The organism is Paenibacillus sp. VT-400 (assembly GCF_001029205.1).
GTDB classification, from domain to species: domain Bacteria; phylum Bacillota; class Bacilli; order Paenibacillales; family Paenibacillaceae; genus Paenibacillus; species Paenibacillus amylolyticus.
On record NZ_LELF01000067.1, the window covers coordinates 2,479,868 to 2,537,538 of the forward strand.

Here is a 57,671-nt window from a genome sequence, read left to right on the forward strand (position 1 = left end):
GCAGGATACAGGACTCGTTTATAACAATGAAATGCAATATTACAGCCCCGATAACACTCGCATTACAAAAGATCAGAATCGAAGCGTGTTGCAGATTGAAGCAAAAAAGGGTCCGAAAAACGGAAAGGATTACAGCTCTGGCAAACTGATCTCCATGGGAAAAGGAGACTGGACCTACGGTAAAGTAGTTGTACGTGCAAAGCTTCCGATTGAAAAAGGCATGTGGCCTGCCATATGGATGATGCCAACAGATGAAGCACATTATGGTGGATGGCCTGCCTCTGGTGAGATCGATATTATGGAGTTAATTGGTGGCAAAGAGAGTAATAACAAGGTATATAGCACATTGCATTATGACAGTGTGAAGCCTGACGGCTCCCATGGACATGATCAGGGAAGTCTTACTCTTCCGAAGGGAGAAACTTTCGCTGACGATTATCATGATTTCCAGGTGGAATGGTTGCCGGGTATGATTCGTTTCTATGTGGATGGAAAGTTGCATCATGAAGTGACCAACTGGCAAACGAAGGCCGCCGGCCAACCCGAGTATTATACGTTCCCTGCACCATTTGATCGTCCATTCTATCTGATTCTGAATCTGGCAGTTGGAGGAGACTGGCCGGGGGCACCTGAAAGCAACTTCACTTCTGAAAAGATGAATGTTGACTTTGTGCGAGTATATTCTTACAAAAATCTAGACACATGGCCTGATGTAACAACAAATCCCATCGAGCCTGCGCAACAGCGTGACCCACAAACCGATGGCAATCAAATCTACAATGATCATTTTGCGGAAGGGTCTGAAGACAATGGAGTGCCTCTTCAGTGGAAATTCATCACAAATGCTGATGGAGCTGGCAGTGTCAAAGTTGTAACGGATGAGCAGAAAGGGAAAGCAGCAGAAGTTACCATTGATGCATCGGGTACTGAAAACTACTCGGTTCAACTCACTCAGATGCCGATGTACATCAAGAAAAACAAAAAGTACAAGATACAATTTGATGCGAAAGCATCTGCTAACCGTACGATCATGTCCAAACTGAACCAATTCGAAAAAAGTTGGACCAATTATTCGGGTGATAACACCTTTGCACTCACGACAGATTGGCAATCCTATGACTATACCTTCAATATGCGGGATGGCACGGATAACAATGCCAGATTCGAATTTAATCTGGGGTTGGATGATACAACCGTTTGGTTTGCCAATGTCAGGCTGATCGAGGTGGGTGAAGCTGATCCGTTAACTGTCGAACGAAACGCGCTACCTGATGGCAACTTTATTTACAATGGCACATTCGATCAAGGCAAGGAGCGTCTGGGATTCTGGTCAAGTAGCATTCAGGACAGTGCGGCAGCCAATATAAGTGTAAATAACTTTTCGAAATTCCCAATTATGGAGCGTCAGCTGGTTGTTGATGTTACTCAAACGAATAATGACCCACAACAAGTTTCGGTGAACCAACCGGATTTGAAACTGGAAGCTAATACAACGTATGGTTTCTCCTTAGATGCCAAGGCAGACACACCGCGAAGTATCGACATTGATGTTGTCAGCAGTAATGGGCATACGGTACAGGTTCATCAAGGACAAAACCTCTCCTTGAACCAAGAAATGAAAACATTCACCGGAGAAATCATCATTGGAGATGGAGCATCAATCGCACAATCCGAGCTAAGACTGTTATTCGGCAGTTCTAAAGGTAAGGTATATGTGGACAATGTTCGTCTGACGAAACGCGGCAAACCTCTGTCAGTGAATGGCTACGCACATGTTCCTGCAACCGAAGCCTGGATGATGCAGGGCTTACAACTGGAGGACTCCGTAGAAGGAGGAAAACATGTCAGTTACATGGATCAGGGAGATCTGCTGCAATATAAAATCGATGTAGCTCACGACGGAGTATATGTTCTGTCTGCCCGAATGGCCAGTGGAAAAAGTGATTCCAAGGTTCAGTTCAGCATTCAGGATGAACAAGGTACAACCGTTGCACAATCAGACCTGAGTCTCGGAGACACGGGTGGATGGCAAGCATATCAAACGGTGTATTTTCCAGGGGTCAACTTGACAGCAGGCAAACCCTATTATGTGAATTTTGAAGGAGCAGATTATAATACACGTTGGGTGGATATTTCACAAAACAAAATTCAGAACAGTGAGCTAACAGCTGATCTGAATAATTGGGAGCTAACTCCTAATGATCTGACAGCCTCACATGACGAGGGCGCAGGATTAACGATTAAATTGCCTGGTACAAGTGAACATTGGTGGGATGCTTTGTTGCAACAAGGTCAGATCAAACTTGATGCAAACAAAACGTACCGACTTACCTTCGAGGGATCTGCTTCCAGTCCTAAATCCATGCAAGCGGTTCTTTCTCAGAATGCAGGGGATTTTGTGAAGTATTTTGAAGAAGAAGTGGAATTAACCGCAGATCAAAAGTCGTATAGTTATACCTTCACTATGGGGGATAGCTCCGATTCGGCAGCTATGCTTGCATTTGGATTAGGATATCCGCTATCTACAGGTGAACACTTGATTCACATCAATAACGTCCAGTTATATGAAGTTAATCCGAATGCAGATCAAGGTGGGCAGCCTGCTCATGTTAATCTTATTCCTAATGGAGACTTCACCAAAGGTAAGGAAGGTTGGTTTACCCATGCGGACGGTAATGCAGCGGACCTTGAGATGCAAGTTAGCAATCAACAGCTTCAAGCCAAAATTGGTCATGCAGGCCAGCATCCATGGGATCGTCAAGTTATGAATGAAGGATTTGGCATACAGCAAGGTTTTAAATATAAATTAACGTTTAAAGCCAAAGCGGAGAAGTCCAGGAAATTGGGTTTGGGGATTGGATGGGTCGATGCAGCTGCCAACTATGAATGGCATGGGTTCTTTGGGGCACGAGTTGATTTGACCCCAGAAGAACAGGAGTTCACGTTTACATTTGATGCAACAGAAGACAGCTATGCGAATACTCGAATTTCATTTGATCTGGGTAACATTGATGGTGAGCAAGATGGCAACACAACCGTCTCATTATCCGAGGTCAGCTTGATTAATCTGGGTCCTGCCAATTAGCTTCTGAATTCTCTATAATTTGTCTTATATGCTTGCCAAGAGACTGTCAGTGAACATTGCTGGCAGTCTTTTCTTCATATATCGCAGACATTGAGCGATACGTACTTACTCTATCCTAAAAACGAATGAACAAAAGAGATAATGTCTGTATAGTTCGTAAATAACTGTGAACAAATCGTTAATTCATTGACATTGCATGTAATTTTAATTAGAATACGAAATGGACTTCAGGTTGAAAACAGATATGAGTATCTTTATGTTTAGTTTAGAGCTTAGCTGTTGAATCTTTTAATCCTAACAACGAATATAGGAGCGACAATATTACAATCCTATATGAAGATTAGGATTTTTTGTTTTTAGCTTTGGAGTATAATTTGAAAGTTGGAGGCTGGCTTTACCATGGACAAATGGTTCAAACTTAAAGAACGAGGCACGACCATCCCCACAGAAATTATCGCAGGGGTTACAACATTTTTCACAATGGTATACATAGTTATCGTAAACCCAGGAATACTCAGCAGCACAGGCATGGACTTTAACGGAGTATTCATAGCAACGGTACTGGCAAGTATTGTGGGAACTCTGATTATGGGAATATGGTCCAATTATCCAATCGTCATTGCGCCGGGTATGGGCCTGAATGCATTCTTTGCCTATAGCGTAGTTGCCGGGTATGGCGTATCTTGGCAGGTTGCACTGGGAGCCGTATTTATAGCAGGGATTTTGTTTATTATTTTATCACTGACTTCATTCCGTTACATGTTGCTAGATGCAATTCCTGCTAGCTTAAAACATGCCATAACCGCAGGGATCGGATTGTTTATTACAACGGTAGGTTTGCAAAATGCCGGGATTATTGCCGATTCAGAATCGAATTTGATTACGATCGGAAACTTGGCTGAGCCGATGGCTTATCTGACCATTATCGGATTGATTATTACCGTTGTGCTGATGGCTTATAATGTGAAAGGTTACCTGTTCATCGGAATGGTGGTAACAGCGATACTTGCCTGGATCATGGGACTATTCCAAATGCCGGAATCGATTGTATCCATGCCGCAAGGCCTCGCGTCAACGGCTTTGCAACTGGATCTGGCAGGGGTATTCTCGAATGGTTTATATACAATCATATTTACCTTCTTGTTGATCACGCTGTTTGATACGACAGGCACGATGCTCGGCGTTGCTGAACAAGCAGGATTGCTTAAGGATGGTAAATTCCCACGCTCGCGTGGCGCATTATTGGCAGATGCCGTAGGAACAACCTCAGGTGCTTTGCTCGGAACAAGTCCAACATCGGCTTACATCGAATCCAGCACAGGGGTAGCTGCAGGAGGAAGAACGGGACTGACAGCGGTAACGGTAAGTGTGCTGCTTGCGCTGACCTTGTTCTTCACACCGATCGTAAGTGTAATATCAAGCATCCCGGCGATCACTTCTCCGGCACTGATCATTGTTGGATACTTTATGATTAACGTTATCAGCAAAATCAAATGGGATGATCTCGAAGAAGCATTTCCTGCCTTCCTGATTATCATTCTTACTCCATTGACGCATAGTATTGCAACAGGCATCGGCGTAGGTTTCATCTTTTATCCGGTACTCAAGCTGCTTCGTGGAAAAGGTAAAGATGTTCATCCAATCTTCTACATTTTTGCGGTATTGTTCTTCATTCAGCTTGTGTTCCTGGACCACTAAAACTGTCTTATCCTATGGAGAACTGCTCTCAACAAGCAGCTCTCTTTTTTTTGTAGTTCATACTCCGTTCATATTCCCGTCACGAAGGGGACATCTTTCATGGTTACACTATACCTATGTCGCAAGAGCGGCTCTACAGATATAAACGACAGGAGAAGATGGAAATGGCAGAAGCAGTGGATGTAACAACAACGGGGACTAAGGGCCGTAAAAAACGGTACTTATGGTTGAAAATAATAGGTGGTATTGTCGGCGCGCTGGTGCTGTTCATGGGCATCACGTTTGTCGTTCATACGATAAGTAATGGGGCAGAGAAAAAGAAAATCGAATCGTACGGCCAATATGTCAATGTTGATGGGAAAAATATGAATGTATCCATTCAAGGTAGCGGCGAACAAACCATCGTGTTACTTCCCGGACAAGGAACACCGTCACCAGTACTTGATTTCAAATTGTTAATCGATGAATTAACTTCCGATTACAAAGTTGTGGCGATTGAGCCTTTCGGTTATGGGTTAAGTGACCAAACCGAAACGGAGAGAACCACCGAGAATATTGTTAGTGAAATTCATGAAGCTGTACAGCAACTCGGTATAGATCGTTATATTCTGATGGGGCATTCCATCACGGGACTGTACGCGGCGACTTATGTGAACACGTATCCGGATGAAGTCTCTGCTTTTGTCGGGATCGATAGCAGTGTTCCGAATCAACCTGGCATGGATGTTAAATTACCTTTGAACTTAATGAAATTCTTTCAAAAATCAGGCTTAATGAGAGTACTCAATAAAGTGAGTGGTGATTCATATGCATCACTTGACTATGATGAACATACCAAAGAACAGATGAAGTTGATTTCGAATCAAGTCTCGACAAATCCGACATTAGTAAATGAGCTTAAACATCTGGGTTCCAATTTCAAAAATGGAGAAAAACTCACGTATCCTAGTGATCTGCCAGTGCTTCTCTTTGTTCAATCCAATAACGAGAAAAACCCGCAGTGGATTCCGCTACATGAAGCACAAGCCAAACAATCCGCGCAGGGCAAAATGATCCCAATGGAAGGTTCACATTACCTGCATCATACCAAATACAAAGAAATTGCCGAGGAATTCAAATCTTACATGAAACAAATCCAATAGGATGATTGATTAATAAACTGCGGTACCGAATCTGGTGCCGTGGTTTTTTGTTATCAGGAGAGGCTAAAATAAAGACTTGACCTTAGGTCAGACCTAAGGTTTATGCTTGTAATATGAAAAACAGCAAAGGTGGTGAATTGGTTGAGTGATGAAATTACGATTAGTGAGCTGGCAAAGCTGATGAAAGTCTCTGTACATCAAATTCGATACTTCGAAGAAAAAGGGGTGTTACACCCTGCTTATATAGCAGAAAACCAATACAGGATGTATGGGGTAGATGAAATTTACCGTCTATCTCATATTTTATTGCTTCGCAAAATGGGACTGTCTGTTCAAATGATCAAGGAATGTTTGAGTAACCTGACAACCGTTCAAATCACATCATTATTTCGCCAAGCGTTAGCAGACACGGAAGCAGCCATCACTCAGCTTCAGCAAACAAAGCACCTTATCAGCAAGTTGCTGCAGGAGAAAGATCATATTCCACGTGATGAGGATCAAGTGACTTATTATATTGATACTCGTGAGGAGATTCACTTATCCCTGTGGTTCCATATGGAAGCGCAAGAGTACTTGCAAGCAAGGCAACTGATCCAACTTAAAGAAAACATTCCCAATTTATTTGAAGCCGACATCCATTATGCGTACGATGAGACGGACACCGTAGGAATTTATACACAAAAGGAGGGAGCGAACGATTTAGTTTTGCCTAGAGGAAAATACCTTTCTCGTCATGTATATGTACAAATTGAAACTGAACTCAAAGAACATATCAACGAATTTTATGCTTACGCAGAAGATCAGGGCTATCCCTATCACGGTCCACTTATTATGGTAGAAAAATCTTATTTATCTTTATTCACACCAGAAAAGCTTCATTATGAGCTGTTGTTACAAATGATCGATTAGGGGAGGCACACAGTGACAACTTCCATTCAGATAGAACCCGTTTGTCCCCAGTTTCATCAAGCTGTTGCTGAACTCATGGCTTATGGTTTTGGACACAAATTTCAAAAGATCACTTCATTGTCCATAACTGATCTGGCTTACGTATTTGAACAGTTGCTCAATCATCCGCCCATAGAACAAAGTACTCTTCGAGTCATTGCACGTGAAAATGAGGAGATTGTTGGCACCATGTGCTTGAAATGGAAGGAAGCAGATAACAGAGCAGCAATAACAAGCGTTCGTGCCAATCCTCATTGGTGGAGCCACTGCAATAGAGTTGGCATGTGGAAACTGCTTCAGTTAATAACTGGTTTACATCTGCTGAAGCATACTCCTAAATTAGGCGAATGTTATGTGGAAGATCTGGTTGTACATCCACAGCACCAAGGCAAGGGAATTGGTACGCAGTTGCTTCAATGGGCACAGAAATATATGTTGCAATCCAAATCAATGTCATCTCTTAGCTTGCATGTGGCAAGTCAGAATCATCAAGCGATACAGTTATATGAACGCTATCAATTTCGCAAGCAGTATAGCACAAACAGCTTTCTGACCGGCCTGCTCTTAGGCGAAAACCAATGGCATTACATGATTTACAAAGGAGATAGTTATGTTTAATTGGAAAAAACGATACATCTCAGTTATTGTGGCAATCTTACTGATGGTTGGTGCAGGACTGTACATAGTCGATCAAAGTGATTTTGACATGGAGGAACAAACCATTGAAATTCAATCTCCACAGGGCAAGTTAACAGGTACGCTCACGTTACCCAGAAACCATTCAGGCAAGCTAGGTCTAGTACTGTTTATTCACGGTGACGGTCCGATAGACTCTACTCATGGTGAGGGATACAAACCGTTGTGGGAGCGACTGGCATCGATCGGGTATGCATCCTTGTCGCTAGATAAACGGGGAATCGGGGGTTCAGAGGGAAACTGGCTAGATCAAAGCATGGATGATCGTGTTGTGGAGGCACAGCAAGCTATTGCATGGGCGAAAGAACAATCCATCATTGATGATTCCAGAATAGGCGTATGGGGTGCCAGCCAAGCAGGCTGGGTGATTCCTAAGCTTGCTGGGAAAGAACATCTCGCCTTCAGTATCTTGGTATCACCAGCGATAAACTGGTTGGAACAGGGAGAATACAACACACGCAGCCAAATGGCGAAAGATGGTTATTCCACGGAGGAGATTCAAAATCAGGTCGATTATGAAAACCAGATTAAAGAGATTTTAAAGAAACATGGCACATATGAAGAGTACACCAAGATTGCTCGAGAGCATGATCTGATTTCCAAAGAACGCTGGAACTTCATAAAGAAAAATTTTGCTTCAGATGCCACGGCGGATTTGCATCATTTCAAAACCCCGGTACTCCTTCTGCTTGGAGAAGATGATGTGAATGTGGACATTGTTGATACAGAGCAAGCATACCGTAAAGGAATTCAGCCATCTTCCTTGCTCCATGTGAAAATCTTCTCTAATACAGAACATTCGATGTTACCAACCTCTATTGCAGGCTCGGAATGGAAACAATCACTACGATTTCTGTTTGCTCCGAGAAGCATTACAGTGGATGGGTATATGGATGAAATAGAACATATGTTGACCGCTTTTTCCTTATAACAGAGGGTTTACGATCTCTTCGTATCACCAGATAATTGTCATTTCGAAATGAAAGAGCAGGGTCAGGGAGCGCCCTTATCCTGCCTTTTTGCGTGTTATACGTTAACTACTGTGCCAAATGTTCCAGATCCGGCTGCAATTTGGTCCGCAAAACATATAACATGATGGCCCCAACTAGGAACGCCACGGCATCCGCAATAACGAGCGACCAGATCACTCCATGAAAGCCATTCATTTGATTAGCGATATACAATATAGGAATTAGTGTAATCCCTTGAATGATGGACATAACAAACGCGGCGGTTCCTTGGGCTGTTGCTTGGAAGATCCCCATAAACAAAGAAGTCATTCCTGTAATAAACAAGGATAAGAAGGTTACATGCAGAATGTAGCTACCCATTTCAATTAATTGCGGGTCAGTCGTAAATAAACCAATCAAGTGGTCAGAGATTAGATAAACGATAACACCAAACAGGACGGCTAAGCCCAAAATAGCTTTGATCGTGAATCCAATCGTTTGTTTCATGCGTAATTTGTTCGCTGTGAATGAGAAGGCAATCAACGGCACAACTCCCTCGCACAAGCCCATCAGAATAAACTCAGGAAATTGCAATAAACGTGATGAGATTCCATACCCCGCAACGGCCTGATCCCCATATTCGACAAGAAAAAGGTTAAGAATAAGCGACATTGCACCCAAGAAGACACTCATAACAAAGACGGGAACACCGATTTTGAACACATTGCTCAGGATGTCCTTCGTAACCTTGAACCATTTTAGGGAGACGGTCAAGAATTGACTCTTATAACTCATATGGTAAGCGTAAAATGCACTCGCAACCAAGTTGGAGATGACGGTAGCAGATGCAACGCCAATCACGCCCCAATGGAAGACAAAAATGAATAGTGCATCGAGGATAATATTTATAACAACACTGAGAATCATACCGGTCATAGAAGTCATTGCTGAACCTTCTGAGCGCACGATATTCTCCAGGGTGAAGAATAAGATGACAAAGGGTGAACCCATAAGCATAATCGTGACATACTCTTTCGTAAATCCGAAGGACTCTGGCGTTGCCCCCAGCCCATGAACGATTGGTTCAATCAGCGGGAGCCCAACAGCCATCACAATAATTCCGAGAACTAAACTGCTGTAAAAGGCAAATGAAGATACATGCTTCAGATCATCTACTTTTTTCTCTCCCAGCAAACGGGAGATGAATGTGCCGCTGCCTATACCAATTAAATTACCAAGGGCCATGATAACCGCGAATAAAGGTAAAGTTAATGCGAGTGCGGTTAACATTGCCGTATTACCCAGTGTGCCAAGGAAATAGGCATTCAAGATGGAGTAAATAACACTCATTGACGTGCCTAGCATCATTGGGACAGCAAAGTGAGCTACGGCTTTGGCGATTGGTGCTTTTTCGAAGTAATGGAGGTTTTCTGCATCCATGTGGGTCACTACTTTCTTCGTTAATATTGATCTAATCTAACACCGTTAGATTGAACCTTACAGTGTTAGATGGTATCATGAACTTATGAACCTGTAAAGCATAAACTTACACTGTTAGATAAAAGGGCGGATACTGATGAAAAAACAACAGCCTCAGATTTCGGAAGATAAGATTTTGGAAATTTCGTGGGAGCTTCTCGGGGAAGAGGGCATCGAGAAATTCAGCATGAGACGCTTGGCAGACAAGTTGGGGATTCAGGCTCCATCTCTATACTGGTACTTCAAGAGCAAGCAGACGCTCTACCAGCGTCTGGCCAACCAGATATCGAAAATTATTCTTGACGAGTTTCATACTGAAGGGGACTGGAAGGAGCAGATGGAGGGGCTTGCGGTGACGGTACGGAGTGTGCTCAGCAGATACCCGTGCTCCACACAGCTCATGATGATGACGTTGCCCCATGAACCGGACATGATCCGCTTCACCAACCGCATGTTGCTCTGCATGGAATCAACACCATTAGAGCAAGAGCAGAAATTACAAGCCGTTCTTACACTGGTCAACTATGTATTCTATTTCGTACTGGACGATTATCAGCATCAGCGCAATATATCAGCCGTTATTAAGGACCAGGAAGCACTTCAGGGTGAAGAGATGATACATCTTCTGGATTCTATGAGTGAGAAGGAAGCTGGACTTTTCAGCAGGATGTACAAGAATGGTCTGTTTGAGGTGATGGGAACCGACGGAGCTTTCGAGTTCGGATTGAAGCTTATTTTGCTCGGGATTGAACAAGTCATAAAGAAACCCACCGAGAATTAAACTCCGGTGGGTTTCTTCTTGTACTCACGTTAATCCCTTTATCAGTCTAAAATTTAGCCTGAATTTCTTTTAAAAACAAATCCGCAGCAGTCGAAAAGACCTGATGTTTTTTCCAAACGATATTTAAGCCAGATTCAAGTCTTGGCTCTAGAGGTCTGAAACAAAGATCGCTTTCACTGGACGTATTCACTATTTTATCTAGTGTTAATGCATAACCAATGCCTTCTTCAACCATAATGGCAGCATTATATGCAAGATTGTATGTAGTAACGACGTTTAATTTGTCAAAATCTTCGCCAAACCAATCCGCAAACTCATTTTTTGAAAATGTCTGCTTCATTGACTGTCGTGAACAGATCAGTGGAACATTTAATAAGTCTGTAGATCGAATCGTATCTTTGGAGGCGAGTGGACTTTCTTTTCTCATGACCACTCCCCAAACATCCTTGTCGGAGAAATTGATATAGTTATATTTGGAAACATCCGCTGGCTGGATTAGAATACCGAAATCAAGGAGTCCCTTGTCAAGCCGCTCAGTTACATCATCTTCGTTGCCGCTGTATAGGTGATAGCGTATATTGGAATATTTATTCTGAACTTCTTTTGCCACTCTTGCAATCTGTTTCATGGCTTCCGTTTCTCCACCGCCTATATAAATATCTCCACTTATGGTTTCTTCCATTGATTCAAATTCTGCCTCTAATTTATCGACCATACCCACAATTTCTTCAGCCCTATTTCTTAAAAGCATACCTTCATCTGTGAGAACAATACTGTAACTACTGCGAATAAATAATTTCTTTCCCAACTCTTGCTCGAGGTCTTTCAATTGTCTGGACAAGGTGGGCTGCGTAACATGCAAGAAATCAGCAGCGCGTGTAATACTTCCTTCTCTGGCGACTGTAAGAAAATAACGCAATACTCTAATCTCCATCGTAACTCCTCCTTTATCCCTGATATTCTACAATAAGCCTTACAGAAATGCCTTTCAAGCATAACTTGTTATAAGATATGAGTATTTGCTATGTGGTGTATAAACGCTAAACTAAAAAGCAAGGCAACTGGAGAAGAAATTGAAAGGAATGAATGATATGGATAAGACAAAAGTATGGTTTATCAATGGCGCTGGTCGAGTTATGGGCACAACTATTGCTAAGGCTGCTTTAACTGCTGATGCAGAGCAGAAAATGGCCAACCTTCAGACAGAGATCAATGCTTACCGGGATCTCTCTAAATCCATGGCATATGACAACTAAACGAAATCACCTGCTTGTATTCATTCTGACCTTTGGTGTATTCAGTATTTTAAATACGGAGATGGGCGTCATCGGAATCTTGCCTTTGATTGCAGACCATTATGAGGTCAGTATCTCAACCGCTGGTTTGATCGTGAGTCTTTTTGCGCTTGCGGTTGCTATATCTGGCCCCATTTTGCCCTTATTATTTTCGGGCATGAACCGCAAGCATGTCATGTTGTTTGTACTTGGCATTTTTATTGTAGGCAGCCTGGTCTCCGCCATCACATCAAACTTTACGGTATTGGTCATTGCACGTGTCGTTCCGGCTTTTTTCCATCCGGTCTATTGCTCATTGGCATTTACGGTCGCAGCGGCGTCAGTCCCCAAGGAAGAAGCGCCTAAGGCAGTCGCTAAAGTATTTGTAGGCGTGTCGGCAGGCATGGTACTTGGAGTACCCCTTTCGAGCTTGATTGCCACCAGCACATCGTTGTTCTATGCGATGTTGTTCTTTGCCGCCGTAACGATCGTTGCATTTGTAGCAACACTTCTTTTTGTGCCCTCAATGCCAGTTACGAAAAGAATCTCTATGGGTACTCATCTGTATGTATTGAGAAGATCCGTGATGTGGCTATCCATTGCTGGCGTGATTTTCATGAACGGAGCTGTATTTGGGGTCTATAGTTACCTTGCCGAGTTTCTGAAAACCGTGACAAGATATGACTGGAACACCGTCAGTGTGTTGTTATTTCTATATGGCTTGGCCAATATGGTTGGGAACATGATAGCAGGGAAACTGCTCGCTAATTTCCCTTTAAGAACGATCAAGATGTATCCCATTGCATTAATAACGGTATACATCTTGTTGTTCACCTTCGGACAATTCAGTGTGCCAACAGCCTTCCTTATTTTCATTTGGGGGATCATAGGAGGCATAGGGGGCAATATCACTCAATATTGGGTGGTATCGGCAGCACCAGAGGCACCCGAACTGTCGAATGGGATCTTTCTAACCTCTTCCAACCTGGGAACAACACTTGGTGCTAGTGTATGTGGACTAATCGTAACTGGAATAAGTACACAATATATTGTAGTTGGAGGAATCGTGTTCCTTATCTTTAGTATCGTAACGAATTACTTCAGAATCTCCATGACTAGCCGATTCGAGGGTTCCAAAATTGGAGGATAAGAGGCGGACGTAGTGATAGGCGTTATACATTACCGTTTCGGCATTTTGCTCTCATCCATATACAACAGGTTCCAGCGGTGACCGTCCAGGTCGGCAAATCCTGCGCCGTACATCCAGCCGTCTGTTTCACCCGGCTTGCCAAAGATGGTTCCTCCAGCTAACTCGACTTTTTTAATAAAAGCATCAACTTCTTCTCTGCTGTCAGCACCAATGGAAAATATCACTTCTGCGCTATGGGAAGTATCTGCGGTTTTGGCACCTGTAAATTTCTCGAACGTTGCATACGGAAACAGGAGAATCGTTGTTGAGCCTATGACAAGCTGAGCTCTCTCATTGCCAACATTCTCCCCATGGAATCCAATCTCATTGAAAAAGGTAGTGGATTGCACAACATCTTTCACCGGCAGGTTCATCCAGATTTTTTGTGACATGGCAGTAGCCTCCTAGAGTATATTTTCGACACTCTTACTATACTCTACCTCAATTCAAAATTACATAATCGGGTACATACGATTATGAAAGCGTTAGAAATAACCGGTATAATGAAGGATGATTTAGAGAAATCCGAATCGTTCTAATCAGTTCAAAATCCAAACCAAAAGAGCAATCTCCAATGAGGTTGCTCTTTTGGTCATGGCTTATTATGCCTAACGGTGTATACGCAGTTTCTTCCTCCGGCTAGAATGTATTCTCCCCGTTCAATATGAACATTATCGCCTAGAACTGTTTTGAATAAATGTAACTCATTCTTGCATAACCCGGTACATACCGCGGCCGCTTCACAGATCGGACAATGCTTCTCAATGAATAGGAGACTGCCATCATCCTGCTCCTTAACCTCGGCCATATAACCTTCATTCGTACGAATTTCGGCCAATTTCTCCAATCTCTCTCTAACTCCTGATGAATCGCCAAGATGCTGAAGATATTGTTCTTGCATATTTTTATTTCGAACATCCAGCAGCTTGTCCAGCCCTTCAGTACCAAAAGCCTCTTTCATCGAATTGATGAGGCTGACGGATAGATCCGAATATCCACTTGGAAAAAAACGATTAGCCGCGGGAGTTAATATCCATAACTTGGTGGGACGACCCATGGGACGGGCCTCTTCCACAGTGGTGACCAATCCTTCTCCTTTTAGCGCATTCAGATGTTGACGAATAGCCATTCCGGATAACGAAAACTGAGAGGAGAGAGTGACAACATCCATTCCCCCGCGCTCTTTTAACAGATTAATAATTGCTCTCCGGGTACTGGTCGAGACATCCTTTTTAGTTTGATTTCCGCTCATGGTGCACCTCCTTGTGACGCAACTGAGTCTACATGACTAATTACATTTTAAACAAAAATGTTGACAAAGTCAAAGCCGGACTGTAGCTTAGACATTATAAACAAAAATGTTTACTAAGTATCCGGATACGATGTATACATACCAATTTTCTTGGAGGTCACATTTCATGTCGTCTAATCATCAAAGTATTTTCAGTCCGCGTTATTTTGCACTAACCATAGGGATTATTTTATCAGTGATGGCCGTTGGATTCGAAGGTCTATCCGTCACCACCATTGCTCCTTCGATTGCTGGAGACTTGAACGGCCTTAGCCTGTTCGGATGGATATTCAGTACCTATCTGCTTGCGCAGATTATCGGAACGCTGGTCGTCGGTCGGATCATTGATAAAAGAGGACCTGCAACACCGTTCACTTTTGCACTTCTGTTATTTATCGTAGGGCTGATCGCTGCCGCAACCGCAGGCGACATGTATACCATGATAGGATCACGGGCTCTACAGGGTTTGGGTGCCGGAGCTATGATGACTTGTGTGTATACAGCTATATCGTTAAGTTACCCGGATGAGTTGCGTGCCAAAATTCTTGGAGCATTTGGTACTGCCTATGTTCTTCCGTCCATGCTCGGTCCATATGTAGCAGGAGTTATCGCAGATCAGTGGTCCTGGCGCTTTGTTTTCTGGGGGATCTTACCTGTGCTGGTGGTTTCAGCATTGCTTAGTTTACCTGCCTTTAGGAAATTGAAAGTGCAGAAGACGGGAGGGGATAGCGGATCTTCATCCACTTGGATGGCGTTACTCTTAACGTTGGGTACAGGGATTTTCCTGGTTGGTCTAAGTAAGCTTCCGAGCATTATGGGATTTGTTTTAGTCATAATTGGCTTCGTATTGATGATATTTCCTCTCCGTAAATTGCTACCGAAGGGAACACTTACGTTGCGCAGAGGAATGCCAGCTATTTTGGCAACACGTGGATTGTTCTTCGCTGCCTATACTAGTACACAGAATTTCCTGGTATTGGCTCTAATCGATGTGAAAGGAATTACACCTTCTCAGGCCGGATTAATTGTGGCGAGTGCTGCATTAAGTTGGTGTATCATTGCGTATCTGCAAGGACGGTGGGATGCGGCAGATCAGGGCAGTGGACGTCATATGAGAATTATTCTTGGCGTATTGTTACTTGCCATAGGGATTGCCATCGTATTTTGGGTACCTGTTGTGACCGTTACCATTGCAGTTATTGGTCAGATCATTGCAGGAGTTGGTATTGGATTGGCGCATCCAATTAGTGGTGTTGTCGCATTTTCCCAAACGGGGGAAGAAGGCGTGGGCCAAACCTCGGCAAATCTGCAATTTGCAGATTCTTTTACACCTGGTGTAGTGATCGGCATTGGTGGTTCCATTCTTGTCGTGTGTCAGGCTGGCGGTATGTCACTTCAATCCGGCTTAATTGTAGCCATGGGTTTCCATCTCTTGTTGATCGTCACGAGTATCATTGCCAGCACTCGGATCTCACCACGAAGATGAATAAGGAAGTGGGTGTACAGACCATTGCTCACTGAGGATCCGAATAAACTATTTACAGCTTATCGCATCATCGGAACGAAATGGACGATCCATATTTTATGTGCTCTGTCTCAAGGCCCGAAGAGATTCGGTGAAATATTTGATAACATTCCTTCCATTTCCGAAATGATCCTCTCCAGACGTTTAAAGGGTCTTCAACATGATCATTTGGTCAAAAGAACAATACGGACACGCCCTACACAAATTATTTATGAACTTACGCCAAAAGGAGCTGCTCTTGCAGCATTCATACCCTGTCTAATGGACTGGGATACCAAATTTCAAAATGATACCACCGGGAGGAATAAAGATGATCATTGAGGTCAGTGATACAGCATCGGACAAAATCGTTGAGATCTTATCAAGTGCGGATATCCAAAATGCCTTTCTTAGAGTAGGCGTTGATGAAGGGGGATGCAGTGGTTTATCTTATACCCTTATCGTGGATGAACAGCAGGCAGAAGAAGACATTGTGTTAAATAAAAAGCAATTTAAGATATTGGTTCACGCAAATAGTATTCCATATATTGATGGTCTTGAGATTGACTATGAAGAGAGCGGAATGTTAGGCGGATTCACCATGAATAATCCAAATGCCAAAGTTTCGTGTGGATGCGGGGCCAGTTTCAGAATGGCCAATTATCGTGGCGAAGTGAAAAAATGTGACTGAACTGAAGGAAGGAGTGCAGAGCAATGATCTCATTTGTAATATCTGACCAAGCAATCGATTCATTTAAGAATGAATGGGAATTGGAAGAGGACCAATATGTAAGGATTTACGCAAAATATGTCGGAGGAGGCTCCGATGCTTTTACAATTGGAATCAATGCGAGTGCTACACCGGTCGATCCCGCATTGATTCAATCCATTGGAGGATTTCATTTCTTTGTTGAAAAAACAGATGCCTGGATCCTGCAGGATGAACTTCTCCAAATTGACTGTAATGAACATGGCATATTTTCAAGCAAAATCTCCTATTGAACATGGGAACCCTATTCTAAATCATGATCTTACTTTCTAAACATTTAACTTTACAAAGTATAACACTTCATGTATATTCAGGGAGTAAAAAGGTTTATTTTACCATAATATCCATCAAATTATGGAGGTGTGGAAGACAAACAACAATCAGATTGGGATTTTTGATGCTCAGTACAGGGCCCCTACAATTGGGATTATGCTGGTTTTGGCAACCGTAGCTTTTGAAGGACTGGCTATCACAACGATTGCCGCGAAAATGGCACAAAGTTTAGAGGGTATTCATTTATACGGTTGGATTTTTAGCGCATTTTTGTTATCTCAGCTTATTGGAACTTTGGTTATGGGTCAGCAGATTGACAAGCGCGGCGTTTTTACATCCATGCTGATATCTTTTAGTGTTTTTGTGTTAGGAACTGTGGTCTCGGCTATTTCTTTCGATATGCACATGCTTATTGCCGGAAGAGGCCTTCAAGGTTTTGGAGCGGGGGCCCTGATCACATGTGTTTATACCTGTGTGACGTTACATTATCCAGATACACTTCGTACTCAAATCCTGGCCGCATTCTCTATGGCATTTGTCCTACCAACCTTAATCGGACCTTATGCAGCAGGCCTTATTGCTTCCTACATCTCGTGGCGATATGTTTTCTGGATCGTTTTACCCTTGATTGGAATAGCGCTCAGTCTCACATTCCGTTCTTTCCGTAATTTGCAGCTTCAGCAAGATCTGTCAGGTCCAGCGCGAGCAACTGACTCAAAGATTATGTATGCAATTCTGCTTGCGGTTGGAACGGGGCTGTTACTCACCGGACTTGGTATGATAACCGATTGGAAAGGCATAGTACTCACTTTGGCTGGATTAGTCGTCATGATCACACCAATGCGTAAATTGCTGCCAGTAGGGACTTTTTCGGTAAAAAAAGGATTGCCTGCTACTTTGGTATCGAGAGGGCTATATGTTGCTTGTTATTTTACAACGGAAAGTTTTGTGATCTTGGCACTAACCGAAGTGAAGGGGTTATCAGCTGACCTTGCTGGTCTCATCGTAGCAGCAGGTTCTCTGAGCTGGTCCGCCGCAGCGTGGTTACAAGCCAAGCTTGATGCACGAGATCAAGGTCGTGCCCGAAAGGGTAGGGTTATGACGGGCATTGGGATTATGATCGTCGGAACTGTACTTGTGATCATGGCTCTTATTTTGACGGACGGCGGGATTATACTCATCCTTCTCTCACAAATGATTACAGGGTTCGGTGTTGGATTGGCCAACCCTACAACGGCAGCCATTGCTTTACAACATGCCTTGCCCAGGAAAGAGGGCGAAATGTCCGCGAATCTACAATTTGTGGATTCCTTCTATATGGGTGTAAGCATTGGCGTTGGTGGCGCTCTGATTGCCTTGTCCGAAACGTTACAGTGGGGCATATCGACAGGTGTTTTGATCGTGTTAACACTCCAATTATTATGGGTCTTGTTAAGTTTCTTAGCATCACTACGAATTACCAAACTCGTTCATCAAGAACATCATCCAATCAACCAAGTGAAGGACAACATCTCCATGTAACGGATGACGACTGCGTCGTTAAATACATCATGAAGAACGGGGGGACTAATTGCATTGGGAGGTGGGTAAGATGGCACGTGTATTAGTAGTCATTACTCCAGCTGAAGGACATGTGAATCCATCGTTAGGGTTAGTTACTCAGTTGATAGACAATGGTGAGGAAGTCATCTATGTGTGCACGGAGGAGTACCGTTCCCGAATTGAACAAACCGGTGCCCAGATCATTACCTATCCGTTTCCACAAGATGCCTTCTCTCATGATCCGGTGTTGAAACCCCAGGAATACAAGCATCCGTATCAGTTCATTTATATGATGGTAAGTATTATTCGGAGGATCATCCCCAATGTGCTGCAGGTGGTCGAGGATCAAAAGTTTGATTATATGATCTTTGATTCCCTGATGGGATGGGGAGGGACTATTCTTGCAGAAAAACTGGGAATTCCTGCGGTGTGCTCGATTGCGTCCTTTGCTTTTGTGGAGCCTCTGGGGTCTAGCTCAGTTCTGAATGAGACGGAGACGAAGGAGCTTTATGAGGCTACAATGAAGATTACAACGGAGTTAGCCGAAGAGCTTCAAGTGAGTATTCCAGCCATGGAAGAGATTCCGGCACATGCAGGTCAGTTAAAGCTTGTGTACACCAGCCGTTATTTTCAGCCGCAGGCAGAAAAGCTGGATGATCGTTTTATTTTCACGGGTCCTTCGATCATAACACGTCAAGATGCTCCGACCTTTTCGTTTGAGGTGCTTCGTGAACGGTACCCGCAAACCGTGTACATTGCTATGGGTACGATTTTAAATAAAAATTTGGATTTCTATCAGCTTTGCTTTGAAGCATTAGGGGATCTACCCGTGAATGTTGTTTTATCTTCAGGAAAGTACACGGACATGACGCCGCTGGCGAATCAAGTACCTACTAATTTTATCGTCAAGCCATACATTGCCCAGTTGGACATGCTGCAGCATACCGATGTTTTTATTACACACGCTGGAATGAACAGCACAAGTGAGGCGTTATATTATAACGTTCCAATGGTGATGATTCCATTAACATCGGATCAGCCTCTTGTCGCCAATCGGGTACAGGAGTTGGGCGCGGGTATTACTTTAAATAAACATAATCTCAATGCAACTAATTTGAGAGAGGCATTAACAGAAGTGCTACACAATTCACTTTATAGACGGCAGGCTTACCTCATTGGTGAATCTTTAAGGCAGGCTGGCGGTTACACACGAGCTGCCGAAATGATCATGAGTCATATGGGTTCAGGCCGGGGGAGTTACACAATTTAAATGGTTTTCCATTCAAAGTCGCTTAATAAGCGGCTTTTTTTGGTTTTAATAGTCTTAAGACTTGACCTACAGTTAACTCTATGTCTTATACTCGATTAGGCTTGCAAATTATATAAGGAATTGGAGATTTTATTTATTATGGCGAAGAGCACGAATTGGAATGTTTTTGGACTGGCAATACTACTAGGTTTATTTTCTACATTAGGTCCATTTACGATTGATATGTATTTACCGGCTTTTCCGGAGATTGCACAAAATATGAATACAACGGCATCACTTGTACAATTTAGCCTTACTGCTTGTTTATTAGGACTGGGTGTAGGACAACTCGTTATGGGTCCTTTGAGTGACGCGTACGGTAGACGTAGACCATTGTTGATCTGTATGGCAGCCTACATTATCTGTTCCTTGGCATGTGCTTTTGCTCCGAATATCGGACTATTGATTTTGTTTCGTTTCACGCAAGGATTTGCGGCTTCAGCTGGAATTGTCATTTCCCGTGCGATAGCTAGAGATCTATACAGTGGACATGAACTCACTAAATTTTTCTCTTTGCTGTTGCTTGTAGGGAATTTGGGGCCTTTGGCAGCACCGATTGCGGGAAGTGGGGTTCTTTCCTTCACAACATGGATTGGCGTATTTATCTGCCTTTCATTCTTGGGGATTTTCTTATTAATCATGACAAAGTGGAGCTTAAAAGAAACACACCCCGTCGAAAGACGTATGGTTCCTGACTTCAAACAGCAATTGGGTAATTACAGAATGCTTCTGCGTGACCGCAAGTTTGTTGGTTACATGCTGGCACAGGGAATCATGACAGCAGGGGTCTTTGCTTATGTGGCTGGAACCCCATTCATTTACCAAAATATATATGGAGTCACACCGACGGTATTTGCTATATTATTTGCTTCAAACGGCATCAGCTTGATCATCGGATCTCAAATCGTGGGTCGATTGGCCAAACGTATCCCTGAGCAGACGCTGCTATTATCGGGACTTTGGCTTGCTATAATAGCAAGTGTGGCTGCTTTGGTCGTAACCCTGGCTCATGGTCCACTTTTCGCGTTGGTGATTCCATTGTTCTTCTTCGTATGCTCGATCGGCATTACGTCTACAGCGGCATTCCCACTTGCCATGGAGAGTCAAGCTAAGATGGCCGGAAGTGCAGCAGCACTGCTCGGCGTTGTTCCTTTTCTTCTGGGTGCACTGGTTGCTCCTCTAGTCGGTATTGCAGGTGAGGACACTGCCGTCCCGTTAGGACTCACTTTATTAATGACCAGTATCATTGCCATTGTTACTTATTTCCTACTCGTTAAAAACGTCCCGCAGCATACACCTAATCATGCCCAGTCTAATGCTGACTTTTAGCATAGAAGGAACAGCTCGCCAAGCATTGGCGTGAGACATGAATGAATATGATTCCATTATAAGTCGCTAACACAGCGGCTTTTTTTGGTTTTCCGTACTGAACCCTCAGCCTGAATTCAGGTAAGGCATTGTTAGATAATGGAGAGACTAGGGAGGAGGGGATGCTCACTGCTTCATTTGGTATAAGCTTAATCTCTCTTGTACAGCATTCAGGGCTTCTTTCGGAATCTCCTTCACCTTGATATCTTCTCCTAGAAAAAGCAACCAATTGGTGATTTCGGTTAACTCTTCTGAGTTATGAACATTCATAAATGCCTTTAGGAGAGCCGTAGTCTGGTATGGATTTGTATAGGCAATTGAAAACTTTAAAGGATGGTATTTTTTGAATTGCGCAATCGCCTTTGGGCCAAGTTCCAGGACAAGGTTGATAACTTCTTCCTGCGTATTTCGTTTGAGTTGTTCTACAATCTTTTTTGTACTCAGTCTTTTTTTCGCCGGGTATGCTTCGACATGGATGAGGTTGTCAACTGATAAGATTCGTCTCTTTTCTTCCGCCAGATCAAAACCTTCAATGATCCAATGGCCTTTTTGATGATGAAGGTGCAAGAGAACGATGGGATAGGACTTTGTTTTCTTCTCTTCTTGCACAGTAACTAACAAATAACGTTCTATAAGAAGAATTTGGATTAGTTTTTCCAAGGTAGGGTGAGGCAAGTCTGATAGATCAAGCAAGTCTGGATTATGGGGATTGGTCCCTTCAAAAAGCAATATTTGATTCAAATGCACCAGGTCATCTTGCTGATTTTCTGAAATAAGGCCCAATAATTTTTCAGCCAAAGATTGACGACTCTTTAGATAAGGAAGCTGTTGATTTCTTGTCGCCATAAAAGCAATGAATAACGCTTTGATTTCATTATCGGTAAACCGTACCGTGGGCAGGAGGGAGTTGTTCATTACAAAATAACCCCCGTCCCGCCCAACTTCAGCGACAAGTGGCATTCCCATGGCTTCAATTTCTCTGATATCTCGAATGGCTGTCGAACGAGAAATATTAAATTCTCGCATGATTTCAGAAATGGTAAAGTGTGCACGGTTATTGATATACCGCGTGATGGTATTAATGCGTTCAACTTTTTTCATTGTGCCCCCTAAACAGTATCATATTCTGACATGATTTAAGGTTATTATAAACCTATCAAGTGAAAACACAAATCAATTGAAAATTTAAAAGAGGACGGTGTAAACCATGAGTAATTATCATTTCGAAGAAAAAGAGAGCTTTATCGTGTTAGGTATTGGAACGGATCTTAAGAGCGACTATACAGATTATGTTGGCATCAGCAAGGAGAAGGCGGTTTTTTGGTCCACGGTGAAAGAGGATGGAAGCCTGGACAAACTAAAGTCTCTGGCAACAAACGACTACATTTTTGCAGTAAACGAAGCAGTAAATAACCAGATGATGCATTATGCTGGTGTCATGACAGAAGAATCTCTGCCAGAAGCAACGAGAGTAATCCAATTTCCTAAGGGAGAATACCTTGTTGTGAAGGGTGAAGCAGAGACGGCTGATGCGCTCAGTAACATGCTTACTGGCATTGCCTTTGGTCAAGCCCTCCCCGTAGAAAAGGATTATGCCTATGTTGGCGGTCCAAATACAACAGTTGAAATGGGAGAGAAAAATGGTTTGGTATATGGTGAAATGTGGATTCCTGTTGTAAGGAACTAACTAAAGCATAAATATTCAATGCAAAAGAATCCCTTCTTTTATAGGAAGTGGATTCTTTTTTTAGTTCGATGTCTAGTGATTATCATTTAATAGATTTAGTATTCCTCAAGTATGTTATCATATTCTTTGGGATGACGGCTTCATTCGAGAATAGCTAAGTAATAAGCATTTTTTATTATTTCCATAAAGTCAATGGAAGGCAGGAGATATAGCAGTATGGTCACGCTGATACTTTCGCTCGTTATGATTATAAACATATTACTCTCAGCGGTATTTTTGTTTTTTGAAAGGAGAGACATTGGTTATACTTGGGCCTGGCTCATGATATTTTACTTCATTCCTATTTTAGGTTTTATCGTTTATCTCTTTTTGGGACGTAACCTTAAAAAGAAAAATTTCTACGGACTTTCAGTTGAAGAGAGAAACTCCCTAAAGTTAATTGTCGAGAACCAGTTAGTGACATTGAAGGAGCAACGTAAGGAAAACAACCCCCTGCTCATGAAATATGCTGACCTGATTCAATTGAATCTCACATCATCCAATGCAATCCTAACCAATGACAATGAGATATTCATCTTCGATGATGGACAAGAGAAATTTGATTCTTTATTTGCTGATATCAAGGAAGCCAAGAAAGAGATTAACATCCAATATTACATCATTCAACCGGATTCCTTAGGGAAGAAATTACGAGATGAATTAACTATTAAAGCTAAAGAAGGCGTAAAAGTGCGAGTTCTCTATGACGAAATTGGTTCAAAGAAACTTTCATTGAAGTTTTTCAGAGAACTGATCTCTGCCGGTGGAGAAGTAGAGGTCTTTTTCCCGTCACTGATTAGGCCATTAAATTTCCGTATGAATAATCGAAATCATCGAAAACTTTGTATTATTGATGGAGAGATCGCTTATATTGGCGGATTTAATCTGGGGAATGAGTATCTAGGCATGGATAAAAAGTTTGGATACTGGCGTGATACACATTTTAAAATGCACGGAGATGCCGTTAATCATATTCAAGGAAGGTTTATTTTGGATTGGAAACACGCCAGCAAATCCCATCAAGTAAGTTACGAACAATACTCCTTCAACACAGCAAGGCTTGATGGTTCAAGTCCAGTTCAGATTGTGTCTAGTGGTCCTAACTCACAGGTGGAACACCTGAAGAATATGTACATCAAGCTTATAGTAAATGCCAAAAAGAGTGTGTATATTCAAACGCCTTACTTTATTCCTGACAGCACTTTTATGGATGCATGTAAAATCGCACTGCTATCCGGGGTGGATCTGCGCATTATGATTCCCAATAAGCCCGATCACCCGTTTGTATATTGGGCGACTTGGGCGTATGCTGGTGAATTATTGGACTATGGAGCCAAGATTCTGTTGTATGATAATGGATTCTTACACGCAAAGACCATTGTAGTAGACGAAGAAGTCGCTTCAGTAGGGACGATGAATATTGATTCCCGGAGCTTTAGATTGAATTTTGAGGTGAATGCAATTGTATATGACGAGGGAGTTGCGAAACAACTTCAAGAATTGTTTCATCAAGATAGCCAGTTAAGTACAGAACTTACTTCTGATCGTTATAGAAACAGGTCCCTTATTATCAAATTTAAAGAAGGAATATCACGTCTTCTTTCACCTATTTTATAGCTCAGCTTCACTGCCGATGTTATACTCAACCAAGCAAGATAAAGCTTTTCACTGAAGTGCTTCTCAACGACTAGAGTATTAGCAAATCCTTCTTTTTACGTCAACAGTCAAAAGCTCTCTTCCAAATGGAAGAGAGCTTTCCCAATTGCACGACAGCATGTTATTAATTTAAAACGCCGCTGCCGACTACTGTAACCGTTACTTCCGGGTGAAAACGAACTTGGGCATATTCTTTATTCCAGTTTAGGCTTTTCCATAAGTCCGGGTAATGAGCAATTAAATGTCTGCCAATACCGAAGGAATCACATCCACTTTGCTGAAGTGTCTTGATAATTTGTTCTGCGTCCTGAGTCATGTCATCGGTTAACTTGCGGTTCAGACGTTCAATTGTGTCTTTTTCCTCAAGATGATTCATTGCATACTCAACGATCGTTACTGGAAGTTCGATACGGAGGTTCACATCAATTTGGCTATCACTTGCCACCTTTACCGCAAGTTTGCGCTTAATTTGTGCGATATTTGCTTCATAAGTGACATAGTTCCGCGGGTTGCTGGAAGGCCCTGGGTGGACCTTTTTGACAAAACGCGCTGTTTTATTCCATTTCCCACTCATAATAATGTATAGAGGAGCCTGTTCGGTCGTAAGACTCCCATTGAATCTTTGCCCATGAAACAGGGCGATTCCCCGAGCATCAATCTCCTCTCCATCCTTATATAGATAAGGCAGTGTAAAATCCTGTCCCGGATCCAGCATGGGAGGGAGAAGGGTCTCTAACGTCATTTCCGGAAAAATACATAATTCCTCCAGACTCTTAATTTTTTTCGTAATAAAATCACCAATCAATATGCTGCCAACTTTTTTTTGGTGTAACAGATCTCCGGCATCGCCCTCCACAATCGCAATTTTCACATGTGAGGTTGGGTAATCGGGTTCCCGATATAAGACGTCCAGGTAGGGGTAGATATCATTTTGTGCGAGTTTGTTGCCGTATAAGATCATCCCATATTTAAAAAACCGGATATCACCAGTCACTTTAGCGCGAATTCTATCCGTACTTTGACGGACGGATCTCCCGGTGCCTGAGTGGACTTCATTACCGTTGCTCCCTTGTTGACTCTCAGAATCATCGACAATTTCAAGCGTCTGTTTAATTTCACCCTCTGAGGTGATGTCAAACGCCGAAGCATTAGCCAGTCTTGCATCTTTTAAACTATCCTGATCCCAACATCCCGTCATCACCATGAGCAGGGTCAGCAGGATGAGGATTTTCCCCCGTTTACTCATATCATCTTCTCTTTTCGTTTCATTATATAAGATAGAACCAACAGGAGCAGAGGCAGGATCATGAGAAAAAAGTATGCCGATCTGTTGGCTATCGTACTAATTAACTCAAGTTTTTCCTTCTGTTGTGGCAGATAGGCAATTATGCAAGAAGCAAGAACCACATAAGGCACCGCTTTTTTATGGTGTTTTTGTTTGAAGAGATAACTTATACCATAGGATGCCGTATAGTAATAGCCACATATGGCCCCGAAAATTGAAATTAACCAGATAGGGAGGAACAGAAAATCGGCCCGATCCATTGTCCCGAGTGGGATAGAGCGGAGCAGATAAATAACCGGTTCAGGCATTAAGTCAAGTTGCTGGGGGCTGAACGCCGTTGAACAAATGAACACGGTGAATGCATACAACACCACGACTACAGCACTTGCTAAAGCAACAGACTTGAGTTTGCCACCGCTGCTACCTTCAACCATAGGAAACACAACGAGAAAAAACTCGAATCCGAACATAGCCATTAATGTTTCGGTTGATCCACTAATGATATTGGGCCATCCCGCTTCGGTTAACGGCAAAAGATATAACAGATTGATTTCCTTGAGTCCATAACTGATCAATACCATCATGGGCAAGACCAAAAAGGAGATGAGTACAAGTACTCGCGCAATGATTCGTAATTTTTGCCGAACCAAATAGATACTGCTGAACAAGAAGAGGGCTAATATAGCCCACCGAGGCGTATCCTGCAGCATCCAGCGGTTAATCACACTGTAGGCGTTCACCAGAACAGAAGTACCCATTAACAGGAAATATCCAACGTAGGCAATGATCAGCAACTTGCCAATCCATTTCCCCGTAATCAGCGTTACAATGTCATAAATGGATGAACTCGGGAATCTTCGCATCAAAAGCCAGCACAACAGTATGACAAGTTGGATCAGGAACCCTCCAAGAAAAACAGAAATCCATCCTCCGCCTTTAGAGATAAGGTGTATACGGTAAGGGAGGGACAGAATATCTACACCGATCTCAAATTTCAAAATGAGCAAGAATAGTTGTCCCCGAGTGATTGTTGTTTCCTTATTCACGTTTTTTCCAACTCCTAGAGAACTTCTGCTGATTCAGCCGCTGCGGGCGGGCATCATGAGGACGCCCGCGAAGCGCCCAGATGGGAAATCGAATCCATACATCCTTCATGTCAGCTAATCGGAAAGGGGCCACTGGAGCAAAATAAGGCGATCCGAAGTTTTCCATCTTACAGAGGTGAATGGTTAGAATCACCAGACCAAATGCGATGCCGATATATCCAAAAAGCGCCGCTCCAATCATCATTGGAAAACGGAGAATACGGACTGCCGAACTCATCTCATGTGAAGGCACCAAAAACGACGAGATAGCGGTTAGTGAAACCACAATAATCATTGTATAGGATACAAGCCCCGCACGAACGATAGCATCTCCGATAACCAAACCGCCAACGATGCCGATGGTCTGGCCCACTCGGCTGGGAAGTCGGACCCCGGCTTCTCTTAATACTTCAAAGATCAGTTCAAGCAACATTGCCTCTACAAGTGCAGGAAAGGGGATGTTCTGCAATGATTTCTTGATTGTGTGTGCCAGTTCGATCGGTAAAATAGCGGAGTGAAAAGAGATGGTTGCAATATAAACAGCAGGTAATGTAAAAGCAATGACAAAACTCATCATGCGAATTAAACGTAAAAAGGAACTGACAATCCAGCGACCATGATAATCATCCGGACTTTGATAAAAAGCAAAAAACGTAACTGGAGCAATAAGAGCTGAAGGACTTCCTTCGGCAAGTATGGCGACACGTCCTTCCATCAAGTTGGCAATAACCCGGTCAGGTCTTTCTGTATTGAGCTGCTGGGGAAACAGAGAGAAGGGGTTATCCTCCATAAACTCTTCAATAAAACCTGGAGCGAGTACCATATCTGAAGATATGGACGTGATTCGCTCTTTTACTTCGTTCACTAACTCCGGATTGGCCAAGTCCTGAAGATATACAACTGCAATTTTGGTATGTGTCTTCTCGCCGACGTTAAAATATCGAACGATTAAGGATGGACTAATAATTTGTCTACGGATCAGATTCAAATTAACCGAAAGCTGCTCTACGAATCCATTGTGCGGCCCTCGAATAACGCCTTCATTCTCCGGTTCGGTTGTGCTTCGGACATACATTTTCTCGGTAGAAAGAATGTAAAACTCCGGGTGCCCGTCGATTATGTAAAGACATTTCCCTTGAATAAGTGAATCTATTCCACGTTGCAGATCCGTATCTTTTCGACTTTCTAAAGTGGTGAACGATGGGTAGATTTCCGAATGAGCTTGGCCATTCAGTGCTGTTAAGACATGTGTTTGAATGATCTCCTGATCTACAAGTGAATCGATATAGAGAAGCACACTCTGAACACCATTAAGTAGAAGCTGTTGTTGTTTCAGATCGTCAGTACAGTAGAGGGACTGTTCAACATAAGAAATATTCATTTTTAATTCAGAAAAAGCCTGATTGGTTGGGGTCATTGATCCACCTCTTTATAAAATGCGACATGGATTATCTTGTGCAAAATCAAGACTATTATGCAATAGACGCTTCTTATTCAAAGAACTTATAACCAAACATTGAAAAAATAGTTGCACAAAAATCCATAATTTACAATTCAATTAGAAACTTTTTCCTAAATCTAGCGTCTAATATTATGACTTTTTGAGGGGTTATACATTACTAGAGAGTAGAAGGAGCCAAAGACAACACATGAATATGAAGAAGAAATTATCCATTTTTACCGCTTTAGCCGTTTTTCAAGCATTTGCAGTCGGTTCTGTGAGTGCGCAATCAGCACCGCAAGGTGACACCACGTCAGTAAACACAGCCAATGTAGAATCAGTTGAGGTGTTACAGCAAGAGCAGCCGATTGCAGAGCGTGAAGTGAAGACGGAGAGCAATAACAAATCTATCAATACTCCGCCCACTGAAGCCAAGGACACTCAAACCTCAACCGGCACTGAGGCAACACCTAAAACAGACAGCGAGAAACCTGCATTGGATGGGGGAGAGACCCCTGCAAACGAAACGGGTACAAAACCTATAGTTCAAGAGGAAACCCCTGAGAAGGTTGAAACGCCAGCTACGCCTGCTCAGATAGAGCAACCATCCGTTGATGGGACGTCTCCTGCAGTAGCAGGTGGAAATCTGACGTTGTACATGAATAGCAACAAAATGGAGCAGGATGGAAAAACGTATCTTGCTGGACAGCAAATGGCTGTAAAAAACGGTGTATCCTATGTTGCAATCCGTGCGCTGGTTGACCGTGTGGGATATGGCGTCAAATATGATAACAAAACCAAGGAAACCATCATTATTAGTGGTGAAGATGAACTCCGATTCAAAACTAACAGCAAGGACTATACGGTAAATGGAGAGACCAGAACGATGAAAGGCCCTGCTTATCAGCAAAAAAGTACATTCATGGTGCCGTTAACTTCCATTACTCAAGCTCTGAACATCACCTATAAAGTGAATCAGTCGGCTAAAACGGTTGTGTTGAATCTTAATACAAAACCTGTTGCAAGCTTTACCATTTCCCAAAAGGAAATTTTTGCGGGTGATCAAGTAGACTACGTGACTTCTTCCAGTTCACCTAATGGAATGGATATCGTTGACGAACGCTGGACTGGTCGCCAGGATTCATTTGATCAAGCAGGTACATATACGATTTCATATCAAGTACAGGATTCCAATGGTCAATGGAGCGATCCCTATTCAACTACGATTGAAGTTTTGGCTCCTAATCTTCCTCCTGTAGCCATGTTCGCCACGGATAAAGAAGAGTATAAAATGGGCGAAAAAATAACATACACAGACCAAAGTACAGATGATGAAAATAATATTGTTAAAGCGGCGTGGGAGAACAATTCACTTGCGTTCTTTGAACCGGGTCCAAAAACGGTGACTCTTACGGTAACTGACAATCACGGTGCTACGAACACGTACTCCAAAGTCATCACCATAACCAATGAGACCTTATATTCATTTACCGATTTTAATTTACTCTTCACGCCGGTAGGACAGAAATTCACCTTTAACGGCGGCGAAGTGACTACGATGGAGAAAGTGCCTTATACGTACATGGATGAGCCAAGTTTGCTGATCCGCAGTAACAGTCCGGAAACTGTGAATACGGAAGGCATTGTATATAAAGAATCATCTTCGGGGCAGACCCGTTTCATGATTCACCACGTGAACAATACAGGCAAAAGAGTAAAAATGTATGTGATTGCAACCAATAACAATCTGAATCCAGCCGTATTTGAACAACAGAATATGGGCTTTGCCGGACCTACACCGTATGCTACCGTAGCTGGGAAATTGTCTATTGATAAATGGTTCAAGTCGATTCAGACTGGAGCGGATCAAAAGAAAGAGTACCTTCAACCTGGGGAAAGCAAACTGATTTTGACCGAACTTAATAAAACGCCGATGAAAGAAGGACAAGTAATCTCCCTCTATTCGGACGCTTATAGTGATTATTCCTTAGACTATAACGTTATCCTGGTGGAAGAAAATAAAGATCCTTTCGAGGCTTTGTCATTGCTACCTGTGCTGGATCGTGACGGAGTACACAACCGGGGTACGTACCCGAATGCGACTCGCATTATAAAGTACGATGAGCACGTGGGAATCAAAGCTGCCCGTCTGCCACTTGGTGACAATTCAAGCGATCCCAATCTGGTAGGAACAGATCCGATGGCTTACACAGACGCATCCAATGCGGGTAATTTCGGCGTATTGTACAAAATCACGCTGACCAATGTTGCACCGCGTACGCTTATCTCCTTTAACCCTCGTGGAGGGAAGTACTCCGGAGTAGCTCTGGTGAACAATCAGTTGGTATCGATTGCCGAAGGTAACGTTGCGGTTAGCAATTCAAGTGAACAAAGCGTTCTTTACCGCACAGGATTAACTGGAGAGAGCGTAACGATTCTTTTCTCTGCCGCGCCAGGAAGCAACCTGCCGGTCAATCTGCTCTTTACACCACTCCCATCGGAGAAGTAATGTAGGTTTCTCTTATAACGAATGGTTTGGTGGCACTTTAATCATCGACAGAAAAGACTCCATATGGAGTCTTTTCTTTTCACAACTTATTTCTACTAAGGAGGAATCAAATTCCGATGAATGTAGTCGTCAAGTTGATACGTGAATTCAAAGAGCGAGATAACCGGCGTTTGTTGAAGGATTATCGAGACAAAGTGGAGCTTATCAGGAAACGGAACTTGGAAGTTTGGGATGATCAGCACCTGCAAGCCGAATCTCTTCGGCTGCAAGAAGAAGCAAGATCAGGCAAGCCTTTGGATGATCTGCTTGTTGATGCTTATGCTCTAGTCTGCGAGGTTGCGAAGAGAACACTCAGATTACAGCCTTACGATGTGCAAATTATGGCTGCGATTGCTTTGCACGAGAGATTTTTGATCGAGCAGCATACCGGTGAAGGAAAAACACTCTCTGCCGTTATGCCTGTTTATCTCAACGCTTTGACAGGCAAAGGCGTTCATGTGCTTACTTTTAACGACTACTTGGCAAATCGAGATGCGGCGTGGATGGGCCCGATCTATCGCTTCCTCGGGTTAACGGTAAGCTCGGTTCAATCGGGCATGAGCCTGTTCGAGAAACGGGAAGCTTACGCCAAGGATATAACCTATGTTACAGCTAAAGAAGCAGGGTTCGATTATTTGCGTGACACAATCGCATTTAATGAAGCGGATACCGTGCATCGTCCTTTCCATTACGTCATCGTCGACGAAGCAGATTCATTGCTTCTTGATGAAGCACGAGTGCCGTTAGTCATTAGTGGCGATTCGAGTGCTTCCAAAAGTGATGGCGTTCTTTTCGCAGAAGTGGCCCGGCAGCTGCAGCCAGGAGAGCATTATGATTTTGACGAGTTCCAACGAAACGTTTACTTGAATGAAGCGGGTGCTGCAAAAGCAGAGTTGCTGCTGGGATGCGGCAATCTGTACGATAGCCATAACAGTCATTGGTTAACGTCATTGAATTGTGCGCTGCATGTGGAATCGTTATTAAAAAAAGACGTCGATTATATCGTCCGGGACGGTGTAATTGAGCTAATCGAAGAACATACAGGTCGTGTGGCCGAAAACAGGTATTTGCCGGACGGGTTGCAAGCTGCCCTTGTGGCCAAAGAAGGGTTACAGTGGAAGGCCGGCGGGAGAATTCTCGGCACGATCACCATTCAGCACTTTATTAGCCTGTATTCGGGAATTTGCGGAATGACGGCTACAGCGCACACTTCAGCAATGGAATTCGAAGATATCTATGCGCTGCAGGTCGTGCGAATTCCGCCGAACCAACCAAACATACGGATTGACCACAAGCACCGAATTTACACCCATAAAGAAGCTAAATATAAGGCGCTTGTACAAGAAATCTCTTCCGTCCATAGGATGGGACGCCCCATTCTTATTGGTACGTCAAGCGTCGAGGAATCTGATATGCTGGCGGAGGCGCTTGCCACTGCTGGCGTACCTTGCCAGGTTCTGAATGCCAAAAACGATGCAAAAGAAGCCGAAATCATCGCTAAAGCGGGAGAAATAGGCGCGGTAACGGTATCTACGAATATGGCAGGGCGCGGCGTCGACATTCGTCTCGGCGGCGGTAATCCCGCACAGGCAGAAGTGGTTGCCAAACTGGGCGGATTATACGTGATAGGTACATATGTGAACGAAAGCATGCGGATTGACGACCAGTTGCGCGGACGTTGCGGCCGCCAAGGTGACCCTGGGTCTTCCGTATTTTATATTAGCCTGGAGGACGAGTTGATGCTTCGCTTTGGCATTCATAAACTGTTTCGCGCTCCAAATCAGGACGAGGTTCTTGATGATCCGGCGCTCCGCAGCAAAATCGAGCATATTCAGCGCGTTATTATAGGTCAAAACTTCGATATTCAGCGGGAATTGAACTGTTATTCGGATATGGTAGAGGATCAGAGGCGAATTCTATATGAAGAACGGCTCGGAATTTTGAAAGCTGAGAGACTGATGAGTCCATCGGAGCGGCGTGTACGGCTTTTTTATATCGACGAGTTCTGGGCTGACCATCTGGCATTTGTTTCTTACATTCGTGAAAGCATTCATCTCGAGAGCATTACCAGTCGCAACCCAATCGACGAGTTTCATACGCAAATCACCCAAGCATTCGAGCAAATTCCGGCTAAAATAGATCATGAATCGGCGAATATGCTTAGAAAACTCGGAGGTTCGAATGATCCCGAGAAATGGGAACAGTTCGGTCTGAAGAGTCCTATTTCGACTCGGACTTATATGATCAACGATCAATACAGCCAAGATAAGCGCAGCTCATGGACCGGAACGACGGTATTTGCTTTTTGGGGCAGCAAGATTTTGAAGCTATTACTGAAGCCAGTATATAGGATGTCAAAATAGTGATGGGAGCGTGACGATCGATGAACAATAGAGAACGGTTTTCGAGCCGGGTCGATTCGTATTTGAAATACCGCCCGAGTTATCCAAAAGAGGCTATTGACTATTTGTACGACGTCGTTGGTTTACGTGCGAGCAGTAATACAGCAGACATCGGTTCAGGCACTGGCATCATTTCAAAACTACTTCTGGAACGTGGAAGCTATGTAGTCGCAGTCGAGCCAAATCAGGCAATGCGGGAAGCCGCCGAGCAAATGTTAGAAAGTAATCCGAAATTTCAGAGTACATCAGGTTCTGCTGAGTCTACCGGATTACCTGATCAGTCGGTTGATTTTATTGTCTGTGCTCAGGCATTTCACTGGTTTGATCGCTCCGCAGCCCAAATCGAGTTCCGCAGAATTCTACGGCCAGGTGGGAGAGTAATACTCATCTGGAATTCACGTCTTACTAACGGTACTCCATTTCGTGAAGAGTACAATCAACTGCTCCATACATATGGAACTGACTACGAAAAAGTTAATCATAAAAATATTTCTCAGGCGATATTGCTCTCTTTTTTCAAGGAAGGTTCAATGCTTGAAATGCGATTCAAAATGAGTCAGGAGTTCGATTTCGAGGGATTGAAGGGCCGGTTGTTATCATCTTCTTACAGCCCTGTACCCGGGCATGCAAATTACGATCCAATGATGACAGAACTACGGAATTTATTTGATAAAAATAATCAAAATGGTCTTGTTGAATTCGATTATGAAACTGAGATTTTTTGGGGAGAAGTATAAATACGGCATTTGAAAGTCGCTATTATAGCGGCTTTTTTTTATTTTAGTAGAAAAGTTCTTGTCTCACCTGCCGGGATTAGCTGTTGGAACGAGCCAGGCACACTTCCTTAAAATCTTATAAGAAATTCTTGATATTTCAGAAATTTATCCGATAGGCGGGTGCTATTATACAAATACAAACAAAGACGAGGTGATGAAATGCAAGCAAAGTTGGCAGCGGACGCCATTCCCATCTCCAAAAAGCGAAAGACATGGATAAGGACGATACAAAAATATAAAGTTATGTATGCTCTCTTATTACCAGCTTTAATTTACTTTGCGGTATTCAAATACATTCCTATGGCGGGAATTATGATTGCTTTTAAAAACTACAACCTGGCTTTGGGGCTATGGGATAGTCCATGGGTGGGATTCAAAAATTTTACGGATTTTATGAACGGCGTTTATTTCTGGGACATCATGAAAAATACGATCGTCATATCGTTGTATAAGCTATTGTTCGGTTTCTCCGCGCCCATCGTGCTTGCTTTACTCCTCAATGAAGTGTATAGCCAATGGTTTAAGAAAATCGTACAGACGATCACTTATTTACCTCATTTTCTATCATGGGTCATTGTGTATGGAATTATGGTAGCATTACTAGCCCCAGGCGATGGTCTCTTTAACATGATTTTGAAGGATTTAGGTGTTGAACCCATCTCGTTTCTAACCGAACCTGCCTGGGGCAGAATGCTGATCATCTTATCTGAAGTATGGAAGGATATTGGATGGGGGGCGATTTTGTACCTTGCTGCCTTGGCAGGAATCGATCCAAGCTTATATGAAGCGGCTCGAATGGATGGTGCTTCCAAATGGAGACAGCTCTGGCATATCACGTTACCTGGTATTCGAGGAGTCATTATTCTGATGCTGATTCTTAAATTAAGCCATATTCTGGATGCGGGTTTTGACCAAATATTCATGTTTGCCAACACCTTTAACCAGGAGAAGATCGATATTATCGACACATGGGTATACCGGGAAGGGTTGGAGCGTCTTAAGATTGGCTTGGCTACTGCTGTAGGATTGTTTAAAGCTGTCATCGGATTTGCTTTAGTGTTGGCAGCGAATAAGCTCGCCAAAAAATTCGATGGGCAAATCTGGTGAGGTGGTCTTTAGAATGATCCATATGACAATCGGGGAAAAAGTCTGGCAAACCGTCGTTTATGTAGTTCTTATTATATTATCCCTACTGTGCGTGCTGCCCTTTCTATATGTGGTTGCTGTCTCCGTAACACCAGAATCGGAAGTATTAAGAAGAGGGATTGTGATTATACCAGAATCCTTTACCTTTCTGGCCTATAAAGAAGTATTCATTTCTCATGGGATCTGGCAGGCGTATAAAATTACGTTGTTCCGAACGATTGTAGGGACTGCGTTAAACGTGTTTTTTACGGTAATCGCGGCCTACCCGTTATCCAAAAAATATTTGCCCGGAAGAAGTCCATTTTTACTCTTCATTGTGTTTACCATGATGTTCAGTGGGGGATTAATTCCGACTTATTTACTAATCCGCTCTCTGGGATTGTTAAACAGTCCTTGGGTATTGATCATTCCAAATCTCATTAGTGCATTTAATCTGGTGATCATCAAAGGTTTTTTTGAACAATTACCTGGTGAAATTGAGGAATCAGCGAGGGTAGACGGTGCCAGTGAACTTCAGACGTTATGGCGGATCATTTTACCCCTGTCCTTACCCGTCCTGTCCACCATTTCCTTATTTTACGCAGTCGGGCATTGGAACAGTTATTTTGATGCTATTGTATATATCAATGATTCCAACTACATGCCACTTCAAGTGATTTTGCGCAACATTCTGCTTAACGTTGCAACTCAAAGCGCTGATTCGCTCGCCAATTCCGGGGCTGTCAGTACGTTCGCTGTGCAGATGGCTACAGTTGTTGTAACTACAGTCCCGATATTGATCGTTTATCCATTTTTGCAAAAGCATTTTACCAAAGGTGTACTCCTGGGATCCGTTAAAGGATAAAAGGTGTTCCAACCTAACTTATTACGGGGAAACCGTGATAATATACAAGCAAAGGAGAGGTCAATATGCAGCGTAAAAAGATTTCATTTGCTATTCTATCGGCAATCTTAGGACTTGGAACGCTTTTGTCAGGATGTGGGGGGAATGAAGAAGTTACATCGACAACTTCGAGTAATTCGCAAGGCCAGTCTGGCCAGTTTGCAACCAAAATGAAAATCTCAATGTTTAACCAAGGCACTTTTAATGCTGCTGCTCCGGTACCTCCACGTGATGAAGATATTCAACGCCAAATGTTGGAAGAAGAGATGAACATCGACTTGGAGATGATGATTCCTCAGGCTGGGCAAGCAACAACCAAACTGAATACACTCATTGCAGGCGGGGATATTCCAGACTTGATCTTCTTGAAAAGTCGTGCTGATCTTGCGCAATATTACGACCAAGGAGTTCTTGCGGATTTAACACCGTATATGGACCAATTCCCTGAACTACAGAAACGGTTTGGAACCGACTCCTGGGAGGCGATGTCCTATCAAGGAAAAACCATTGGAATTCCAGGCTATGATAATGTGAACGGTATCAGTCGAAGCTTCTTCATCCGCAACGATTGGCTGAAAAAGCTGAATATGGAGGTACCAACGACACCTGATGAGTTGTTCGAAGTTATGAAAGCCTTTACAGAGAAAGATCCGGATGGGAATGGCAAAAACGATACGTACGGATTCATCGGCGGTATGAATAAAGAAGGTAATCTGCAAACCTATGGCTTTGATAGCTTGATGTGGATGTTTGGCGTCAATCCTCCTTCAGCCGTTGAGATAAAAGATAATGAACCGGTATTTCTGTTTATCGATCCCAAAATGAAAGAGGCGCTTGCTTACATTAATAAAATGATGGTAGCCAAGGTGGTTGACCCGGACTGGGTAACGATGAATTCGCCTGATCTGTTGGACCAAAAGATGTTTAAGGGTAGAGTTGGCTTCATGATCAGAGATGCTCGTAGACTGGAGCCGGACTATCAGCAGAAAATGAAAGAAATTAGTGGCGAGGTGCCGGAATGGGTCGTTATTCCTCCGATGAAAGGTCCTTACGGTGATCAAATTGTAGAGAGAAAATCATTCCAAGGTAATTCATGGGCCATATCCGCAAAAGCGGACGAGGATAAAATCATTCGGATCTTGTCCATGCTGAATTATCTCTTTACGGATGAAGAAGCTTATCCAAACTTTGCATACGGAATCAAAGGCATCCATTGGGATGTCGTAGACGGCAAGATCAAAAATAAAACCTCCGAGTTATCAAAGGAAATGAAAGAGAAGTACCTGTGGGTCGATCATTATAGAATGCCGCGCCGTGGTGATGATGCGGAGTACTTCAGTTTCCAGAATCCGAAGACAGCGGAAGCTTTCAAGGACAATCAGCAATATGTGGGGCCAACGCTGCCCGGAAATTTATTGACCCCTGACCCTAGCGATACCTTGGATGCTGACCGCACTCGTTTCATTAATGAGAGTTTAGTTAAATTTATGACGGGCAAAGAGCCTCTATCCAACTGGGAGAATTTCCTCCAGACGCTGGATACCAAGTTTGACATGCAGAAATATAAGGAAACAGCAATCCAGCAATTTAAAGAAGCCGGCCTTATCAAGTAAAAATAAACGAAGAGAGAGTGGCTATTCGTAGCCCCTCTCTTTATTAGCATATGCTATTCTTAGTTTAAAACGGAACTAAAAGGAAGATGATGGATGCGAAGAAGAATCAGCTTGCCTTTAAAATTATTTTTTATCGTGTTTGCCTTTGTATTAGGCTGCATCATCTTGATAAGCCAATTGTCTTATCGTTATGTCCAAAAGGAAATAAGAACCAATGACATTTTTTACACCAATCAAATATTAGACAAGGTTGACCAGTATTTTACCGTTAATTTTTCCTCTTTCCAGACGATTCTCTTCTCAGTTGAAACATCAGTGAAAGCCAACATTAACAATACCGAAGTGATTAAAAAGCAATTAAGGGAGCTGTATGAACTCAACAGTATTTATGTCAGTAATATTTATTTGATCAAAAACGATTTATCCATTCTGGGCGGAAGTACACCTACTCGAATATTCGATGAACCTTTATCTGAAAGAGCCCCTTTATTTGATGCGGCTGACAAAAATAGAAGGACTACCTTTGTTAGTGAACCTTACAAATCGAAGTATTCTGGCTGGACCGTTACGATGGTTCGATATCTGAACGGTGCTCCGTTTCCTATGGCCATTGCGGTTGATTTGGATCTAAATGCCATTGAAGAAACCTTGTTCAAGATTAATAAACAGGAACAAATGAATCTGGCTCTGATCACTGCGTCAGGTAAGATCATTGCCGGATTTTCTGAAAATAAAGGACCTCTGAATATTCAAGATCATTCTTTTTCGATCGGAGAGACGTCAGCGGAAGAAATTCTGGATACGACGGAAACAAACCTTCAACTGTTTACCAACGATGGTATTCCGGTCTCCCTTTTGAAAAAACCAACGGAGAAATTCAACTGGACCATCATCTCGATCAACGATGAATCACGCTTAAAAGCAGCGTTGTCCAGATTGGAAACCTATTACCTCGAGCTGCTCGCTGCAGGTCTTCTTTTAAGTTTGTTCATTTCTTTTTTGGTTGCCAAATATATAAGAAAACCACTTTATACGCTCAAAACAAAAATGAAGCAGGTAGAGCAAGGCATCCTCACAACAACAATAACCATTAATCGAAACGATGAGTTTGGAGATCTTTCACGAGCATTCGATCGTATGCTTCAGCAAATTGTTGAACTGATTCGCCGAGCTGAACTTCATAATGAACTTGAGCGGAAGTTGGAAATCCAGGTGTTACAGTCTCAAATTAACCCTCATTTTCTATATAACACACTTGGTTCGATCAGCAATGTGATACGTCTCGGACAAATAGAGAAAGTAGATGTGGTGATCGGGTCGCTTATTTCATTATTGGAGTACGGGATAGACGATGCTTCTGAGAAGGTTTCCCTACGCCAGGAATTACGCAATGTAGCGGATTATATCGAGATCCAGAACATTCGGTATAACCGAAACTTCAACTTAATTGAAGATATCGAAGCAGGACTGATGGATTTTCCAGTTTTTAGAATGCTGTTGCAGCCCCTTGTGGAGAATAGTATCTTCCATGGTTATAACGGAGGGGGAATTGAGGGGCCAATTACGATTCATGCGTACAGGGAGGACGGCATGGTCATCATCGAAGTTGTTGATCAAGGTGAGGGAATTCCAGCTGATAAAATAAAACATATTTTAATCTCAGAACCGAGTGAAGAGGAAGTAAAAAGAAAAAGAATCGGGCTGAACAATATTCATGGGCGAATAAGACTCCACTACGGAGATCAATTCGGGCTGGATATCATAAGCATACCTAAGGAAATAACCCGTATACGCGCTGTATTCCCGGCAGAATTGCCAAAAGGAGATGCATAATGGGGAGAGACTATACCTGCTTCATTGTTGACGATGAAGACCTGATCATTCAACGATTGGAATTGTTTTTTAATGAACTCTCTCATAGGGATCGACGATTTGTTCTGGTGGGCAAAGCGAATAATGGGCTGAATGGGATCGAGGAGATCATAAAACTTAAACCGGATATCGTCATATCCGATATTGTAATGCCGCGTATGGATGGCATCTCCATGATTGAGCAGCTCAAGGCAGAGCTCCCCCATACCCAATACATACTTCTGACCGCCTATTCATCCTTCGAATACGCTCAGCGGGCGATTCAAGCCAACGTATTGGAGTACATTGTAAAGGTTCCGCTGAGGGAAGCCGATTTGAATCGAGCGTTGGATAAGGCAGCCGGAATTTTAAATGAGTTTGAGAAAAAAGAAGCGGAGTTTCACTCGTTAAATGTATCCGTGCTTGAAAATAAATACAGAGTCCGCAAGCAATTTTTTAACGAATTGATCCGAGGTGAAATTCCTTCTCATCGGGCATCGGATTTTGCCAATCGCATGCAGTTTCATTTCTTTCAAGCGAACTATTGCTGCTTCATCGTTGAGATGAATACGTATGAAAGTTTCCGAAACGAATACGCGGCCGCAGATCAAAACATCTTGAAGTATGCGATTACAAATATCATCGAAGAAACGGTGATGAATGGTAGCAGTGGAGTAGCTGCGGATCTGTCCGATAATCGTTTTATTGGTTTTCTATCCTGGGAAAATAACCGCAGTGATATGGAAACGGAATATGCTTGCCTATCATTGGGAGGGCAGATCATCTCTCATTTGCATCAATATTTGAATAAAAGGGTATCTGTCGCTTTTGGAAGTCCGCACCGAGGCTGGGAATCGATCAAACAGGCGTACACGGAAGCTAAAAATGTGAGTGAGGATTTCTATTATCATACCGAAAAAGTTGTAAAAACACCGATGCATCGGTTCCAATACCATAATGACAAAAAAGCAGACTTTCAACAGAAGCTGGCTGATTTTCTTATACGCCTGAAACGAAAGATTTCCAAGGAAGAGCTGGACAATGCACTTGCCGATCTGTCGCAATTTGTTACCGACCATAAAATCCACAAGTCTATCATGGCACCAATGATTAGAGACTTGTACAGAGACATTACCGTGAAATTTAAATCGGGGAACAAGATGGCCACGGAAGTTCCAGACTTCCCCATGGAATTTATGGCTTTTCAGGAGCAGCTCGCCTATATTGGCGACTTCACATTCGAATACGTGCATGCGGGCCAACTGTTACATCGTGCAGAGATCATGAGTGCTATGCATTATATAGAGACAAACTTGAAACAACGTTTAACGTTGGAAGCAATTGCGGAGGAAGTGAATCTAGCGCCATCGTATTTTAGCAGCTTATTCAAAAAAACAATGAACGAAGGCGTGATTAGCTACATCAACCGTAAAAAAATCCATCTCGCCCTCGAGTTGTTAAACGTTCGGGATTATTCTTTATTGGAATTGTGCGAGGAAGTAGGTATCGTCAATGAAGGGTATTTTTGCAAACTTTTTAAAGAATATACGGGGGATACACCCAAGCAATATCGGATAAAAATGACACGGTAGGAATCCAACTAAGGATGCAAAAAATGTATGATTTTTTCGCGAAATCCTGTAAAAAAAAAGGGGCCAAAACCATTACCATGATAGGAGCATCTAATCATGGAGGTTATCCAAATGGAACTTATGAAAGCAGATGTAACCGTCGTAGGTGGAGGAATTGCCGGGATATGCGCTGCCATTGCTGCCGCACGCCAAGGACTCCTGGTTTCACTTATCAATGATCGGCCAGTTCTGGGTGGAAATGCGAGCAGCGAGGTCAGAGTTCACATTAACGGGTCGGCATATCTCGGAAACAGTCCATCCTATTATGCTCGCGAAGGCGGGTTGGTGGAAGAACTCAAGCTGAAGATCTTTCATTATAATCCGTTATACAACAAAAAACTTATGCTTTCGCTTTCGGATACGGTGTTATTGGATATGGTTTATGATGAGCCTAACATTTCTCTATTTCTGAATACATGCGTGCATGAAACGGGTATGGAGAACGGCAGAATCAAATGGGTGGAGGGCCTTCAATTGGCTTCAGAGAGAAAATTTCGTTTTGAAAGCCCAACCTACATTGATTGCTCCGGGGATGGAATTGTTGGATACCAAGCTGGTGCTCACTTCCGATGGGGAAGAGAGGCGAAGCATGAATACAAGGAGGAACTCGCTCCAGAAGTGGCGGATCATTACACCATGGGTGATACGATTCTGTTTCAAGCCCTTGACGTAAACTATTCCGTTCCTTACAAAAGGCCAGGCTTTGCGTATGATATTACGAAGCTGGAGTTTTTTGATAGTATCAGAAAAGGATTAAACCATCGATCTTTTCCAAGGAAAATCAACGGGCTTGGCGGATTGTGGTGGCTGGAATACGGCGGACATATGGATATTATCAAGAATAATGAAGACATTGCATTGGAACTACGGAAATTGGTGTACGGGATATGGGATTATATCAAAAATAGCGGTGAGTTTGATGATGTAGACAATCTCATTTTGGATTATGTATGCCCGATTCCGGGAAAGCGAGAGTCGAGACGGTTTATAGGTGAACACATGCTGTCTCAGAACGATCTTACAGCAAAGACTCATTTCGAAGATGCGGTATCCGTTGGAGGTTGGTATATGGATCTGCATGCAAATAAAGGCATCTACGATGAAGGGCCGGCTACAGCATGGAATTTTGTGCCGGGATTGTATAATATCCCGTTTCGCAGCTTGTTTTCACGTAATATCCCAAATCTCATGTTTGCTGGCCGTAATATAAGCGCTACACATGTGGCTTTTGGGTCTACAAGGGTGATGGCAACTTGTGGTTGTATGGGGCAGGCGGTAGGAACGGCTGCTGCGTTATGCGTAAAATATGAGACAGACCCTGCGGACATCGTCAAAGCCCATATGGGTGAACTTCAGGCGCAGCTGCTTCGAGACGGGCAAACGATTGTAGGGCTTCAAGAGCCGTTAGATCCTTATTTCGCAGACGGATTAACGATTCGTGCCTCGTCTCAGCGAAGCTATGAACAACTTCATCCAACCGAAGAGATATCCTTGGAGAACGCGTTATGTTTGGTCTTGCCGATTCAGACATCCGTAGTTGAAAGCGTGCAGATCAAAATTAAAAATAGATCCGAGTATTCGGAAACGTTGCAAGTGAAGCTGTTTGGCGGGGATCGAAAGGAAAACTATATTCCCACCAGCGAGCTGAAGGGCTACAACTTGGTGATTTCAGCGGGTCACGATGACTGGATTACACTGGACCTCAGCTGCAAGAAGCCAGAAGACGACAAAATCTACATCGTATTGGAAGGTACGGCGGGCCTCACTGTACACAGCAATGAAGAGAAAATGACTGGAGCGGTTAGCTTCCTTTATAGACCGGAAGAGCCATCCAAGCTGAAGAAGTTTAATAAGAGCATTTGCTTCAAAGACCTGATACCATCCCAGGATATGTATAATCCTGCGAATGTCGTCAACGGTTTCTCCAGACCTTATGGTCTGCCTAACGGCTGGATTTCGGAACGTACGGAAGGACAGGAATGGTTGGAATTTGGTTTTGCAAGCCCCAAGAATCTGGATGAAATCCATCTTGTTTTCAATTCGCAGCTGAATTTGGAACATTTCGACGATCCGATCGAGCCACTGATCCAGGATTATGATGTGACCTTAACCTTAGAAGATGGAAGCGAGAGAGAAATTAAAATCCGCGGTAATTATCTTTCGTTGAACAAACATAAAGTGCATGCAAACGGTGTAACCCGAATCCGGTTTGATTTCTGTGCAACGTATGGTTCGCCATATTATGAAGTGTTTGCTGTAAAACTTTTTGCTCCTAAAAACGCTAAGTGAGGGCGGGTGAAGTCGTGATGAAGGAATTTTTCCCACGAAGAGGGCTGCCTAATGTCATTCAAAAGTTGGAAAATGGAGAAACCGCGACCATCGTTTATTTTGGCGGTAGTAATACACGTTCTGAAGGATACAGGGTCATGACGGCGGATTGGCTGCAAGGGCAATATCCCCATGCGAATATCCGCGCTGTGAACGCAGGCATTGATGGGACCGGATCGGACCTCGGCTGCGCCCGTTTGGAGACGGATGTACTGCGTCATCAGCCTGATCTCGTATTTGTTGAATTCGTTGGAAACGATGGGGGGGTGCCCGAATCCAAAGCGCGGATCGAAGGCATTGTGCGACAGATTCGCAAGCGGAGCCGGTTTACCGATATCCTGTTTGTATATACGGTTAAGGAGCGGGATTTGACTTCATTTCAATCCGGCGAATACCAGAAGGGCGCTCTTATGCAAGAGGAAGTCGCCGACTATTACGGCATTCCTTCGATTCATCTGGGCGTAGCGGTCAGTCAATTGGTTTCGGATGGAAAGCTCATTTTCACCTCAGGGGCAGATGTGTCCATTCCCGGAGCCGTTATTTTCACGCATGATTCGATCCATCCGACAATTCCCGAAGGACACCAGATTTACACGGACACAATCACACGGTCATTTAAGAAAATCAGTGAACTTCGAGATCACGTAGGAAAAGTCGAACATCACTTGCCGCAGGACCCCTTGGTCCCGGCCAATCCTTGGGAGTATGCAACCATGTTGCCACTGGATCGTCTTACTCATTTCTCCGCAGGGTGGTCTTACGTGACCCCTGATGATTTTCCTTTAGTGCGTGAGTACGATTGGTTGTTCCCCGGTCTGTGGCGAGCAGTTGATCCTGGAGAGGCGATCACAGTGGAGTTTGAGGGTACCCACATCGGGCTATTTGATATCGGGGGGCCGGATTCTGGCAGATTGAAGGTGACTGTGGATGGAGGGGAACCCTTCCTTGTTGATCGATTCACGCTCTACAACGATCATAATAGAAATCAATATATTTTCTTGCCGGAGCTACCAAATGGGAAACATACAGTTCTCTTGGAGATCGATCACGAGAAAACTGACAAAGCGGCCGTGTTTGAGGCAAGTGGTAATGAACGAGGTATGGAACATGTTCGGCAACATCCAGCTTGGTATGATCAAACCGTCATTCAGCTTGGAAAGTTGTTATTGGTGCAGCCGCCTTTATAATTGATAAGTCCTCTTGGAACACTTGAAAGACCTATATTCTATCTGACTGCAACTGAGCAATCAATTAGGATGTAGGTTTCTTTTTTTACTTAAAATCGTATAAGAAATTCTTAAAATGAAAGAAATTTCACCGTCATGTAACATGCTAAGATAAAAACGACAGAGCGGAATTAGACAGAAGGGGAAGGTTAATTGCTTTTTTACAATCATTTGAGCAAAAGGCAATGCATTTATGGAAGCGTTATCATTTAAGGAGAGGCTGTGAATTGTATGGTCAAAAGGAAGCTGCTTTTCTTCATCGTTTTCATGTTGACGGTCGTAGTTCCTTCCAGCCTGATCGGAATAAGGGCCGCTGATGCGGAGACCTTACCTTATCAGACGATTATCATCGATGACGGGAGTATCAAGATCAATGATGTTGTGACACCTGATGCGGGTAACGAGAACAATGGATATGTGGCTCCAAATTGGACTACAAGCACAGGGGTGAAGGGGTATGATCTTTCCAGCACCAAATATACGAGTACAGCAGGCAGAACGATAACATGGAATCCACGCTTAGAAGAAGGAACGGCGAAAATATCGTTCTATAAGCTGGATTGGGCGGATAAGGCTGATAGCAATGTAAAAATCGAAATTGTTCATAATGGAACAACGGATGTAGTCTTTATGGATCTAAGACCCTCATCTGGCGCTCCAGCAGGGTGGGTTGATTTGGGAGAGTACTATTTTTCTGGAGTTGGTGAAGAATTCGTTCAATTGACCCGTTCTACCGGCACCACAAACACGATCCTTACACGCGCGGATGCGGTTAAGTTCGAAGGGAATATAACGCAGAAAGAGCCACATAAGACAATCATCATTGATGATGGGAGCCTCACAATTGATCATGTCGTTACGGTTGATTCCGGCAACGCTAATAACGGATTCTCCGCTCCATATTGGAGCACAAGCGCGGGAGTGAAGGGATACAATAATTCCAGTTCCAAATTTACAGACGCTGTAGGTAGAAGCATCACCTGGAATCCACGCTTGGAAGCAGGGACGGCGAGAATATCGTTTTATAAGCTGGATTGGGCGGATAAAGCAGACAGTAATGTGAAAATTGAGATTGTTCATAACGGGATTACGGATGTTAAGTTTATGGATCTAAGACCTTCGTCAGGTCCATCGGTTGGATGGGTGGATCTGGGGGAGTATGAGTTTAGTGGTGATGATAGCGAATTTGTCAGGCTGACTCGAACGCAGCCTTCTACGGGTACAATTATTACGCGGGCTGATGCAGTCAAGTTCGAGGGGAATATCCGTCAACAAGCACCACCGCTCCCCCCGCTAAGAAGCCGTACCTTAGCGAATCTCAGTTACACAGAGAAAGGCAGCATCGAAAATGCGAACTATAAGGCAACCTTCTATGAGGCAGCATGGGATGAAGGTAAATCCATCGTTCGTGACATGTTCTACAAAAACACGGAGACAGGGAACTGGGTTCCAATCAATAATGAATCGGAAAGACTTGAGGAACAATGGGTTCTATTGGACGGGAACGCGGGCAGCCGAACCAATTACTACGATACGATGAACAAACGCTGGATTACATTCGACGAGGTCCATTTTCCAGACAGCCAGACGGCGGTATTAACCGATTCTGCGCATGGCAGTGATTACGATTTTGAAGTGAACTGGTCCATGGCAGGGGATAAACCAGATGTTTCTTTTGCCTTTACACCTCGCCGCGACGGCAATTATGTGATTGGATATCAGTCCTTCACAACAGAGGCAGTCTCGGGCATCAATGAAGTGTTAAATGGATTCAGGTCACATGCCAAAATGGTAGGTACGGTGGAATCAACAAGTTTAAGAGAGCTGAGCGCTCCGATGAGCCTGGTTGAGAAAAATGATGGTTCAGGAAATCCATTGACGTATGGCGTATTTGTACCTTCGGCAGAGCTTCCGGTTGAATTTGAACCGACGGGAGGTGTTACGAAACAACGGCTTGGCATGAGCCTGGTTAACAACGAAGGCAGCGTGCAGCCAATCCTGTATGCGCCTCAATTAGGGACTTATTCGCAAATGGCCGCAGAAAACACCTATCAATTTCATATGGGGCTAATCGCTCAAAAAAGCAATCTATATGAGTCCTACGTGGATATTCTTCGCAATGAGTACGATTATTCGGCATACCGGAAAAATGTGTCAGATCAGTCGCTTACTGACGCGATGTTTAATATGATTGATCTCCTTAAAATTGAGCCGCAAGGAGACGACTCTGTTAATTATGTCCCATCACCCAGCGGGTGGTGGAGCCGTGCCAAGGGTTTTATTGATATCGAAAACGAGGATAGCGTCCGAACAAGCTCAAATGCGGTTCTTTTGGGAGCTTATTATTTAACTGGGGATGACCAGCTTTACGATACGAGAGCACTACCGTCCGTCCAGTATGGCGTATCGCGAAATGGTATCGGTTGGTCGCCAACGCAGAAGAAAGTATACGGTGTGCCTTCCTTATGGAAAATGGCTACTCTGCCTTTTGATGTTTCAAGCGTAGCGGCTGTTAATCAGATGATGGGCACTTCGGCAGGCATTGGTGCACTCGCTCAGGAAGAGTACCTTGTACGTGACCCGGATCAGAAAGACCGGGGGCCTGTCATTCAGCCCCTGATGATGTATCGGATGACGGGAGATGCACAGTATTTGCAAGCTGCGAAGGATGCAGCCGACAGTTATATCGCGCAACATATTGATACGCCTGCATCCGTCGATGTGAGTAAAAATGAGTTCATTTATTATTATAGCAAGCTGTGGATGGAGATCTTGGAGCTATATGAGGAAACTCAGGATCCCAAATACTTGGATGCCGCCTATAAAGAAGCCAAACGCTATGCGACCATGTTTGTTGCTCGTCCAGTTCCTGAAGGTAACGTTACAATTCCTCAGCCGGAGACATATAATTACGCCGAGTCGTTTCATTGGCCGGAAAGTGGTAAATTTCAATATCCTAGGCTCAAGCTTCCCGAAGATATTGCCGGAGGTGTTCAAGCGGAGCGTTGGCTTATTTCACCGAGCGGATTGACGTTTGAAGCAGGAAGTACAACCGGCTATTATCGGATGAATGCTCAGGAAGCTCCGTTCATGCTGAGATTGTCGCTCTATACAGGGGATGAACTGTTGCAGGATATTGCTCATAATGCGGTTATTGGACGATATTCCAGTTATCCAGGTTATTATTATAAAGGATTCGCCGTTAGCCAACTTGAACCGGACTTTCCTCTGGAAGGCCCCAGCGGGGCTACATCCATCTATTATCACCATATCCCTGGGCAACTCGGGCAAACGATGGATTATTTGATCAGCGAACAATCATTGAAATCAAACGGGAGCATTACGTTTCCTTCCGTATTTGAAACGAATTTTTTATGGTTCAAATATCACCTCTATGGGAATAAACCAGGTCAATTTTATGGTAATTCGGACGTTTGGCTCTGGATGCCTAAGGGGATTATTAAGACCAACCATCCTCAATTGAATTGGATAACGGGTGAGAGCGGGGATAAATTCTACATCGGATTAAGCAATGCATCGTCTGAAGAAGTTCAGACTCCGATTGAATTGAATGAACAGATCATTGGATTCAACCCGGCACAGGATTATACCGTAACGATCATCCGCGACAATGGTACACCAGAGCAAGCAGTTATGAGTGGTGGAATCATTCAAGCCACGGTTTCAGGCAAGGGCATCACCGCGATCATTGTAGAAGGACTTAACATTAATGTGCCGCTACATCAGGTCAGAACGGCAGATACATCGGATGCAAGTTATTTCTTTGATACCCACAGTCCAATTGATGCGGTTAAAGGCATGCTGATCGTTAAGCCCGACGAAACGGTCTATGATGTTTATGTGCAGGCCAAAACGACAAAACCAGCGACAATCCATTATTCATTGGATGGCGGAGCTACGTATACGACTATACCCGATACGATATACCCGATGGAATGGTCTATACGAGTGGATGATTTATCCCAAACCTTTACGTATTACGTGGAATCGGACGGGAAACAGACCAACAAGCGTACACTTTATCTGCCTGATCAGGTAACGGAAACTCCAGTCCAACCCGATGGGCAGGATAGTTCATCCATCATCGTGGATAATACGGAGGCGGAGACAGAAGGCGTCTGGATAAGGGATACGACGGCTAACGATTATTATTATGATAACTATGTGTATGCCAAATCTACGACCGGCACAGCGACAAGTAAAATGAGATGGCGGCCTGAGCTGCCGGAAAGTGTCACTTACAGTGTGTATTACAAGATTCCGCAAATCACGGCTGCGAGTGAAAATTGGGCAACAAATGTCTCATTTACCGTTTATCATAGCGGAGGTTCCGAGACGGTGACAGTTGATGAGACAACAGCGAATGGTACTTGGATGCACCTGGGGGATTATCCTTTTGCTGCAGGCGATAGCGGGTACGTGGAACTAACCAATAAGGCCAATAAGTCCAGAGTCGTTGCCGATTCAATCATGTGGGTGGACCCAAACAGGATACCGCAATTGGAGTCTGCTGTGATCCTATCCGATCGCAGCGAGCTGCAGATGACTCAAACCGCACAACTGAGCGTAATAGGTTATTTGGATAACGGTTTGGTCGGTGATCTTACACAGGCCGATGTGCAGTATTTCGTTGATCGTACGGATCTGGCTGAAGTGAATAGCAGTGGGGTGTTGACCCTTCTTAATCTTGATGGAGACACGGATCACATTGAGGTATGGGCTACTGTTACGATTGACGGAGTGACCTTAACCACACCGCCTTTGAATATCACGATCAGGGACCTAACGATTATCGTCGATAGTACAAATACAACGGGGTTATACACGACGGAAGGGTCGTGGAGCCAAAGTAATTTAGCCGGATACAAAATTGGGGTTAAATCCCGCTATTCAACAGTTCAAGGCTCATCAGCAACGTGGAAAGGCCAGTTCCCAGAGGGGAAATATACGGTCTCGATCTACAAACTCGTCCATACGACGGCAAACGATAACAATGTCAAAGTGGAAGTGAAACATAAAACGGGTACCGAGGTCACCTATATCGATGCAACGGCCGGCTCATCGGGTTGGGTTAATCTGGGAACGTTCGACTTTACGGGTGACGGTAGCGAGTATGTCCGGTTAACCAGAGTTTCGCCTACCACGGTAGACCCGCCAACGCTTCCTGCGGATATGATCTATACGAGGGTTGACGCAGTTATGTTCGAACGGCATTCCGATGATTCGGAGCAGCTTGCCAATGAGCCGCCAGTTGAATCGACACTTTCTGAATAAGGGCAGTGATTTATGAATGGAAGTGGAACAACGGTAAGTGATGTTATACAAATTATTGTAAAATAACATAAAGAGCCGAGTGGATCAAAACGATCCATTTGGCTCTTTGTGTCCAAGTGCAAGAAAGTGTGGTTACAAGGGAAGGCAGTCGGCCACCTTCCTCTTACCACCCATTAATCACTTAAGTTTGCCAAATCCAACTTTTTTGGATGCTCGTAAAAAAATTGCCGCGTTCAGATTATGTTTCGTCACACTCAAAACGTTTCTCTAGACCCACACAAATCTTCAATGGTACCATCATACACGTGCTTGAATTGAAGATTGCAGGAGGATATCATGTGGATCAACTTAAATACGATAATCTAAAGCTGGGGGAGCGCGGAGCTATCATCAGCATTATCGCCTACATATGTTTGACCGTATTAAAACTGATCGTTGGCAGTATGGCCGGATCAGAAGCGCTCAAGGCGGATGGATTAAACAATGCCACCGATATTGTGGCCTCAATAGCTGTACTGATCGGTTTGAAGCTTGCCCAACGCCCAGCCGACACAGATCATACATATGGTCACTGGAGAGCAGAGACCGTTGCGTCACTTGTTGCTTCTTTCATTATGATGGCAGTAGGTTTACAAGTACTGTTTCAAGCCATTGGTTCTGTGTTTCAGGGTACACATGAATCTCCGGATATCATCGCTGCGTACACAGGCATTTTCTGCGCGGTTGTCATGTATCTGGTCTATCGCTATAACAAGAGACTTGCTACTCGTATTAAAAGTCAGGCAGTCATGGCTGCAGCTCGAGATAATATCTCCGATGCCTGGGTGAGCACCGGTACGGTCATTGGGATCGTGGGTTCCCAGTTCGGCCTCCCATGGCTGGACCCTGTAACGGCTGTCATCGTCGGTTTCCTGATCTGTAAGACCGCTTGGGACATTTTCAAGGAAGCCACACATCATCTGACGGATGGTTTTGATGTTGAACTGATTCAGGAGTACAAAAAAACGATTGCCGGAATTGACAGCGTAGAGACAGTTAAAGACGTGAGAGCGCGGAACTATGGCAATAACGTTGTAGTAGACGTTGTCATAACAGTCCATGCTGAGCTGGATCTTCAACAAGCACACGATATCTGTACAGACGTGGAGAACGAGTTAATGGAGGAACATGACGTATACACCGTTCACGTTCATGTGGAACCTGATATGTTGGAAGAGTGCATTTAAACTCAGGATTATAAAAGAGCGACTCGGCAAAGCAAAAAAACCAGTGAGCTTTAATTATTCACTGGTTTTTGCTGATTTCAATTTTCTTTTTAAAAGAATACGCGCGTTGTTTATCCCATACATGACTATCTCGGCAAATTGTAGGTAATCAAATTGTTATATTTATCCGCATGTTTCTGTTCGTCCAGGATGATCCCCCACACCGTGTCTTTATATATGCCATAAGGGAGACCAAACCATATTTTTCTATACTTTTCCACGGCCGCCAATTCACCCTGAAACGCCTTTTGCAGTCCGGCAAGATAAGAGGTGACCGTCTCAACCGGCTCACTGCTTATGCCCGTAATCTCCTGACCTGTCAGATCCTTGTACATTTGGCGGAACATTTGATTATGTCCTCGTTCATCATTGCGGATGCTCGTGATGATGGCAGCCTGATTGGCATCAGGTGACAACTGAATCAGTGAGTCATAGAACACCTCATCGTTTCGTTCTCCTTGCACAGCCGTTTTGATTAATTCAAGTGCTTCGGCTGATGATGTTGCCCATACCGGAGTAAAAGTGTACCTGTAACCATAAGGATATGCCACATACATTAAGAATCCCTCCAAGACAAATATGAGTTAAGATATGCACGTATGCCCATCAGCGTTAACCCATATCATCTGTCCTGCCTTATTTGTGGAAAGCTTCAGTAAAACTTCACTTGGTATACCTCAATATTTTACTGTAACCATAAGCAAGAACAAATGGCAGGAGGTATGACACAAAGGTCCAAATTATGTTCCATCCATTAAAATAGATGACATGCCCCATCATTTTGGCAACCCATTCGATTAATGTCAGCGACAATGATGCAACAAGAATCGCCAACCATGGCTTGGCGCCTTTTTCTGAAATCATATACATCATCAGGCAACCAGCGATCGGATAGACTCCAAGATCCATTGGAAGAGCAGCCAAGGATTGATTATGAGTATTCGGCAGAATATTCCAGAAGTAATTAAACCCGATATTGTTGATGGATGCTGAAATAGCCACACCAAGTGGATAATATAGAATAAGGATTGTAAAGTTCCGACGCAGAATCCATACACCCAATATAATGGGAATGACCATACCCAACAGAATGTTTCCTAACATGCCATTTTCCTCCAAAGCTTTGTTACTTCTGTAGTTTCACTATAAGCGGCATCAGCATTTATCGGATTTCTCTCACTTCAATACAAGTGGTGTTGTATAAGTTAACCAACTCCATGGTTTATAATGCATATTAGCAAATTCGAAATAGGCATGTGTGAGTCCAAACGTTAAAAAGGCCGCTTATCCAACAAGGGTAAGCGACCTTTTTTAGCGCATTTAGTAAACTTACATTAATGCAGTTTAAATTCGTTTAAAAACGGAGTAGCTTATCCACATGATTCATATGTTCCAGATTACGAATAAACTCGAATCGTTCTTGTTTGTATCCATCAAAAGGTGTGCCTGCAAGAAATTGATTGAATTTCTGTTCAAGCATATTCCAGCCAAACGGAGTTTCCATATCGCCTAGAGGTACAGGCATCCACCGTTCATATATATTGCCATCATGTGTTGTTATAACAACATGGGCAGCGCAAAAATGAGTTGGATGATCAGCCAAATATTGCTGCACTTCATCATCCAGGGTTACTGTAATTTTTTGCACCAGCTCCTGAACCTCCGGATCGGTGAAGCTATTGAATATTAATTCCTCTGAGTCCATACGACCGTATTTGAGAGCCACGGCTGAAGTGAATTGTGTGCTGGCCTGTGCTCCGATTGCGGTCTTGGGTTTAGGATTCGTCAGACGATATACAAATGAAGAGGTCCTCACATCAACAGACTTGATCTTGGATGGTGTTAAACTATAGTCTTCACGAAGTTCCAACATAGCATCCAGAGTGGCGTGTAATCCACGCTGGCAGGCATGACGTTTGAAATAAATGTCAGTCACTTTAAAATCAGTTCCCAGTCCTTCCAGCACATGACTTGTGTCACAATGCCCGCTTGTTCCTTTGAAGGCCTGGAAGAATCCATATTTTCCTTCCAAAGCTGCATCAGGACCCGTGAAACCACAGGATGCCAGTCTCACGGCCCTTAATCCGGTCAATGCCGCCCAGCCACTGCATAAAATTTTCCCTGAAGTTCCATCATTCTGATATTCAATCAAACCTCCTGTGAAAAGAGAAGCAATTCCCATCGCATCCTTGGTCTGCTTGGTATCTGCATTTGTTAATTTACTTACCAAGGCCGCTGCTGCGACAGCGCCGCATACCCCGGTAGCATCAAACCCTCTTTCCCGGTACATAAATGGATTGATCGCTTCGCCTAACCGAGCATATACGTCATAAGCCGCAACAATGGCGGTGATCATCTGTTTCCCATCGTTTCGGTGAAGCTGAGCCATACTTAGCAGGAGCGGAACAAGCACAGATCCAGGGTGGCCCATGGCGTGGCGATAGCCGTCATCCAGGTCTGCACAACGTGCCATCATGGTATGAATAAAGACAGCATGATCTGTGCTAGTGCGAACATCCTGTTCACCAATCAATGAGACCAAGTCTTCATTTTTAATAATAGAGTCTGCCAATCTTGCATATTCCAAAATGCGTTCACTTGTTTCAGAGTATCGACCAAATACCATATTACCGTAAGAGTCCAGTATTACCTGTTTACCTACTTCGATAGCCCTCTCGGAGAGATCCTCATATTGAAGACGGGTTATGTAGTTGGCAAGTTCTACAATCATATGATTCACAACAGTTCACCTCGTTATTTTGACTTCAATCCGCAAATACACGGGAAGTTTACATAACAGAAATATAAAGTTGTCATGATGTTGAACTCAAGCACAAGTTAACTGCACTAACTCAACTTTTGTATGCACATAAGTAATTGAACGCCAATATGATTCAATTGCTTTGATGTAATGAAGGGGTGCAATAACGTTTGACTATTTTTTTAAAATCCTCTACGTATGAGGGGAAAATTTTAGATTTGTGATAGATCAATGCGAGCGGGTGAAGATAGGAAAACTCAGCGATTGGAAATACATGAAGTTGAGAATTCGTATGATTAGACTCATTTAATGCATGAATCCCTGAAAGATACATCGTTAATGAAAAACTGGCCGCGTAATCCTCAGCACACAAAAGATGATGGATATCCGGTTGCGTCAATTCGTTAATACAATGCAGGGATATGTTACGTTCAGCGAGATGTTTATCGAGCAAAATACGGGAATTGAAGTTTTTCTTATTCAGAACAAAGGGGACATGTTGAAACAGACTCAAATCCGCACCCTGGTTAAATGTTTCGATGCACTCGGGATATTGATCAGGGAAATACTGCTTGAGCAAATTGTCCGAGATCACCATGTACATCTGTTCAAGCAGAATCGTTTCATACTTTACATTTTGCGTTACGATATTGTCTACACCCGAGAGAAACAGATCCAGTGAATTGTTTAACACCATCTCCTGCATTTGCGGTGAGGTTGTACGATGAATTTTAAGCTCCACTTTGGGATGCAGGGCATAAAACTCTTTTAATAATTTCGGCACGATAATGGGATAGCGGCCTTCGGTAATGCCAAAATGAATCGTGCCTGACTTATCCTCTTTAAGATCAGTAAGTTGATTCTCCATATTTTGATCCAGTAGCTCAATTTGACGTAGCGTATCTTGCATAATTTTCCCCGCTGCTGTCAGCGCAATTTTAGGTTTTCTTTCGAAGAACGCAACACCATGTTTTTCTTCCAAGCTTTTTAGGTATTTGCTGAGTGATTGATGGGAAATATATAGTCGTTTCGCTGCATTGGAAATGTTTAACTCTTCGGACAGAACCAAAAAATATTTATAGTTATTAAGCATGCATACCTCCTGAGGTAATCTTTTGTGTGACTCTGATGTAAACACTATAGATGCAACACGGTTAAAAATCATCATACTGCAACTATTAGTTACATACAAGCAATCTAAATGTGCTTTGGGGTTGCGAATATCTATGATAAATTATGAATGTATTCACGATGTCCATAGCGGTGTAAGCGTGAGCAATATGCAAATGTCTGCTCCAAAATATAATTAACAGGAGGTTATGTGCGTGAGTAAAGTTGCAGTTCTATTAGCAGAAGGATTTGAAGAAAGTGAGACCCTGACGATTGTTGATATTTTGAGAAGAGCACATATCGAATGTCACATGATTAGTACAGCGGGTGAAATGGTTCGTGGTAGTCATGACATCGTGGTCAAGGCTGATGCGCTTATCAGTGAAGATGTTAAAACCTACGATATGATTGTACTCCCTGGAGGAATGCCTGGGGCCGCTAATCTTCGTGATGATGACCGTGTAATTCAACTTATTCAGGAAATGAACCAGTCCGGCAAATATGTAGCAGCCATGTGTGCAGCACCTCTTGCACTAGGCAAAGCAGGTGTGTTGGAGAACAAAAATTTTACCGCTTATGTAGGTTATGATCAGAAAATTGAAACGAGCGGTACTTTTAAAGAAGATATTGTTGTTAAAGATGGAAATCTGATTACAAGCCGCGGCCCTGCGACGTCTTATGCTTTCGCTTTTGCATTAGTGGATGCCTTAGGCGGAGACAGTATGGTTGTCAAAAATCGTATGGTTTATTTCAATGCATTTGATGCTGAATAGGAGGGAACTGAAATGACGAATAAAGTAGCAGTATTGATGGCGGAAGGTTACGAAGAGGGCGAAACGCTGACGATTGTTGATATTTTGAGAAGAGCCGGCCTGAATTGTGACACGTTTTATTTTGGCGATAAGCTGGTTAAGGGCATGCACGGCATCTTTGTAGAAGCAGACAAACCTTTTGGCGAAGAAGTAAAGCAGTATGACATGATCGTTCTGCCGGGAGGCCGCCCAGGTGGACAAAACCTGAAGGAAAATCCGGATGTGATTGACATGGTGCAGTACTTCAATCAGAACAATAAGTACATTGGCGCAATGTGTTCCGGTACGGTGGTACTGTCCGATGCAAAGGTCATTGAGGGCAAACAGGTAACAGGTTATGTAGGATACGCTGAGAAATTGATTGGCGGCATCTTCAAGGATGAAGTCGTCGTAGCTGACCAGAATCTCGTTACAAGCCAAGGGCCTGCAACACCTTATCCATTTGCATACAAAATTGCAGAAATCTTCGGCAAAGATACATCAGGCCTACGTGAAAAGATGTTATACAACTTTGCCGGAGGCAAGTAAAGACAGCTAAGAGGGCGGGGGAATCATATGAAAACAGAGGAATTGGCTAAGGAGATTATCGCTAACATTGGACAGGATAATATTACGTATGCCACGCATTGTGCAACCAGATTGAGATTCAACGTAAAAGATGAGTCTCAGGTTAACTTGAAAGCGCTTGATCGACTGGAAGGTGTCCTGCGAGCCCAGTTTAACAGCGGTCAGTTACAGATCATCATTGGCGCAAAAGTGAAAAGCGTTTTTGACGCAGTAAGTGAAAAGCTTGACTTGGAAAATCAGGACATTGAAGTGAAAGCAGTACAACAAAAAAAGAATGTGATTTCCCGAGTCGTGGAAACGGTGGCAGGTATATTCGGGCCAGTCATTCCAGTGTTGATTGGGTGCGGTATGGTGAAGTCTGTGCTTGCAATCCTGACGACAATGAATCTTCTTGAGACAACAAGTGGTGCGTACCAAACCTTTAGTCTGATTAGTGATCTTATTTTCTATTTTTTCCCCTTCTTCCTTGCAGTCAGCGCGGCCAAGAAGTTCAAAACCAACGAATATCTGGCTGTGGCCCTTGCCGGGGCTTATATGTATCCCACCATTATGGAAGGTGCAGCAAAAGTGGCAGAGACGGGTGTTACCAGTTTAAGCTTTTTCGGCCTTCCATTATTGCTCGTGAACTATAAATCAACGATCATTCCGATTATTATTTCGGTTTGGGTGATGAGCTACGTTTACCGGTTTGTTAATAAGCGAATACCCGATATGTTTAAAATTTTGTTTGTGCCGATGATTGTGTTGTTCATTATGGTTCCACTTGGATTAATTGTTTTCGGACCTTTAGGAACCTACTTCGGCAGTGGAGTTGCTCAAATTGTAACGTATTTGTATACGGTGAATGGCGTCATTGGTGCATTTTTATTTGGAACATTCAGACCCCTTCTAATTATATTTGGCATGCATTACGCGATTACTCCAATTAACAGCCAGCTGATTGCTGAATATGGATACTCGGTAATT

45 protein-coding genes (2 of these 45 running past the window's edge) are annotated in these 57,671 nt (G+C 43.4%); 33 read left to right on the top strand and 12 right to left on the bottom strand.

Translation table 11 applies throughout. The features are described from left to right. The 6 genes from EL84_RS21625 to EL84_RS21650 all read left to right on the top strand — a co-directional run. A protein-coding gene (locus EL84_RS21625; RefSeq protein ID WP_047843054.1) for a carbohydrate binding domain-containing protein crosses the window boundary here: on the top strand, nt 1-3,085 show its 3' portion. Its footprint begins 1,373 nt before the window's first position; only the last 3,085 of its 4,458 coding nucleotides appear in the window; its start codon lies beyond the left edge, outside the window; its stop codon occupies nt 3,083-3,085. Between the two features lie 399 nt (nt 3,086-3,484). Then, complete coding sequence (locus tag EL84_RS21630; protein WP_017688352.1) at nt 3,485-4,783, top strand: NCS2 family permease; 1,299 nt, start codon at nt 3,485-3,487, stop codon at nt 4,781-4,783. 164 nt (nt 4,784-4,947) lie between these two features. Beyond that, entirely contained in the window at nt 4,948-5,925 is a 978-nt protein-coding gene (locus tag EL84_RS21635; protein ID WP_036615620.1) for an alpha/beta hydrolase, read from the top strand. A 141-nt stretch (nt 5,926-6,066) separates the two neighbouring features. Beyond that, nucleotides 6,067-6,834 carry a MerR family transcriptional regulator gene (locus EL84_RS21640; RefSeq protein WP_152683053.1) on the top strand — a complete coding sequence of 256 codons (768 nt, stop codon included), beginning with the start codon at nt 6,067-6,069 and terminating at the stop codon, nt 6,832-6,834. Nucleotides 6,835-6,846: 12 nt separating this feature from the next. Continuing rightward, entirely contained in the window at nt 6,847-7,491 is a 645-nt protein-coding gene (locus EL84_RS21645; RefSeq protein ID WP_047843056.1) for a GNAT family N-acetyltransferase, read from the top strand. Continuing rightward, nucleotides 7,484-8,500, top strand: coding sequence for an alpha/beta hydrolase family protein (locus EL84_RS21650; RefSeq protein WP_047843057.1), 1,017 nt, complete (start codon nt 7,484-7,486; stop codon nt 8,498-8,500). The genes EL84_RS21645 and EL84_RS21650 overlap by 8 nt, the downstream gene beginning before the upstream one ends. Nucleotides 8,501-8,606: 106 nt before the next feature. Here the strand turns inward: EL84_RS21650 and EL84_RS21655 are convergent, their stop codons facing one another. Further along, a complete protein-coding gene (locus EL84_RS21655) occupies nt 8,607-9,959 on the bottom strand; it encodes an MATE family efflux transporter (RefSeq protein ID WP_036615611.1) in 1,353 nt (450 codons plus the stop codon). A 136-nt stretch (nt 9,960-10,095) separates the two neighbouring features. Between EL84_RS21655 and EL84_RS21660 the strand changes: the two genes are divergently transcribed. Continuing rightward, entirely contained in the window at nt 10,096-10,779 is a 684-nt protein-coding gene (locus EL84_RS21660) for a TetR/AcrR family transcriptional regulator C-terminal domain-containing protein (protein ID WP_036671320.1), read from the top strand. A 46-nt stretch (nt 10,780-10,825) separates the two neighbouring features. Here the strand turns inward: EL84_RS21660 and EL84_RS21665 are convergent, their stop codons facing one another. Further along, complete coding sequence (locus EL84_RS21665) at nt 10,826-11,713, bottom strand: LysR family transcriptional regulator (RefSeq protein WP_047843058.1); 888 nt, start codon at nt 11,711-11,713, stop codon at nt 10,826-10,828. Between the two features lie 157 nt (nt 11,714-11,870). Here EL84_RS21665 and EL84_RS32310 point away from each other — a divergent pair, with 157 nt between their 5' ends. Beyond that, on the top strand, nt 11,871-12,035 hold the full coding sequence (locus tag EL84_RS32310; protein ID WP_200904535.1) for a hypothetical protein: 165 nt from the start codon (nt 11,871-11,873) through the stop codon (nt 12,033-12,035). Next, nucleotides 12,025-13,203: an MFS transporter gene (locus tag EL84_RS21675; protein ID WP_047843060.1), complete on the top strand. Its 1,179-nt coding sequence runs from the start codon at nt 12,025-12,027 to the stop codon at nt 13,201-13,203. The genes EL84_RS32310 and EL84_RS21675 overlap by 11 nt, the downstream gene beginning before the upstream one ends. Nucleotides 13,204-13,232: 29 nt before the next feature. On the opposite strand, the gene EL84_RS21680 is transcribed toward EL84_RS21675, so the two are convergent. Both EL84_RS21680 and EL84_RS21685 read right to left on the bottom strand, forming a co-directional pair. Continuing rightward, nucleotides 13,233-13,634, bottom strand: a complete 402-nt coding sequence (locus tag EL84_RS21680; protein ID WP_047843061.1) for a VOC family protein — start codon at nt 13,632-13,634, stop codon at nt 13,233-13,235. Between the two features lie 200 nt (nt 13,635-13,834). Further along, nucleotides 13,835-14,494 carry a helix-turn-helix transcriptional regulator gene (locus EL84_RS21685; RefSeq protein ID WP_036671328.1) on the bottom strand — a complete coding sequence of 220 codons (660 nt, stop codon included), beginning with the start codon at nt 14,492-14,494 and terminating at the stop codon, nt 13,835-13,837. 166 nt (nt 14,495-14,660) lie between these two features. On the opposite strand from EL84_RS21685, the gene EL84_RS21690 reads away from it, so the two are divergent. From EL84_RS21690 to EL84_RS21720, 7 genes are all read left to right on the top strand, one after another. Continuing rightward, nucleotides 14,661-16,019 carry an MFS transporter gene (locus tag EL84_RS21690; RefSeq protein ID WP_047843062.1) on the top strand — a complete coding sequence of 453 codons (1,359 nt, stop codon included), beginning with the start codon at nt 14,661-14,663 and terminating at the stop codon, nt 16,017-16,019. A gap of 12 nt (nt 16,020-16,031) precedes the next feature. After that, nucleotides 16,032-16,379, top strand: a complete 348-nt coding sequence (locus tag EL84_RS33130) for a winged helix-turn-helix transcriptional regulator (protein ID WP_370511441.1) — start codon at nt 16,032-16,034, stop codon at nt 16,377-16,379. Beyond that, the gene (locus EL84_RS21700; RefSeq protein ID WP_017688344.1) at nt 16,369-16,728 is read left to right on the top strand and encodes a HesB/IscA family protein; all 360 of its coding nucleotides are present in this window, start codon (nt 16,369-16,371) and stop codon (nt 16,726-16,728) included. The genes EL84_RS33130 and EL84_RS21700 overlap by 11 nt, the downstream gene beginning before the upstream one ends. A gap of 23 nt (nt 16,729-16,751) precedes the next feature. Further along, a complete protein-coding gene (locus EL84_RS21705) occupies nt 16,752-17,039 on the top strand; it encodes a HesB/YadR/YfhF family protein (RefSeq protein WP_047843064.1) in 288 nt (95 codons plus the stop codon). A 196-nt stretch (nt 17,040-17,235) separates the two neighbouring features. Beyond that, nucleotides 17,236-18,600, top strand: a complete 1,365-nt coding sequence (locus EL84_RS21710; RefSeq protein ID WP_082219197.1) for an MFS transporter — start codon at nt 17,236-17,238, stop codon at nt 18,598-18,600. Nucleotides 18,601-18,670: 70 nt separating this feature from the next. Beyond that, entirely contained in the window at nt 18,671-19,891 is a 1,221-nt protein-coding gene (locus EL84_RS21715; protein ID WP_047843066.1) for a macrolide family glycosyltransferase, read from the top strand. A gap of 138 nt (nt 19,892-20,029) precedes the next feature. Continuing rightward, entirely contained in the window at nt 20,030-21,259 is a 1,230-nt protein-coding gene (locus EL84_RS21720) for a multidrug effflux MFS transporter (RefSeq protein WP_047843067.1), read from the top strand. Between the two features lie 165 nt (nt 21,260-21,424). On the opposite strand, the gene EL84_RS21725 is transcribed toward EL84_RS21720, so the two are convergent. Further along, a complete protein-coding gene (locus EL84_RS21725) occupies nt 21,425-22,399 on the bottom strand; it encodes a helix-turn-helix transcriptional regulator (protein WP_047843068.1) in 975 nt (324 codons plus the stop codon). A gap of 106 nt (nt 22,400-22,505) precedes the next feature. On the opposite strand from EL84_RS21725, the gene EL84_RS21730 reads away from it, so the two are divergent. Both EL84_RS21730 and cls read left to right on the top strand, forming a co-directional pair. Then, nucleotides 22,506-22,985, top strand: coding sequence for a GyrI-like domain-containing protein (locus EL84_RS21730; RefSeq protein ID WP_047843069.1), 480 nt, complete (start codon nt 22,506-22,508; stop codon nt 22,983-22,985). A gap of 216 nt (nt 22,986-23,201) precedes the next feature. After that, nucleotides 23,202-24,641 (top strand): cardiolipin synthase, encoded by a 1,440-nt coding sequence (gene cls / locus EL84_RS21735; protein WP_082219092.1) that lies wholly within the window; start codon nt 23,202-23,204, stop codon nt 24,639-24,641. Between the two features lie 163 nt (nt 24,642-24,804). On the opposite strand, the gene EL84_RS21740 is transcribed toward cls, so the two are convergent. Genes EL84_RS21740 through EL84_RS21750 form a run of 3 tightly spaced genes read right to left on the bottom strand, consistent with a single transcriptional unit; the run spans nt 24,805 to nt 28,467 of the window. Next, nucleotides 24,805-25,926: a Ger(x)C family spore germination protein gene (locus EL84_RS21740; protein WP_047843071.1), complete on the bottom strand. Its 1,122-nt coding sequence runs from the start codon at nt 25,924-25,926 to the stop codon at nt 24,805-24,807. Continuing rightward, nucleotides 25,923-27,011 (bottom strand): GerAB/ArcD/ProY family transporter, encoded by a 1,089-nt coding sequence (locus EL84_RS21745; RefSeq protein WP_047843072.1) that lies wholly within the window; start codon nt 27,009-27,011, stop codon nt 25,923-25,925. The genes EL84_RS21740 and EL84_RS21745 overlap by 4 nt, the downstream gene beginning before the upstream one ends. Further along, the gene (locus EL84_RS21750) at nt 27,004-28,467 is read right to left on the bottom strand and encodes a spore germination protein (protein ID WP_047843073.1); all 1,464 of its coding nucleotides are present in this window, start codon (nt 28,465-28,467) and stop codon (nt 27,004-27,006) included. The genes EL84_RS21745 and EL84_RS21750 overlap by 8 nt, the downstream gene beginning before the upstream one ends. A 232-nt stretch (nt 28,468-28,699) precedes the next feature. Between EL84_RS21750 and EL84_RS21755 the strand changes: the two genes are divergently transcribed. From EL84_RS21755 to EL84_RS21810, 12 genes are all read left to right on the top strand, one after another. Continuing rightward, entirely contained in the window at nt 28,700-31,000 is a 2,301-nt protein-coding gene (locus EL84_RS21755) for a copper amine oxidase N-terminal domain-containing protein (protein ID WP_047843074.1), read from the top strand. Between the two features lie 116 nt (nt 31,001-31,116). Then, nucleotides 31,117-33,402, top strand: a complete 2,286-nt coding sequence (locus EL84_RS21760) for a DEAD/DEAH box helicase (protein ID WP_047843075.1) — start codon at nt 31,117-31,119, stop codon at nt 33,400-33,402. Nucleotides 33,403-33,422: 20 nt separating this feature from the next. Continuing rightward, nucleotides 33,423-34,178 carry a class I SAM-dependent methyltransferase gene (locus EL84_RS21765; protein ID WP_047843076.1) on the top strand — a complete coding sequence of 252 codons (756 nt, stop codon included), beginning with the start codon at nt 33,423-33,425 and terminating at the stop codon, nt 34,176-34,178. 198 nt (nt 34,179-34,376) lie between these two features. After that, nucleotides 34,377-35,324, top strand: coding sequence for an ABC transporter permease (locus EL84_RS21770; RefSeq protein ID WP_017688330.1), 948 nt, complete (start codon nt 34,377-34,379; stop codon nt 35,322-35,324). 13 nt (nt 35,325-35,337) lie between these two features. Next, complete coding sequence (locus EL84_RS21775; RefSeq protein ID WP_036615551.1) at nt 35,338-36,207, top strand: carbohydrate ABC transporter permease; 870 nt, start codon at nt 35,338-35,340, stop codon at nt 36,205-36,207. A gap of 65 nt (nt 36,208-36,272) precedes the next feature. After that, nucleotides 36,273-37,859, top strand: a complete 1,587-nt coding sequence (locus EL84_RS21780) for an extracellular solute-binding protein (RefSeq protein ID WP_047843077.1) — start codon at nt 36,273-36,275, stop codon at nt 37,857-37,859. Nucleotides 37,860-37,952: 93 nt separating this feature from the next. Further along, on the top strand, nt 37,953-39,692 hold the full coding sequence (locus EL84_RS21785) for a histidine kinase (RefSeq protein ID WP_047843078.1): 1,740 nt from the start codon (nt 37,953-37,955) through the stop codon (nt 39,690-39,692). After that, the gene (locus EL84_RS21790) at nt 39,692-41,302 is read left to right on the top strand and encodes a response regulator (RefSeq protein WP_047843079.1); all 1,611 of its coding nucleotides are present in this window, start codon (nt 39,692-39,694) and stop codon (nt 41,300-41,302) included. The genes EL84_RS21785 and EL84_RS21790 overlap by 1 nt, the downstream gene beginning before the upstream one ends. Before the next feature lie 111 nt (nt 41,303-41,413). Then, entirely contained in the window at nt 41,414-43,630 is a 2,217-nt protein-coding gene (locus EL84_RS21795; protein ID WP_235431566.1) for an FAD-dependent oxidoreductase, read from the top strand. Nucleotides 43,631-43,647: 17 nt separating this feature from the next. Then, complete coding sequence (locus EL84_RS21800; protein WP_036615539.1) at nt 43,648-44,856, top strand: SGNH/GDSL hydrolase family protein; 1,209 nt, start codon at nt 43,648-43,650, stop codon at nt 44,854-44,856. A 270-nt stretch (nt 44,857-45,126) separates the two neighbouring features. Then, a complete protein-coding gene (locus tag EL84_RS21805) occupies nt 45,127-50,190 on the top strand; it encodes a hypothetical protein (protein WP_047843081.1) in 5,064 nt (1,687 codons plus the stop codon). Between the two features lie 338 nt (nt 50,191-50,528). After that, a complete protein-coding gene (locus tag EL84_RS21810) occupies nt 50,529-51,416 on the top strand; it encodes a cation diffusion facilitator family transporter (RefSeq protein ID WP_047843082.1) in 888 nt (295 codons plus the stop codon). A gap of 125 nt (nt 51,417-51,541) precedes the next feature. On the opposite strand, the gene EL84_RS21815 is transcribed toward EL84_RS21810, so the two are convergent. From EL84_RS21815 to EL84_RS21830, 4 genes are all read right to left on the bottom strand, one after another. Beyond that, nucleotides 51,542-52,012: a ferritin-like domain-containing protein gene (locus tag EL84_RS21815; RefSeq protein WP_036671366.1), complete on the bottom strand. Its 471-nt coding sequence runs from the start codon at nt 52,010-52,012 to the stop codon at nt 51,542-51,544. Between the two features lie 106 nt (nt 52,013-52,118). Then, complete coding sequence (locus tag EL84_RS21820) at nt 52,119-52,559, bottom strand: CBO0543 family protein (RefSeq protein WP_047843083.1); 441 nt, start codon at nt 52,557-52,559, stop codon at nt 52,119-52,121. Between the two features lie 250 nt (nt 52,560-52,809). Further along, entirely contained in the window at nt 52,810-54,186 is a 1,377-nt protein-coding gene (locus tag EL84_RS21825) for an MmgE/PrpD family protein (protein WP_235431624.1), read from the bottom strand. 163 nt (nt 54,187-54,349) lie between these two features. Continuing rightward, nucleotides 54,350-55,309 (bottom strand): LysR family transcriptional regulator, encoded by a 960-nt coding sequence (locus EL84_RS21830; protein ID WP_047843085.1) that lies wholly within the window; start codon nt 55,307-55,309, stop codon nt 54,350-54,352. 232 nt (nt 55,310-55,541) lie between these two features. Between EL84_RS21830 and EL84_RS21835 the strand changes: the two genes are divergently transcribed. The 3 genes in view from EL84_RS21835 to EL84_RS21845 are tightly spaced (at most 27 nt apart) and all read left to right on the top strand, a layout consistent with a single transcriptional unit that may run on beyond the window. Continuing rightward, complete coding sequence (locus EL84_RS21835; RefSeq protein WP_036671376.1) at nt 55,542-56,099, top strand: DJ-1 family glyoxalase III; 558 nt, start codon at nt 55,542-55,544, stop codon at nt 56,097-56,099. A gap of 12 nt (nt 56,100-56,111) precedes the next feature. Then, nucleotides 56,112-56,666: a DJ-1 family glyoxalase III gene (locus EL84_RS21840; RefSeq protein WP_036671378.1), complete on the top strand. Its 555-nt coding sequence runs from the start codon at nt 56,112-56,114 to the stop codon at nt 56,664-56,666. Nucleotides 56,667-56,693: 27 nt separating this feature from the next. After that, on the top strand, nt 56,694-57,671 hold the 5' portion of the coding sequence (locus EL84_RS21845) for a glucose PTS transporter subunit IIA (protein ID WP_047843086.1). It continues 924 nt past the right edge of the window; 978 of the gene's 1,902 nt are visible here — the first part of the coding sequence; the start codon lies at nt 56,694-56,696; its stop codon lies beyond the right edge, outside the window.

What these genes read in the sequence shown, in the direction of transcription:
- cls (WP_082219092.1), top strand. Translation starts at nt 23,202, where the DNA reads ATGGTCACGCTGATACTTTCGCTCGTTATGATTATAAACATATTACTC.
- EL84_RS21805 (WP_047843081.1), top strand. Translation starts at nt 45,127, where the DNA reads ATGGTCAAAAGGAAGCTGCTTTTCTTCATCGTTTTCATGTTGACGGTC.
- EL84_RS21725 (WP_047843068.1), bottom strand. Translation starts at nt 22,399, where the DNA reads ATGAAAAAAGTTGAACGCATTAATACCATCACGCGGTATATCAATAAC.
- EL84_RS21770 (WP_017688330.1), top strand. Translation starts at nt 34,377, where the DNA reads ATGCAAGCAAAGTTGGCAGCGGACGCCATTCCCATCTCCAAAAAGCGA.
- EL84_RS21650 (WP_047843057.1), top strand. Translation starts at nt 7,484, where the DNA reads ATGTTTAATTGGAAAAAACGATACATCTCAGTTATTGTGGCAATCTTA.
- EL84_RS21840 (WP_036671378.1), top strand. Translation starts at nt 56,112, where the DNA reads ATGACGAATAAAGTAGCAGTATTGATGGCGGAAGGTTACGAAGAGGGC.
- EL84_RS21755 (WP_047843074.1), top strand. Translation starts at nt 28,700, where the DNA reads ATGAATATGAAGAAGAAATTATCCATTTTTACCGCTTTAGCCGTTTTT.
- EL84_RS21740 (WP_047843071.1), bottom strand. Translation starts at nt 25,926, where the DNA reads ATGAGTAAACGGGGGAAAATCCTCATCCTGCTGACCCTGCTCATGGTG.
- EL84_RS21820 (WP_047843083.1), bottom strand. Translation starts at nt 52,559, where the DNA reads ATGTTAGGAAACATTCTGTTGGGTATGGTCATTCCCATTATATTGGGT.
- EL84_RS21710 (WP_082219197.1), top strand. Translation starts at nt 17,236, where the DNA reads ATGCTGGTTTTGGCAACCGTAGCTTTTGAAGGACTGGCTATCACAACG.
- EL84_RS21795 (WP_235431566.1), top strand. Translation starts at nt 41,414, where the DNA reads ATGGAACTTATGAAAGCAGATGTAACCGTCGTAGGTGGAGGAATTGCC.
- EL84_RS21830 (WP_047843085.1), bottom strand. Translation starts at nt 55,309, where the DNA reads ATGCTTAATAACTATAAATATTTTTTGGTTCTGTCCGAAGAGTTAAAC.
- EL84_RS32310 (WP_200904535.1), top strand. Translation starts at nt 11,871, where the DNA reads ATGGATAAGACAAAAGTATGGTTTATCAATGGCGCTGGTCGAGTTATG.
- EL84_RS21665 (WP_047843058.1), bottom strand. Translation starts at nt 11,713, where the DNA reads ATGGAGATTAGAGTATTGCGTTATTTTCTTACAGTCGCCAGAGAAGGA.
- EL84_RS21630 (WP_017688352.1), top strand. Translation starts at nt 3,485, where the DNA reads ATGGACAAATGGTTCAAACTTAAAGAACGAGGCACGACCATCCCCACA.
- EL84_RS21775 (WP_036615551.1), top strand. Translation starts at nt 35,338, where the DNA reads ATGATCCATATGACAATCGGGGAAAAAGTCTGGCAAACCGTCGTTTAT.
- EL84_RS21785 (WP_047843078.1), top strand. Translation starts at nt 37,953, where the DNA reads ATGCGAAGAAGAATCAGCTTGCCTTTAAAATTATTTTTTATCGTGTTT.
- EL84_RS21815 (WP_036671366.1), bottom strand. Translation starts at nt 52,012, where the DNA reads ATGTATGTGGCATATCCTTATGGTTACAGGTACACTTTTACTCCGGTA.
- EL84_RS21705 (WP_047843064.1), top strand. Translation starts at nt 16,752, where the DNA reads ATGATCTCATTTGTAATATCTGACCAAGCAATCGATTCATTTAAGAAT.
- EL84_RS21800 (WP_036615539.1), top strand. Translation starts at nt 43,648, where the DNA reads ATGAAGGAATTTTTCCCACGAAGAGGGCTGCCTAATGTCATTCAAAAG.
- EL84_RS21750 (WP_047843073.1), bottom strand. Translation starts at nt 28,467, where the DNA reads ATGACCCCAACCAATCAGGCTTTTTCTGAATTAAAAATGAATATTTCT.
- EL84_RS21730 (WP_047843069.1), top strand. Translation starts at nt 22,506, where the DNA reads ATGAGTAATTATCATTTCGAAGAAAAAGAGAGCTTTATCGTGTTAGGT.
- EL84_RS21660 (WP_036671320.1), top strand. Translation starts at nt 10,096, where the DNA reads ATGAAAAAACAACAGCCTCAGATTTCGGAAGATAAGATTTTGGAAATT.
- EL84_RS21675 (WP_047843060.1), top strand. Translation starts at nt 12,025, where the DNA reads ATGACAACTAAACGAAATCACCTGCTTGTATTCATTCTGACCTTTGGT.
- EL84_RS21790 (WP_047843079.1), top strand. Translation starts at nt 39,692, where the DNA reads ATGGGGAGAGACTATACCTGCTTCATTGTTGACGATGAAGACCTGATC.
- EL84_RS21655 (WP_036615611.1), bottom strand. Translation starts at nt 9,959, where the DNA reads ATGGATGCAGAAAACCTCCATTACTTCGAAAAAGCACCAATCGCCAAA.
- EL84_RS21720 (WP_047843067.1), top strand. Translation starts at nt 20,030, where the DNA reads ATGGCGAAGAGCACGAATTGGAATGTTTTTGGACTGGCAATACTACTA.
- EL84_RS21635 (WP_036615620.1), top strand. Translation starts at nt 4,948, where the DNA reads ATGGCAGAAGCAGTGGATGTAACAACAACGGGGACTAAGGGCCGTAAA.
- EL84_RS21700 (WP_017688344.1), top strand. Translation starts at nt 16,369, where the DNA reads ATGATCATTGAGGTCAGTGATACAGCATCGGACAAAATCGTTGAGATC.
- EL84_RS21780 (WP_047843077.1), top strand. Translation starts at nt 36,273, where the DNA reads ATGCAGCGTAAAAAGATTTCATTTGCTATTCTATCGGCAATCTTAGGA.
- EL84_RS21690 (WP_047843062.1), top strand. Translation starts at nt 14,661, where the DNA reads ATGTCGTCTAATCATCAAAGTATTTTCAGTCCGCGTTATTTTGCACTA.
- EL84_RS21680 (WP_047843061.1), bottom strand. Translation starts at nt 13,634, where the DNA reads ATGTCACAAAAAATCTGGATGAACCTGCCGGTGAAAGATGTTGTGCAA.
- EL84_RS21685 (WP_036671328.1), bottom strand. Translation starts at nt 14,494, where the DNA reads ATGAGCGGAAATCAAACTAAAAAGGATGTCTCGACCAGTACCCGGAGA.
- EL84_RS21825 (WP_235431624.1), bottom strand. Translation starts at nt 54,186, where the DNA reads ATGATTGTAGAACTTGCCAACTACATAACCCGTCTTCAATATGAGGAT.
- EL84_RS21765 (WP_047843076.1), top strand. Translation starts at nt 33,423, where the DNA reads ATGAACAATAGAGAACGGTTTTCGAGCCGGGTCGATTCGTATTTGAAA.
- EL84_RS21760 (WP_047843075.1), top strand. Translation starts at nt 31,117, where the DNA reads ATGAATGTAGTCGTCAAGTTGATACGTGAATTCAAAGAGCGAGATAAC.
- EL84_RS21715 (WP_047843066.1), top strand. Translation starts at nt 18,671, where the DNA reads ATGGCACGTGTATTAGTAGTCATTACTCCAGCTGAAGGACATGTGAAT.